The sequence below is a fragment of the Pseudomonas sp. GW-45 genome, from assembly GCF_056896675.1.
In genome coordinates this window covers 1,148,210-1,205,880 of the sequence record NZ_CM167674.1, presented here as the reverse complement: position 1 = coordinate 1,205,880, position 57,671 = coordinate 1,148,210, and the positions used below count along the sequence as shown (strand labels likewise).

The 57,671-nt window shown below is 53.6% G+C and carries 45 protein-coding genes and 1 pseudogene (2 of these 46 running past the window's edge); 26 read left to right on the top strand and 20 right to left on the bottom strand.

The features are described from left to right. Together AC1XYH_RS05410 and AC1XYH_RS05405 are read right to left on the bottom strand one after the other, a co-directional pair. Positions 1-1,262, bottom strand: partial view of a FimL-related protein gene (locus AC1XYH_RS05410; RefSeq protein ID WP_483325614.1) — the 5' portion only. It extends 412 nt beyond the left edge of the window; the window shows 1,262 of its 1,674 coding nt (coding positions 1-1,262); it begins with the start codon at positions 1,260-1,262; the stop codon falls past the left edge of the window. 42 nt (positions 1,263-1,304) lie between these two features. Beyond that, positions 1,305-2,117, bottom strand: a complete 813-nt coding sequence (locus tag AC1XYH_RS05405) for a crotonase/enoyl-CoA hydratase family protein (protein ID WP_483325613.1) — start codon at positions 2,115-2,117, stop codon at positions 1,305-1,307. A gap of 319 nt (positions 2,118-2,436) precedes the next feature. On the opposite strand from AC1XYH_RS05405, the gene nhaB reads away from it, so the two are divergent. Beyond that, positions 2,437-3,933, top strand: a complete 1,497-nt coding sequence (gene nhaB, locus AC1XYH_RS05400) for a sodium/proton antiporter NhaB (RefSeq protein ID WP_483325612.1) — start codon at positions 2,437-2,439, stop codon at positions 3,931-3,933. 80 nt (positions 3,934-4,013) lie between these two features. On the opposite strand, the gene dnaQ is transcribed toward nhaB, so the two are convergent. Further along, entirely contained in the window at positions 4,014-4,769 is a 756-nt protein-coding gene (dnaQ, locus tag AC1XYH_RS05395; protein ID WP_483325611.1) for a DNA polymerase III subunit epsilon, read from the bottom strand. Between the two features lie 118 nt (positions 4,770-4,887). Here dnaQ and AC1XYH_RS05390 point away from each other — a divergent pair, with 118 nt between their 5' ends. From AC1XYH_RS05390 to AC1XYH_RS05365, 6 genes are all read left to right on the top strand, one after another. Beyond that, the gene (locus AC1XYH_RS05390) at positions 4,888-6,144 is read left to right on the top strand and encodes a tyrosine-type recombinase/integrase (protein ID WP_483325610.1); all 1,257 of its coding nucleotides are present in this window, start codon (positions 4,888-4,890) and stop codon (positions 6,142-6,144) included. Positions 6,145-6,198: 54 nt separating this feature from the next. Next, entirely contained in the window at positions 6,199-7,398 is a 1,200-nt protein-coding gene (locus AC1XYH_RS05385; protein WP_182250114.1) for an ISL3 family transposase, read from the top strand. A gap of 13 nt (positions 7,399-7,411) precedes the next feature. Continuing rightward, the gene (locus tag AC1XYH_RS05380; protein ID WP_483325609.1) at positions 7,412-9,043 is read left to right on the top strand and encodes a site-specific integrase; all 1,632 of its coding nucleotides are present in this window, start codon (positions 7,412-7,414) and stop codon (positions 9,041-9,043) included. After that, on the top strand, positions 9,040-11,109 hold the full coding sequence (locus AC1XYH_RS05375) for an integrase (RefSeq protein WP_235869801.1): 2,070 nt from the start codon (positions 9,040-9,042) through the stop codon (positions 11,107-11,109). The genes AC1XYH_RS05380 and AC1XYH_RS05375 overlap by 4 nt, the downstream gene beginning before the upstream one ends. Next, a complete protein-coding gene (locus AC1XYH_RS05370) occupies positions 11,102-11,512 on the top strand; it encodes a hypothetical protein (protein ID WP_123891393.1) in 411 nt (136 codons plus the stop codon). The genes AC1XYH_RS05375 and AC1XYH_RS05370 overlap by 8 nt, the downstream gene beginning before the upstream one ends. 298 nt (positions 11,513-11,810) lie before the next feature. Then, the gene (locus tag AC1XYH_RS05365) at positions 11,811-12,050 is read left to right on the top strand and encodes a type II toxin -antitoxin system TacA 1-like antitoxin (protein ID WP_123891392.1); all 240 of its coding nucleotides are present in this window, start codon (positions 11,811-11,813) and stop codon (positions 12,048-12,050) included. Between the two features lie 668 nt (positions 12,051-12,718). Here AC1XYH_RS05365 and AC1XYH_RS05360 read toward each other — a convergent pair. The 9 genes from AC1XYH_RS05360 to AC1XYH_RS05320 form a co-directional block, all read right to left on the bottom strand. Next, positions 12,719-13,990, bottom strand: coding sequence for an IS4 family transposase (locus tag AC1XYH_RS05360; RefSeq protein WP_123891385.1), 1,272 nt, complete (start codon positions 13,988-13,990; stop codon positions 12,719-12,721). A 159-nt stretch (positions 13,991-14,149) separates the two neighbouring features. Then, positions 14,150-14,380 carry a hexameric tyrosine-coordinated heme protein gene (locus AC1XYH_RS05355; protein ID WP_123891391.1) on the bottom strand — a complete coding sequence of 77 codons (231 nt, stop codon included), beginning with the start codon at positions 14,378-14,380 and terminating at the stop codon, positions 14,150-14,152. Between the two features lie 559 nt (positions 14,381-14,939). After that, positions 14,940-15,842 carry a LysR family transcriptional regulator gene (locus AC1XYH_RS05350; RefSeq protein WP_123891390.1) on the bottom strand — a complete coding sequence of 301 codons (903 nt, stop codon included), beginning with the start codon at positions 15,840-15,842 and terminating at the stop codon, positions 14,940-14,942. Continuing rightward, on the bottom strand, positions 15,836-16,846 hold the full coding sequence (locus AC1XYH_RS05345) for a phosphonate dehydrogenase (protein WP_123891389.1): 1,011 nt from the start codon (positions 16,844-16,846) through the stop codon (positions 15,836-15,838). Before AC1XYH_RS05345 ends, AC1XYH_RS05350 begins: the two co-directional genes overlap by 7 nt. Before the next feature lie 9 nt (positions 16,847-16,855). Beyond that, complete coding sequence (gene phnE / locus AC1XYH_RS05340; RefSeq protein WP_123891388.1) at positions 16,856-17,683, bottom strand: phosphonate ABC transporter, permease protein PhnE; 828 nt, start codon at positions 17,681-17,683, stop codon at positions 16,856-16,858. Positions 17,684-17,692: 9 nt separating this feature from the next. Beyond that, on the bottom strand, positions 17,693-18,553 hold the full coding sequence (gene phnD / locus AC1XYH_RS05335) for a phosphate/phosphite/phosphonate ABC transporter substrate-binding protein (RefSeq protein ID WP_123891387.1): 861 nt from the start codon (positions 18,551-18,553) through the stop codon (positions 17,693-17,695). Then, the gene (phnC, locus tag AC1XYH_RS05330; RefSeq protein ID WP_123891386.1) at positions 18,550-19,401 is read right to left on the bottom strand and encodes a phosphonate ABC transporter ATP-binding protein; all 852 of its coding nucleotides are present in this window, start codon (positions 19,399-19,401) and stop codon (positions 18,550-18,552) included. The genes phnD and phnC overlap by 4 nt, the downstream gene beginning before the upstream one ends. Positions 19,402-19,814: 413 nt before the next feature. Then, complete coding sequence (locus AC1XYH_RS05325; protein ID WP_123891385.1) at positions 19,815-21,086, bottom strand: IS4 family transposase; 1,272 nt, start codon at positions 21,084-21,086, stop codon at positions 19,815-19,817. Between the two features lie 106 nt (positions 21,087-21,192). Next, the gene (locus AC1XYH_RS05320; protein ID WP_218565815.1) at positions 21,193-21,732 is read right to left on the bottom strand and encodes a Fic/DOC family protein; all 540 of its coding nucleotides are present in this window, start codon (positions 21,730-21,732) and stop codon (positions 21,193-21,195) included. Positions 21,733-22,188: 456 nt separating this feature from the next. On the opposite strand from AC1XYH_RS05320, the gene AC1XYH_RS05315 reads away from it, so the two are divergent. Next, a complete protein-coding gene (locus tag AC1XYH_RS05315; RefSeq protein ID WP_483325608.1) occupies positions 22,189-22,710 on the top strand; it encodes an HAD domain-containing protein in 522 nt (173 codons plus the stop codon). 50 nt (positions 22,711-22,760) lie between these two features. On the opposite strand, the gene AC1XYH_RS05310 is transcribed toward AC1XYH_RS05315, so the two are convergent. Both AC1XYH_RS05310 and AC1XYH_RS05305 read right to left on the bottom strand, forming a co-directional pair. Next, positions 22,761-23,114, bottom strand: coding sequence for a hypothetical protein (locus AC1XYH_RS05310; RefSeq protein ID WP_123891383.1), 354 nt, complete (start codon positions 23,112-23,114; stop codon positions 22,761-22,763). Between the two features lie 329 nt (positions 23,115-23,443). Continuing rightward, on the bottom strand, positions 23,444-24,130 hold the full coding sequence (locus AC1XYH_RS05305) for a metallophosphoesterase (protein ID WP_158611320.1): 687 nt from the start codon (positions 24,128-24,130) through the stop codon (positions 23,444-23,446). A gap of 375 nt (positions 24,131-24,505) precedes the next feature. Here AC1XYH_RS05305 and AC1XYH_RS05300 point away from each other — a divergent pair. Continuing rightward, positions 24,506-26,058, top strand: a protein-coding gene (locus tag AC1XYH_RS05300) for an IS3 family transposase (RefSeq protein ID WP_169850854.1) whose coding sequence is annotated in 2 segments (ribosomal slippage) — positions 24,506-24,968 and positions 24,968-26,058 — 1,554 coding nt in all. Because the reading frame shifts where the segments join, the coding sequence is not laid out codon by codon here. Here AC1XYH_RS05300 and AC1XYH_RS05295 read toward each other — a convergent pair. Next, positions 25,972-27,309, bottom strand: coding sequence for a hypothetical protein (locus tag AC1XYH_RS05295; protein WP_483325607.1), 1,338 nt, complete (start codon positions 27,307-27,309; stop codon positions 25,972-25,974). The two genes, AC1XYH_RS05300 and AC1XYH_RS05295, sit on opposite strands and share 87 nt — an antisense overlap. A gap of 260 nt (positions 27,310-27,569) precedes the next feature. Here AC1XYH_RS05295 and AC1XYH_RS05290 point away from each other — a divergent pair, with 260 nt between their 5' ends. Continuing rightward, positions 27,570-27,797, top strand: coding sequence for a helix-turn-helix domain-containing protein (locus AC1XYH_RS05290; RefSeq protein ID WP_483325606.1), 228 nt, complete (start codon positions 27,570-27,572; stop codon positions 27,795-27,797). A 63-nt stretch (positions 27,798-27,860) separates the two neighbouring features. On the opposite strand, the pseudogene AC1XYH_RS05285 reads toward AC1XYH_RS05290, so the two are convergent. Further along, positions 27,861-28,983 (bottom strand): annotated as a pseudogene (locus AC1XYH_RS05285) (IS3 family transposase). A gap of 221 nt (positions 28,984-29,204) precedes the next feature. Between AC1XYH_RS05285 and AC1XYH_RS05280 the strand changes: the two are divergent. The 7 genes from AC1XYH_RS05280 (at position 29,205) to AC1XYH_RS05250 (ending at position 41,276) form a co-directional block, all read left to right on the top strand. Continuing rightward, positions 29,205-31,991, top strand: a complete 2,787-nt coding sequence (locus AC1XYH_RS05280) for a class I SAM-dependent DNA methyltransferase (protein WP_483325605.1) — start codon at positions 29,205-29,207, stop codon at positions 31,989-31,991. A 2-nt stretch (positions 31,992-31,993) separates the two neighbouring features. Beyond that, entirely contained in the window at positions 31,994-33,091 is a 1,098-nt protein-coding gene (locus tag AC1XYH_RS05275) for a hypothetical protein (RefSeq protein WP_463218176.1), read from the top strand. A gap of 70 nt (positions 33,092-33,161) precedes the next feature. Then, on the top strand, positions 33,162-34,163 hold the full coding sequence (locus tag AC1XYH_RS05270) for a virulence RhuM family protein (RefSeq protein ID WP_463218179.1): 1,002 nt from the start codon (positions 33,162-33,164) through the stop codon (positions 34,161-34,163). Between the two features lie 13 nt (positions 34,164-34,176). Beyond that, entirely contained in the window at positions 34,177-36,240 is a 2,064-nt protein-coding gene (locus AC1XYH_RS05265) for a DEAD/DEAH box helicase (protein ID WP_463218182.1), read from the top strand. After that, on the top strand, positions 36,233-37,453 hold the full coding sequence (locus AC1XYH_RS05260; protein ID WP_463218184.1) for a GIY-YIG nuclease family protein: 1,221 nt from the start codon (positions 36,233-36,235) through the stop codon (positions 37,451-37,453). The genes AC1XYH_RS05265 and AC1XYH_RS05260 overlap by 8 nt, the downstream gene beginning before the upstream one ends. Beyond that, complete coding sequence (locus AC1XYH_RS05255; protein WP_463218187.1) at positions 37,453-40,125, top strand: TrlF family AAA-like ATPase; 2,673 nt, start codon at positions 37,453-37,455, stop codon at positions 40,123-40,125. The genes AC1XYH_RS05260 and AC1XYH_RS05255 overlap by 1 nt, the downstream gene beginning before the upstream one ends. Further along, on the top strand, positions 40,107-41,276 hold the full coding sequence (locus AC1XYH_RS05250; protein WP_463218190.1) for an RNA-binding domain-containing protein: 1,170 nt from the start codon (positions 40,107-40,109) through the stop codon (positions 41,274-41,276). Before AC1XYH_RS05255 ends, AC1XYH_RS05250 begins: the two co-directional genes overlap by 19 nt. Before the next feature lie 225 nt (positions 41,277-41,501). On the opposite strand, the gene rnhA is transcribed toward AC1XYH_RS05250, so the two are convergent. Both rnhA and AC1XYH_RS05240 read right to left on the bottom strand, forming a co-directional pair. Beyond that, positions 41,502-41,954 carry a ribonuclease HI gene (gene rnhA, locus AC1XYH_RS05245; RefSeq protein ID WP_483325604.1) on the bottom strand — a complete coding sequence of 151 codons (453 nt, stop codon included), beginning with the start codon at positions 41,952-41,954 and terminating at the stop codon, positions 41,502-41,504. Beyond that, on the bottom strand, positions 41,938-42,723 hold the full coding sequence (locus AC1XYH_RS05240; protein WP_483325603.1) for a class I SAM-dependent methyltransferase: 786 nt from the start codon (positions 42,721-42,723) through the stop codon (positions 41,938-41,940). Before AC1XYH_RS05240 ends, rnhA begins: the two co-directional genes overlap by 17 nt. Positions 42,724-42,785: 62 nt before the next feature. On the opposite strand from AC1XYH_RS05240, the gene gloB reads away from it, so the two are divergent. The 8 genes from gloB to fabI all read left to right on the top strand — a co-directional run bounded on the left by gloB (position 42,786) and on the right by fabI (position 53,589). Continuing rightward, positions 42,786-43,565, top strand: a complete 780-nt coding sequence (gloB, locus tag AC1XYH_RS05235; RefSeq protein ID WP_483325602.1) for a hydroxyacylglutathione hydrolase — start codon at positions 42,786-42,788, stop codon at positions 43,563-43,565. A 65-nt stretch (positions 43,566-43,630) separates the two neighbouring features. Beyond that, positions 43,631-45,172 carry a LysM peptidoglycan-binding domain-containing protein gene (locus AC1XYH_RS05230; protein ID WP_483325601.1) on the top strand — a complete coding sequence of 514 codons (1,542 nt, stop codon included), beginning with the start codon at positions 43,631-43,633 and terminating at the stop codon, positions 45,170-45,172. 143 nt (positions 45,173-45,315) lie between these two features. Then, the gene (locus AC1XYH_RS05225) at positions 45,316-47,157 is read left to right on the top strand and encodes an extracellular solute-binding protein (protein WP_483325600.1); all 1,842 of its coding nucleotides are present in this window, start codon (positions 45,316-45,318) and stop codon (positions 47,155-47,157) included. Between the two features lie 17 nt (positions 47,158-47,174). Further along, on the top strand, positions 47,175-49,034 hold the full coding sequence (locus AC1XYH_RS05220; RefSeq protein ID WP_483325599.1) for an extracellular solute-binding protein: 1,860 nt from the start codon (positions 47,175-47,177) through the stop codon (positions 49,032-49,034). A 2-nt stretch (positions 49,035-49,036) separates the two neighbouring features. Beyond that, positions 49,037-50,110, top strand: a complete 1,074-nt coding sequence (locus tag AC1XYH_RS05215; protein WP_483325598.1) for a microcin C ABC transporter permease YejB — start codon at positions 49,037-49,039, stop codon at positions 50,108-50,110. 11 nt (positions 50,111-50,121) lie between these two features. Next, entirely contained in the window at positions 50,122-51,144 is a 1,023-nt protein-coding gene (locus AC1XYH_RS05210) for an ABC transporter permease (protein ID WP_483326308.1), read from the top strand. A gap of 1 nt (position 51,145) precedes the next feature. Further along, on the top strand, positions 51,146-52,777 hold the full coding sequence (locus AC1XYH_RS05205) for an ABC transporter ATP-binding protein (protein ID WP_483325597.1): 1,632 nt from the start codon (positions 51,146-51,148) through the stop codon (positions 52,775-52,777). 17 nt (positions 52,778-52,794) lie between these two features. Beyond that, entirely contained in the window at positions 52,795-53,589 is a 795-nt protein-coding gene (gene fabI, locus AC1XYH_RS05200; protein ID WP_483325596.1) for an enoyl-ACP reductase FabI, read from the top strand. 60 nt (positions 53,590-53,649) lie between these two features. On the opposite strand, the gene AC1XYH_RS05195 is transcribed toward fabI, so the two are convergent. Then, positions 53,650-54,858: an ammonium transporter gene (locus tag AC1XYH_RS05195; RefSeq protein ID WP_483325595.1), complete on the bottom strand. Its 1,209-nt coding sequence runs from the start codon at positions 54,856-54,858 to the stop codon at positions 53,650-53,652. Between the two features lie 396 nt (positions 54,859-55,254). Here AC1XYH_RS05195 and AC1XYH_RS05190 point away from each other — a divergent pair, with 396 nt between their 5' ends. Then, positions 55,255-56,418 (top strand): EAL domain-containing protein, encoded by a 1,164-nt coding sequence (locus AC1XYH_RS05190; protein ID WP_483325594.1) that lies wholly within the window; start codon positions 55,255-55,257, stop codon positions 56,416-56,418. A 64-nt stretch (positions 56,419-56,482) separates the two neighbouring features. Here the strand turns inward: AC1XYH_RS05190 and AC1XYH_RS05185 are convergent, their stop codons facing one another. Beyond that, positions 56,483-57,671, bottom strand: partial view of an ATP-binding protein gene (locus tag AC1XYH_RS05185; protein ID WP_483325593.1) — the 3' portion only. Its footprint extends 119 nt past the window's final position; only the last 1,189 of its 1,308 coding nucleotides appear in the window; its start codon lies beyond the right edge, outside the window; its stop codon occupies positions 56,483-56,485.

Sequence of the window (57,671 nt, the reverse complement as noted above, 5' to 3'; positions counted from 1 at the left end):
CTGAAACCATCAGGACCACTGGCGCCGCTCTCACCTTCCTCCGCATGGGCATCCAGATAATTAACCGCTGTCTCTGCACGTAATACTGCATCCGCCACATGCTCGAGAGTTTCCAGCGATTGCGGCTGCTCACCACTCCACCCGGCAATCTGGCCACACACCGCTTGAATAGCCTTGGCCTCAGCATGCAAGTCGAGCATGCCCAGGGTTTTCCAAAGCCGCTCAAGACCGGTACACAGGGTTTCGAATGACTGCTCGGCGTCGCCAGCGTTGCGCGCCAGTAGATCCAGTAAGTCTTTGATCGCAGTTATTTCTTCACGTAGCGCTTCAGCCACAGAGTGCATGACATCAACGCCCGGACCGCGTAAGCGCCCAAAGGCATTTTCAATTTCCAGTTCGGTAAAACCGGGATCAGGCAGCTGATAAGCTTGCACCACCTCCTGACTGCGCGAGCAATTGCCGTCAGCCAGGGCCACTAAATATAGGAGCTCGTGCATTAGCAACGCGTTGACGCTATCAACGCTGCCCTGCGCAGCACGCTTTATCTCGCGATCAAGCATCGAGAACAATCGCTTGCGCGGGGCGGTCAGAGCCAGCGGCGTTTGCTCAATGGCCTCCAGAGCAGCTCCGGCGACCCAACACAGCGTCGCTGTGTGCGGACCAAGGCAACTTTCAAAACGTTGCAGCGCGCGCTGCATCAAAGGAGTCGCTGCCGCCAGACCGTCTTCGCGAATCAACCCCAACAGCCCCAGCTGGTACATCTGGCGCAAACGGTTGAATACCTTGGTATCCATGGAGTCCTGACTACCGGAGCGAAAGTTCGCGGGTAAGCCCGCAACCGGAAGGGGGTAGAAGTGGCTTTGCGGCAAAGCAGGTACGCCGGGGCGGTGCGCACGCAACTGATTGATGGTCGGCAGCAGTAGCTCAGGGCGCTCGCGTCCGCTTTGCCGCGCCTGATCCAGATATCGCTCAAGCAAAAACAGCGAGTCGCACAACGCTGACAACTGCTCATTGCGCTCATCGCCATCGTGTGTCGGAATATCGGTCGCTAATGAGATCATTTCATCGAGCATCTCGGCGGCGCCCTTCAGCTCAATCAATGCGAGCGTGCCGCGCAGCTGTTGCAGCCCTTCTATGGACTGCTGCAACAGGTTGCCGTTCTGCCTGTCATCAAGGAACTGCTGCAGCAGATCCTCTACCTCACCCATGCTGGCGAAGAGTTCATCCCTGACAAGATCTAGTGACGTGGTACCGGTTAACATAGCATTCAGTCTCCCACCATCCCTGCGTACGTCTGAAGTCGCTTAGTCGGCAAACTCGGGAGTTTGCTTACTCATATGTGCGGCCATCGCTATTTGCATATCTTCAGACTGCAACATTGCTGCATTCCAGGTTGCGATGTAATTGAGCCCATCTTCAACGCTGTGGTCGCGGCTGAAGCGAATCATTTCCTTGGTGCCACGAATCGCCACGGGCGATTTTGCGGCAATGCTCTGCGCCACTTCCATGACACCAGCAATCAGCTCAGCGTGGCCTGCATAGGTGCGATTAACCAAGCCAATGCGCGCAGCTTCAACTCCATAAACGGGGCGGCCGGTATAGGCCATTTCCCGCATCATGCCATCCCCAATAACCCGCGGCAATCGCTGCAGAGTGCCCACATCAGCGGCCATCCCCATGTCGATTTCCTTGATCGAGAAATGCGCGTCTTCTGTCGAATAGCGCATATCGCAGGCGGTAATAAGGTCAATCGCACCACCGATGCAATAGCCGTGTACAGCGGCAATCACCGGTTTGCGGCAATGATCAATCACATTGAAGGAATGTTGTAGGTGCAGCACATGGCGGCGGATGGTTTCAGCCTTGCGGGCGATGTCTTTGCTCATCTGCGAGGAGGCCTGACCCAGCATAGTCAAATCAATGCCGGCGGAAAAATGCTTGCCTTCACCCGAAATGATTGCGCAACGAATGCTATCGGTTTCATCGACCCAACCAAAAACCTCAATCATTTCAGCCCAGAACTCGCGATTCATCGCGTTGATTTTTTCCGGGCGATTGATACGGATATGAGCCACTTTGCCGATCTGATCGACCAGCAATGTCTTGAATTCAGGCATACTCGACCTTCTTTTTATGTAAGCAAATTCACCAGACGGCCGGTTAATGCGAAGCATGCCCGACCTTTTCATCTGCACGACTATATCAAGCTAAAAGCAGAACACCATAACCAATCACTGAAGAATATGGGCCAAGGTACTGAAAAGGCGCAGAGCTTGTGTCTGAGATCGCTTTAATTCTCAACCTATTCCGGTACTATCGCCCAGCTTGAAAACCAAGCAGCGCGCTGCCAACTGCGCTAAAAACAAGGAAGGCAAAGAATAAGATTCAGGTCATTAAGCCTGCTTTTTCTCCATAACACATGACAGGAACTTCATCATGTCTGACGCCATGTTACCGGCACTGGGGCATAACTTTCTCGGCCAGGCTCCCAACTGGTACAAACGCACCATAGTCGCCTTTCTGCTAATCAATCCCGCACTGCTCTGGATGCTTGGCCCTTACGTGACCGGCTGGGTGCTGGTGCTGGAGTTCATTTTCACCTTGGCGATGGCGCTGAAGTGCTACCCGTTGCTTCCGGGCGGCCTCTTGGCCATCGAAGCCCTGTTGATTGGCATGACCTCCCCGGACGCGCTTTATAAGGAGGTACTGACCAACTTCCCGGTGATTCTGCTGCTGATGTTCATGGTGGCCGGCATCTACTTTATGAAAGATCTGTTGTTACTGACTTTCACCAAGCTGATTCTCGGTGTGCGGTCCAAGTCGTTATTAGCTTTGTTGTTCAGCTTGGTCGCGGCGGTACTTTCTGCGTTCTTGGATGCTCTGACAGTAACCGCCGTCATCATTAGCGTGGCGGTCGGCTTCTATGGGGTCTATCACAAAGTCGCCTCCGCTGGAGCGGGCACCGACACCCAGGATGGCGCCCCGGTAGAAGATCCTCTACACCGCGAGCACCTTGAAGAGTTCCGCGCGTTCCTGCGCAGCCTGCTGATGCACGGCGCCGTGGGTACGGCCTTGGGGGGTGTTTGCACCTTGGTCGGCGAGCCACAGAACCTACTGATTGCTGGCGTAGCAGGCTGGGACTTCATCGAGTTTTTCCTGCTGATGGCTCCGGTTAGCATGCCGGTACTGGTCGCGGGACTACTCACTTGTCTGGCCCTGGAGAAGACCGGCTGGTTTGGGTATGGCGCGCGCCTACCCCGCCCGGTGCGCAATGTGTTGGAGGAGTTTGCAGCCGCCGAACAGCTCAAACGCAAGGCGCCACAGAAAGCCGCATTAATGGTGCAAGGGCTGGCAGCTATATTACTGGTCGCCGGTCTGGCCCTGCATTTAGCGGAAGTCGGCTTCATCGGACTAATGGTGATCATTTTGATCACCTCCTTCAACGGGATCATCGATGAGCACCAAATTGGCAAATCCTTCCAAGAGGCCCTGCCCTTCACCTCTTTGTTAATAGTGTTTTTTGCGATTGTTGCGGTCATCCACGAGCAACACTTATTCAGCCCGATCATCCACGCCGTGTTGGCTTTACCCTCTGAGAGCCAGCCGAGTATGTTCTTCCTAGCCAACGGCATATTGTCGATGATCAGCGACAACGTTTTCGTCGCCACTGTCTACATATCAGAAGTGAAAGAAAGCCTGGATAGCGGCGCCATCAGCCGCGAACAGTTTGAGCGCTTGGCCATCGCCATCAATACCGGCACCAATCTGCCCAGCGTTGCTACGCCCAACGGCCAGGCTGCCTTCCTATTCTTGCTAACCTCGGCGGTCGCGCCTTTGGTGCGGCTCTCTTATGGGCGCATGGTTGTCATGGCTCTGCCCTACACCCTGGTGCTAGGCGGCGTCGGCCTACTGGCAGTCAGCCTGTGGATTTGAGGCAAGCATTTTAAGGCAATAAAAAAGGCCAGCGCTGTATGCGGCTGGCCTGTTACTAAGAACCACACAACTGCAACCTACTACTCAGCAGCCGGCGCGCCCTTCCACAGCGCAAAGCCGGCTGATTGTTCAATCGCAGTTAAGCGCTCTTCATGACCTTCCAGCTCTTGCGCGCTCGCACGCAAGACCGTGAGCCCTGCTCGCATGCCGGGGTCAAGCCGTCGAATACTGCTGGCAGAGTCACTGCCGTCGGCATTACTTTGGCCGTTAGCCGCTAGCGACAGCGCCGTCTGGCCGCCAGTCATCAGCAAATAAACATCAGCCAGAATCTCGGCATCAAGCAAGGCGCCGTGCAAGTCACGCTGGGAGTTGTCTACCCCATAACGCTTACAGAGTGCATCCAGGCTGTTGCGCTGCCCCGGATGCTTCTCCCTTGCCATCCGCAGGGTATCCAGCACGTCGCAGTGATCAGTTACTACGCCATGACCTTTTGCCATGCGGCCAAGCTCGGCGTCGATAAAACCAACGTCAAACGCTGAGTTATGAATAACCAAGCGGGCGCCGGTGATGAAATTCATAAAATCATCGGCCACATCGGCAAACAGCGGCTTGTCTGCGAGAAACTCGCTAGAAATACCGTGTACCGCCTGCGCGCCTTCATCAATATCGCGCTGCGGATTGATGTATACGTGATAGTGCCGTCCGGTCAGCCGGCGGTCGATAACTTCGACACAGCCAATTTCAATGATCCGATGGCCTTCTTTGTGTTCGATACCCGTGGTTTCGGTATCCAGCACTACGTCCCTGTTACCTGAATTTTGTAATCTTATAGCCATGCAAAAACCTCGTAACCAACTAATTTACAAAAGATAATCTATAAAAATAACTCTAAATTGACGCATAAGAAATGTAACCTAGACTTCTACTAAAACCACACTAGACTAAAATGTAAACATGAATTACAAGGTTAAACATTTCGTTACCTACGATGGTGAGCGCTTCTCGCAGCTTTACGATGCAGAAGAGGGTGGCTTTCCATTGTACTACCCCACGAGTTACATCGCCCGCTCGGTGCGCTCCCGCGCCACTCATAAAACGCAGCAAGTACACCTAGAAGCGGTCAAGCGGGTGTGTGAGTGGGAGGCTCAACAAAATATCAGACTCGCCCTACGTTTCCCAAGCAGACAATTCCTGCAACAGTTCGAAATCGACAGCTTGGTAAAACACCTAGTTAGTAGCAGAAGTGGCCGCGATTGGGACGTCATATGTCGCGATAAAGCGAACACGTACATTGCATATGCAGCGAGGTACTTGCGATGGCTGGCATGTGAAGTAATCGGCGAGATAGGAGCAGATGTTAAAGCAGCTATCGATGAGCAGCACCATTCCCTAATATCAGCAGTCGCACGTAAGAGTGGTTCCTCGTCAGCCAGCAAGCAGCGCATTTCTGTAATGCAACTACCGAATGAGACAACGCAAGCACTGTTTGAGTTATTCAAAAACCCACTCAATGGGGTTAAAAAAGAAGGCGATCAGGGACCCCGCATGCGAAACGTCGTCATGTTGCGAATCCTGTATGAGACAGGCATGCGTCGTGGCGAATTGTTAAGTTTAAAGCTAGCAAATTTTGTCGAAGCGATCGCCGGTGAAAGCGCTAGATTACGGATCGAGCGCAACCACCACGACAAGCTCGACTCAAGGGTTCACCAGCCGGTTGCGAAGACCCTTGGGCGCATCGTCAACATATCAGCTGAGACAGAGCAGCAACTTATTCGCTATCGAGATAAATGGCGACCCAGCGACGGCAGTGACTTCTTATTTTTGAACCACCGCGGCGGACGCTTTCAAAGTAACCCCGTAACAGAAACTGGATTCAACTCTGCGCTGGACAAACTGAAGGAAGCCTTTCCCGCGCTGGAACCGTTACACCCTCACCTTCTACGCCACGATTGGAACTACAGGTTTTCCAAGCTGGCGGACAAAGAGGGATTGGAGTTTGAAACCGAACGCACCATGCGAGAAATGTTGATGGGCTGGAAACCCAATTCAAACATGTCTTTGCTCTACAACCAACGGCACATACAAGAAAGGGTCAACGACATCGGTAGGGAGCTCGCATCAGACACAATGCACAGAGGGCAAAAAAAAGGTTCTTCACGGAAGTCCGGGGCAACCCGGACTTTTCGTTTCTGGAATGAGGTGAGGCGGTGACATCTCGGTCATGATGGTTGTGCGACCAACACCATAATCCGAGAGCACCGTCTCATGCTTGATCATACCGATTGGCTGCCGTTCTGGAAGGACTTCTACGTCCTCGATTTACAACTTCTCGACGGCCACGTCTGCGTTTCGCTGACTCCTGATGACTCATCACTTACCTGCGGTGGCTGCGCCAAGCCTTGCCGCCAGATACATGAGCGAGTTAGACGTCGCGTACGCGACCTTCCCATGCTCGGTCATCCCGTTATTCTCGATCTGATTCTGTATCGCCTGGAATGCCCTGACTGCGGGCACTGCCTGCAACAGGTGAGCTGGCTTGATAAACACGCGCGCCTGACTAAGCGGCTGGCTCAGGCGGCTGCAGAATGCTGCGCTCGGTTACCGGTGGCGCACGTGGCAGACATGTTTGGTCTGCATTGGAGCACGGTCAGACGCCTGGATCATCAGCGTCTCCAGTCCCTTGTGGCATCACTTCCGACGGCCCAACCGCGCCGCCTAATCATGGATGAGTTCGCCCTATTTAAGGGGCATCGCTACGCCAGTGTGATCCTCGATGCCGATACACGTCGGGTTCTATACGTGGCCCAGGACCGCAGCCGCCGGGCCATTCGGCCCTTTTTTGAACAGCTTGGACCAGAAGGCTGCGCCCGTATCGAAGCGGTGGCCATGGATATGAATACCGCTTTCGATCTCGAGGTTCGAGCTCGATGCCCCCGCGCACGTGTGGTTTACGATCTGTTCCATGTCATTGCCAAGTATGGCCGGGAGGTCATCAGTCGCGTGCGAGTGGACGCCGCCAATCAGCTACGCCACGACCGCCCCGCACGACGGGTGGTGAAGCAGGCTCACTGGCTGCTGCTTCGTAATCCAGCCTCGCTCAACGAGCGCGAGCAGGTTCGGCTTGATGAAGTGCTGCAAGCGAACCAGCCCATCATGACGGTTCACGTGATGAAGGAAAGTCTACGCTCGCTCTGGACAGCACCTGACGCTTGGGAATGGCGAAGACGGTGGCAGCAATGGCATGCCCATGCTGCTGAGAGCGGCATTCCGGCTTTGATGCACTTCGCTGAAGTGCTTAAGCCTTACTGGAGAGGGATTCTGGCTAGGGTGCGTTGGCCGATGCATACCGGCCAGCTTGAGGGGATCAACAATAAGATCAAAGTGATCAAGCGCATGGCCTATGGGTACCGCGACACCGATTACTTCTTCCTGAAGATCAAGGCCGCGTTCCCCGGACATACGTGATGAACCAAAAAAAATGGCCATGATCCTACCGTACGAAAACAACCCCAACTCAGATTTCGAACTTCAAAGAACGACGCGACCACAACGGCCCTCACCAGATGTAGTTTGGGAGCAGGATGCGTTTTGCTACATTGGGTACGGTGCTGTGCATATGGCTGAGGGGCTATCTAAACTAGACCTTGCCCATAAAGAGTCATTCAAGCAAGCGGCCCTTGCTTTCTCAATAAAAGGCTCTTACACCAGAACCGCGATTATTTCCCTAATGTACGCAATTAACAAAACACTGAAACGCACCACCGCGAGGACGCTTGACGAAACATGGATTTCTCAAGCAGTAGAATCACCAACGGTCGCAGTCAATATAAAATCAATTAGAAATTTTTTTATTTTTTGGAAAGCACAAGATCCTCTTGCGATCAGCAATGAGGCACTAGAACTGCTCATAAAGCTTCGAATCCCTCGAAACAAAAATAGGAACGTGCTATCAGACGATCCTGAAAAAAGCTGGCTGAGTGATGAGGAGTACGAAGCGGTACTCGCTAGCGTTTGGCGGAACTACGAGGAGGGCCAATTCTCAGCCAGCCGAACCCTACTAGCTTTACTGTCAATGCAGTATGCTCGCCGCCCTGTACAGCTCGCAAATTTGAAGATCAAGGACTTCAGGATCGCAGCAAAAGGTGATATTTCGGGCTTAACCGGGCCGTTAGTGAGCTTTCCTGGCGCCAAAGACTTGAATGCAGAGACCGGCTTTCGCGACAGTAGGTTCGAGCACCATCCCTTACCAAGCCATCTGTGGAGCTTGTTCGAGATTCACCGCAAAGAGATTCGAGCAATGATTGAACTACATCTTGGTTCTCTCATTTCCGACTCTGATTTTAAAAACCTACCAGTATTTACGGATAAAAATCGCATTAAAGCAGCTATATCCGTGCTTACAGACCACTATAAGCTAGTCCCTTGCCGCAATCTCGACCACCAGCTTTTCCATCTCCGGCCAACTAAAGTCTCTCAAACTCTTGCTTGGCGACCTGGAGGACGTATCGATATCGAGCCGCCTCTCAGCCACCGAACAAATCGCCCAATTCTCGTTAATGCAACCCGGCTCCGACACACCAGAGCTCGCCAACTAGCACGTAAAGGGGTGCCGTTGCATACTTTGTCCCACTGGCTTGGACATACTCAATGGAAGAGCCTACAGGCTTACTACAACGATCCAGCCGAGGACGCACGCAAACTGGATCAAGCTTTAGCGCCTGCTCTTGCACCGCTGGCGATGGCATTTGCTGGCAACCTTATCGACAACGAACAACAGGCTAGTCGTCTCAATGACCCAACAAGCCGACTCGAATTCGCAAAAAGCGGCGAGCTGAAAAACGTCGGTAGCTGCGGTAACCATAGCTATTGCGCCACCACCTCCATACCGATTCCCTGCTATCGTTGCAAGCATTTCGAGCCCCTAGTCTCCGCCCCACACCAAGAGGTACTTGAAGCACTAAAAACCAGGCAGGAAGAAGAAAACCAGTCATTATGCATTGGAGGTGCTAGAAACTTGCTCGTACCTATAGATCTTTCAGCAGACATTCTCGCAGTACAAAACTGTATTCGCCGCTGCGAGGCACGTAAGATAGAACTTGGGCTTATATGATGGCTAAAATTATTCAATTTACGCCAAGGAAAGAGTTAACTGCGCAAGAAAATTTGCATAACCTGATCAAGCTTTCAAAAAAGCACTTGGAACTTTGGGCCGATCAACCAGATTTTTTTTGGGAGAACAATCGCTGGCCTTTACCGTATCACAGCGTAAGGTTCACCAACCATGAGCACCGGAAGCTGCATCCGAGCAAGAAGCCCAAGCCACATCAACTAATGCATCCCGCGTTCGTAGAGTTCGCCAAGGCTTATTTGCGCTACCGTCATACAATTAAACCGCATAAAAACCCAGGTCGAGAGATGACTGCATTTCGGCTACTCGAAATGGTGCTCAAGAACGACATGTCCGTGCCTGATATCACCAAGATAAATCAGCGCCATTTCGATCACGTCGTTGCGATAATACGAACGGAGAAAACGCGACAGCACATTGCTGACGAGATGCTGTATATACTAAGAACACTTTCCGACTTCTTCATTGTTACTGAAGCTGTTCGCTACTGGACACACCCCTATGTCCGGACGGCTTCATACACCTACGCAAACGGCACATATGCGAATGCTGAAAAAAAGGCGGCCAAGCTTCCCGACCAAGATGCTCTCCTTGCCATTGCCAGCGTTTTCAGCCGCGGGCACTCTCAACGATTGGAAGACGCCGATATTTTGGTGACTAGCATTACGTGTATTCTTCTGAGTGTCCCAATGCGGATTAGTGAGACACTAAAGCTGCGCGTAGATTGCCTCCGTCAAGGTGCAGATAAGGATGATAACGTTCAGCATCACCTCAACTATTGGACACCAAAAATAAAAGAATTTATACCTAAGGCGATCCCTACAACTATGGCACCTAACGCAGTAATTGCCATAGAGCGACTAAAGAGCATATCAGAAGAAGGTCGCAGGCTTGCCAGTTACATGGAAGGGAATCCGAACAAGTTCTATCGACACAAGAACTGTCCCGACGTTGCTGATGATCAAGAACTAACACGGCATCAGGTATCAGCTGCGCTAGGCTTCCCTAATCTTAATTCATGCTACGACTTTATTCACAGGCATACCGGCAAATATTCACTTAAGGGGTTCACACTTGACTCACTCTGGCAACTAGTTCTCGCAGAGCATCGCAAGTTGAATCCGCACTTTCCTTACCAAGAACCGATAAATGAAAACCATAAGCCGTTGAAAATGTCTGAGTCACTGATGTGCTTTTTGCGCTTCCAGTTTGGTCTACGAAGCAGCGTATGCCCAGTCCTGCTGGTCCCCTTCAACCAGCACTATTATACAATGCGTTTGAAGGGCTCGGCTCTGCATCATCAAAAAATTATGTGCTTTTTTTCCCGGCACGGCTTTGAGTCGATCAAGCTGAAATCTCACAGTTTGCGCCATCTGCTCAACCGACTTGCGAGGCAAAGCGAGGTGTCTATTGACACCATCACTGCTTGGAGCAGCCGCGCCTCTTCTCATCAAACGCTGACATACCTTAATGATTCCCCCGAAGAAGCGGCTAACAAAAGTTCTGTCTTATTAGGTATGCAGCAAAAACAAAACCATAAGCAGCCAATTACCGATGAAGTAGCGGAGATACACAGCCAAGGACCATTTCATCGTAGCCGGTACGGGTTGTGCCGCAGGTCTTGGCGTGCAGGACCGTGCAACCGCTTCGCTGACTGCCTCAACTGCTCCGAGCTGCTGATATGTAAGGGCGACAAGCTTGTAGCAGAAGCCGTAACCAGAGACCGCGAGCACTTGATCCGTACATACAATGCAGCCAAAGAGGCAGTTGATAGTGGCGAACGAGCAGCCTCACGTTGGTTGCAAGTGGCAGGACCGCAGATCGGACGACTAAGCCAGCTTGTAAACATGCTCAATGATTCGAGCATCCCAAATGGCAGTCCTATAGAATTAGCAGACAGCACTAACTTTAGTCACGAGCAGACCCTTCTTGAGACGAAGTCCTCAGTCGCCGAAGTTAGGCTACTGGATAGAAATGAGCTGGGCATAGAGTATGGCGATGACCTACTGGCCTGCTTTGATTTGTTATGGAACCCAGACGATGTCTAAGACGATCACAGACTCACAGCTTAATAAAATCGCTAAGATGATCCGAAATTGGCCACAGGAAGAGGCATTCAACTGGAACAACATCTGCACTGCCTCAAAAAGTTTTCTGAGCTATGTCCCGACTCGACAAGCGCTCTCCAAAAAGCCAATCGTCAAAAACGCCTACCATGTAAAAAAAGAAGAGCTAAGGAAAGCGATTACAATGGTCAAGGACGTCCCGAGGCCGCAAAGCATGCTGGACGCGATGAACAAAATTGAACGCCTACAGCGGGAGAACGACGCCCTCAGGTCTGAACTAGCAAAGATGGCTGAAATCGCTCAGCGTTTTATATACAACGCTAGCATTGCCGGAATCTCCCAACAAAGATTAATGGCGCCACTTCCGAAAGTCCGACGTGGTTAGGTGGGGCATCATCATCGAACGATGATAGGGAGGGCTAAGCACGGATAGAAGCTCAAGCAAGCCTGCGATAGGTTACCAGTTGGTCCCGTTGCAATCGTGCGGCAGCGATGGACCCTAGTGTACGGGTATAGTATTAGACTAACTCAAAGTTGCGGCGGCGCACGTTACGTCCTGCACGAGAACCGTTCAACCCTAATCGGGCCATGCGACGTAAGTGTTGAGTCCAAATTACACGACACTCTTGGAGGATCTGTTGATTTTTTTCCCATGCAGGTAAATTTAATTACGGTGGTGACAAATGACCGGAGAAACGTCTAATTTCAATATTGTTGTCCGCTCAGACGCGCTTGAAACGATCGAGCTCGCAGCAAGATTGTGTAACCAGTCAGCGTCAGATTTCATGCTCGACGCAGCTTTTTACAAAGCGATTGATACGCTGCTGACTGACAAAGTGGCTTTCTTGTCTGCAGATGCTTATAAGCAAGTTTGCCGCGGCATCCTTTCAGTGAGCGGTACGCAGGCGATTCCTATAAGTTAGGTTTTAGGCTCCTCGAGGCGGAGTGCTGAGCTTGCCAGGTCGCTATACCCCGTGTACGGCCCTTTACTGCAGCGGCCATACCTTTGCGAGGCAGTTGTGGATGGTGCGCTCACGATTAAGTGAGGCGACTTTCTTGCCGCCCCACGTACTTGAGTCAGAAGTATTAGCGCCAAAGAGTGTTCTTACCAGGAGGGCGTATGACCAAGTCGAACTCGGTTGATCGAATCAGTACTGAACGGCTATGCCGCTCAGTTGCGTCTTCGACGGCAATAGAGACTGGGGAGCCAGTGCAGCAGATTGAAGCTCGCTTGGCCAAGGGTGTCAGAAGGTTTCCGAAGCTGAGGTTGGCGCGGTGATTTCTGACGTAGACGTTGGTGCTACAGCTCAATAACGTCGTTTATCAGTCGTTCTATATGGGTGTAGTCGCCGCCCAATGTCATCAACTTAAGCCGCCGATGCCGCAAAAGGCAAGCAGCCCTGGGTTTGGCTTGACCGCTGCGATCGATTTTCACTGCACGCCGAGCGTTTGTCTGGTGGGTCAGCGCTGCTGATGTTAATCCAGCGGTTGTCGAATCGCACCGTCAATCAGTTTTCGCGTTTTACAGGCGAGCGCGTACCGGCCGCTTCTGGCCAGCTGTTTTACGCGGTAGCTCAGGTGGTCGGTGTTATCAGCGCGCCGGCTTGTAACCCTCACAGCCACGACTGGCCGCGCGTTTTCGTTTACGCTCGAAGTTGCGCCCGGGGCGTACGGCGCTTAGGCTGCTGGCCATCAGCGTCAGCACGTTGGACAGCCCAAGCACACAGGGGCGCACCAGCAAGTCGACCAGAGTATTCTTGAGGCGTGAGACCCCTTGTGTGAAGTTGGCTTTCCAGCGCAGCTTGCGATTTTTGTGGCGCTGCTCGATGACCGGTTGCAGCAGATGTTGCATCAGCAGTGCCAGATTCTTCAGTAGTTGTCCGGCATAAAAGTCCTGCTTCACTGCCGTCACGCTGCGCCCACTGAAGTTGTCCAGACCCAGGGTCTGTTTGATGCGACGGTAGTCGGTTTCGATACCCCAGCGACGATGGTAAAGATCTGCAAACACGTCGGCCGGGAAGGTTTTCCGATCCAGCAAGGAGGTCAGCAGCACCTCGCTTTCGCCGCCCGGCAGCTCGACCCGGATCAGTCGCAACCGGATCGGACGTCCGGGGTCGACGCCGGCCTCTGTGCAGAACAGGCGCGCCTCGGGGTGGTTGGCAGTGAAGAGCTGCGTGTCATCGGTCTGTCCCGACTGGAGAAACTGTCTAACCTGCGCGTTGTAGCCGCAAGGTAGACGCATCAGAAAATGCCGCTTCTGCTGCTCGAATAGTGCGAACAGCCAGTGTCCGGGGTAGCCGCGATCAAACAGCGTCAGGCTGTCAGCGGGCACATGGTCGAGATGTAAGTGAGCACAATCGCGCTCGCCGACCTGGAAGGGCACGATCAGGCTATGTAGAGTCTGACCGTCGGCGACATCGTAGAGCGTGGAAAAGCGTGCAACGGGGAACTCGCAGTGGCTGCCGAAAAAGCGAGTCACAGCCTGCTCCAACGGCAAGTGAACGGTCGAACCATCCACGGCGAGTATCCGTAGTCCACGCCATGTCTGGCGCAGCCCAAGGCTGTCGATCTGTTGCTGGAGGTGTTGATTGAGGTCGGCAAACACCTCGGGCTTGAGCTTGTTGCGTGCCTTGCTGAAGGCTTGCGCAGTGACGACTTGGGTCTCGACTGAGGACTGATTGAGCACGCGATAAAACTGATCTAGCTCGGTTTGCAAGGCAGTGCGCGGCTGGTTGAGCAAGAATAGGACGAGGTTCTTGAAGGTCAATTGACGACGGCGGGTAAAGTCTTGAGGGCGTTGGCGGTAGGTATCAATAAAGACGGGGCAATCAAGCTTGTTGGTTATTTTTTTTACAATTTTCAAGCATGACTTGCTGGGCAGTGTCAAACGGTGTGTTTTGAGGGGGCAAAGTTACTTTTCCTATGCGCTGATTTGAGTGCTAATTATATGATATTTATAGGAAAATTGCTTAAGTTGATGACATTGGTCGTGGGGCAAAGACGTTATCGTTGCCTTTCTTGGTTACTTCTTCCAGTAATTATTTGCCGCAGCCACTGTCTGGAAGTTTATAGCGATAACTTGGGACGCAGCGGTAAGCTCATGCGCGTCATTGGCGTACTCAGGCCGCAGTTTATGTAGGACCTCTGGGTCCGGTTGGGTATATTTTACGCCGCGACGGCTCAGTGTTATTGCGAGCTCAAAACCTTCTTGCGGCGTATTTGTGGAGAGTGTGGTTAGCCATTGGTCAGCCATAATCTAATCCTCCTACTTAAGAGAAAATGCCTATAGCAGATTATAGCGTCTCACCGCGATTTCACAGGGCAGAGGTGTCAACGCCTCGATGCTTGGGTCGTACAACACCAACCCACAGAGAACAGGCCGTATAAAACCGTATCAAAGCAGCACTTTACAGCATCGTACCGGTCATCTCTATCAACTCACTTGAACGGGGGTGCCTTCCCTTACGTCAGCAGAGGTCGTGGTGCAAAACAATCCCAGTCAGCACCTCTACCGACCTACTCAATCTGAGTGAGGCGCGGTATTTGCGTATCTGAGTTAGCAACACCCAGAAACGACAAAGCCCCGATTTACGGGGCTTTGTCGTTGAATAGTGGCGGAGGATCAGTCCGCCTTTATGAATTCTGTAAAAACCCACAGAACTCCACCAGACCATAGGCGACACATGGCTTTCAGCCTAATATCACTCTGCGAGCATCCACTATTATCTACCCGTTTCCGAAACCAAGTGGGGGAACAAAACATTGGGCGGAGTGTTTTCTTATAGGCAAGCTAAATCCCAAACAAGACGTTATCACAGCTCAGGTGTTGCCAATGTGCAGGAGCTAACTTCCGACTCATTAAGCAAGTGACTGACAAAACCCGGCAACTGATCCGATTTAGCCGGGTTTTCACGCCAGACGACCATCAGCTCCTTATCCAGACCCGCCCCGCTGAACGGGACGGCACACAAACTGCCTGACCCAACCTCTTCTGTTACGGCGGAAGCCAGCACCAGCGAAACCCCCAGCCCCGCTTTGACTGCCTGCTTAACCGCTTCCGTACTGCCCAGTTGCATTGACACTCCGGGGATGGCGCTTTTATCAGCAAAATAACGATCCAGCAGCCGGCCCGTACCGGTGCCAGACTCCCCCCCAATCAGTTCCATACCAGCCAGATGCTCTGGGCCCACCTCATAAAGTTCCGCATAGGAGTGCGTCGGAGGCACTATCAGCACCAGCGGCTCCTTTCTCCAACTTCGGACCTGAAAGCCGGTTTGAGGCTGCCACCACTCCATGACGGCCACATCCAGCTCTGCATTCCCCAACTTCTGCGCAATAGCTGGATTACTACCGATTACCAGCTCTAGATCAGGGTTGTACTCTGCGGTAACGAACGAGCGCACATAGGGCGGCAGCATATAGATGCCGATATTCGAACTTGCTCCCACGCGCAGGTCCCGACCCTTGATTGCACGCACTGCACGATCATTCAGCTTCAACATGCTTTCGGCAAAAGGCAACAGCAGCAGCGCCTCGGGCGTTGGCTGACAACCAGCGCGCCCGCGCACAACCAGCCCCACCTGAAGTTGCTCCTCCAGCTTCTGAACATGTTGCGTCACCGTCGGCTGGGCGATACCCAGCCGGTCTGCGGTGGTCTGGAAATTCCTGTACTGAAACAAGGCGACCAGCGTCTTGAGCCAGACCAGATTCAGCATGCAAGCTCTCCAACCTTGGCAAGCCGATTGGCAGCGTCTTGCGGTATATCACCCCGCAGCACCTGTAGTATGTTTTCTGCAGCCCTGCGCTCGATTGCCATGCGCACCCGGCTGACCGCCGAGCCTATGTGCGCACTGAACAATGTATTCGGATGCGCCAGCAAATCCGCGTTGATCGTGCGCGGCCGCTCATCCCTGGCCCAGTCCTCCATTTCAAATACATCCGCCGCATATCCTCCCAAGTGGCCACTGCGCAATGCGTCCAACACCGCCTGTTCATCCGCCACCGAGCCCCTGCAGGGATTAACCAGAAACGCACCCGCCTTCATTAGAGCAAGGCGACTCGCATTGATCGTATGCAGGGTGTAGGAATTGAGTGCCAGCGCCAGGATTACGATATCGGATGTTTCCAGCAGCGCTTCAAGCGAACAGAATTCAATGTTTAACGCAGCCTCTTCATCAGAGCCCAACGCCTGCGGCTCACTGTACTGGACTCGTGCGCCCCAGCCCTTAAGCCGTTGCGCCAGCGCTTTGCCGATCGCTCCCATACCGACGATGCCTACAGTCGACCCCTCTATGCCCAACCCATAGAACTGCGGCGTCCAACCCTGAAAATCACCCGACCTGACATACTCATCAGCGGCTTTGATTTGCCTCACCAATCCGATAGTCAGCCCAACGGTCAGTTCGGCCGTTGGCACGGTAAGCAGGTCCGGTACAAAGGTCAGCCATACATCCCGTTGCGTACAGGCCTGCACATCAAAATTGTCGAACCCTTTCAGCGCCGCGCCGACAATCTTGAGTTGCGGGCAAGCATCGAGAAAATCAGCGTCGATACGGTCAGGCATGAACGCCATCATAGCCTGCGCACTGCTAACCCGGCGCAACACCTCATCCCGGGGCAGCGTCTCGGTAGTTTGGTTGGTTATCAACTCGCAATGCGGAGCGAGTAACTGAAGGGTTTCGTCATGCACTTTATGGGTTATTACGACACGTGGTTTCATATTCAGCTCTTACTTGAATGATTTGCGCAGAAAGCCGCTAAGTGCATCCACCAGCGTTACCATCAGCAGTATGACTAGCAAGATCGCGAGCACTTCCTGGTATTGCATGATTCGCAAAGAGCCCATCAGCTCAAAGCCGATCCCCCCAGCGCCGACCATGCCCATCACTGTGGAAGCGCGGAAGTTGTATTCCCAGCGGTAGATTGAAACATCCGCAAACTGCGGCAGGACCTGAGGCAATACGGCATGGAAAAGCACCTGCAGTCGCGTGGCGCCAGCAGCCCGAGCGGCTTCCACTGGCGCTTCATCCACATGCTCTATGGCTTCGGCAAAAAACTTGCCGACCATGCCAATTGAATGCAGCCCGAGCGCCAGCACGCCTGGCAAGGCCCCAAAACCAACCGCCGCTACAAAGATGATGCCCATGATCAGCTCGGGCACCGACCGCAGTCCGTTCAGCACAACCCGCGTCAACTGAAACACCACCGGATGCGGCGACGTGTTGCGCGCCGCCAGAAACGTCAGCGGCAAAGACAGGCTGACAGCAATTGCGGTTCCCGCGATGCTCATCGCCAAGGTATCGATCAATGGCGAAAACCAGTTTGCCGCATTACTGAAATCAGGAGGAAAGGACTCTCCGGCCAGGGTCATAATGGCCGGCACACCCTGGGCTAGGGTGTCAAAGTCCAATAAATTCACATACCAGCTGGCAACCAGCACCACACCGAGAACCGCAGCGGCTTGTGCCAGCTTGCGCTTCCAGCCCCGACCATAATCAGTCAGCACCTGTTGGCGATCAGCCGTCTCTGTCAACGCAACGCTCGAATGAACGCTCATAACCGCTCCTTACATGGTGGCGAAATCGAGCCCAAGCAGGCTACCCATATCGCGGATGATGTCGTAATCGGCGTCCTCGATCGGAGCAAAACCCTCGGCCTTGAAGCTCTCTAAAACGGTCGGATCGTCCAGATTGACAAAAGCGTTCTTGATGCTGGCCTTGAGATCGGCGTCGAGATTCGAGCGCATGGCCCAGGGGTATTGCGGGTACTCTCCGCTGTAACCCAGCACCTTGACCTTGGCCGGGTCGATCAGACCAGTCTCTAATACGTGCTTAAAGATCACCTCTGACAGCCCACCAGCGTCGGCATTGCCATTGGCTACGTTCACCGCCACCGCATCATGGCTGCCCACAAAATGTTGCTGATAGTCCTCGTCGGCTTTCAACCCAGCCTCCACCAGCACCGTTTTGGGGATCAGGTGACTGGAGGTTGAAGCACGGTCGCCGTAGACCATCTTCTTGTCTTTCAGGTCCGCGTAGGATTCCACTCCCGAATCAACGTTGGCGATCAATACAGAACGGTAGGTAGGCTTGCCATCGACAAGCATTGCGGCAAAAGGCTCGATTTCACTTTTGCTCTTCGCCAGGACGTAGGACAAGGGACCGAAATAGGCCAGATCAATCCGGCCAAAACGCATCGCCTCGATCATGGACGAGTAATCCGTGGTGACGATCAGCTGGACCTTCTTGTCCAGCGTGCTTTCAAGATAGTCCTTCAATGGCTGGTTGCGTTTGATCAACTCTGACGCGTTTTCATCGGGTAGCAGTGCCACCTTGAGGGTGTCCGGATTGGCATCCGCAGCCAGTGTGGAACTCGCACCCGCGACAAAAATACTTGCGGCCAGCACTATTTTGTTAAGCAGTTTCATTGAGCAATCTCCAGCTTTGTAACAGAGTGAAGGTGGGGGGCAGGGTTCGCATTTCCAGGGCAGGCGTCAGCTGCCAGGGTGTTGGCCTTTTCAGGAGCCGCGTAGATGCGCGCAAGCTGGGCCTCATTCAATTCACCCGCTGCGCCATCAAAAACGATATGGGAGTTGGCCAGTCCGATAATGCGGTCGGCAAAACGCTGGGCATATTCAAGTTGATGCAGAGACACCACGGCAGTGATGCCATCTTCCTGGCAGATACGCTTGAGTAACGACAACACTATTTCCGAGGTGGCCGGGTCCAGACTGGCAACGGGCTCATCGGCCAGAATCATGCTAGGTTCCTGGGCTAGTGCGCGGGCAATGCCCACCCGTTGCTGCTGCCCGCCGGAGAGTTGATCGACGCGCATCAGTGCCTTGTCGGCCAAACCCACGCGGTCGAGACAATGCAGAGCCAGATCAAGGTCATGCCGGGGCAAGGGGAACAGACTGCGCCACGTACTGTGATAGGCCAGCCGGCCCGTTAGCACGTTAGCCAGCGCCGTGTGACGTAGGATCAGCTGATGATGCTGAAATACCATAGCGGTCTTGCGCCGGTGGTTACGTAGGCCAATTCGCGCATCAAGCGGCCCAAATTCGCTGGATACCACCCGCCCGCTGGACGGCTGTACTAGATGGTTGAGTGTGCGTAACAAGGTTGACTTGCCCGCACCGGACAAACCCAGCAGCACAGTGAATTCGCCGTGAGCAAAACTCACGGAAGTCGAACGCAGCGCCACAACGCCCCCTGGGTAGGTGACACCCAACCCTTCTACCCTGAGAACAGAATTCGTCACATGTTCCGGTGCCATATGATCACCTTTAGCAATGTTACGACCCGCTTTATTGCGAATCAGAATTCAACACTAAGGTAATTAAATGACGATGGCGTGACGCTGAAGTGACAATTCGGATAACAAGTAGAGCTATTACAGCAAAAACGCTGTAAACCCTTGAGTTATATGGCGCAGCGGACGGGGCTCGAACCCAATGTCATCAACTTAAGCCGCCGATGCCGCAAAAGGCAAGCAGCCCTGGGTTTGGCTTGACCGCTGCGATCGATTTTCACTGCACGCCGAGCGTTTGTCTGGTGGGTCAGCGCTGCTGATGTTAATCCAGCGGTTGTCGAATCGCACCGTCAATCAGTTTTCGCGTTTTACAGGCGAGCGCGTACCGGCCGCTTCTGGCCAGCTGTTTTACGCGGTAGCTCAGGTGGTCGGTGTTATCAGCGCGCCGGCTTGTAACCCTCACAGCCACGACTGGCCGCGCGTTTTCGTTTACGCTCGAAGTTGCGCCCGGGGCGTACGGCGCTTAGGCTGCTGGCCATCAGCGTCAGCACGTTGGACAGCCCAAGCACACAGGGGCGCACCAGCAAGTCGACCAGAGTATTCTTGAGGCGTGAGACCCCTTGTGTGAAGTTGGCTTTCCAGCGCAGCTTGCGATTTTTGTGGCGCTGCTCGATGACCGGTTGCAGCAGATGTTGCATCAGCAGTGCCAGATTCTTCAGTAGTTGTCCGGCATAAAAGTCCTGCTTCACTGCCGTCACGCTGCGCCCACTGAAGTTGTCCAGACCCAGGGTCTGTTTGATGCGACGGTAGTCGGTTTCGATACCCCAGCGACGATGGTAAAGATCTGCAAACACGTCGGCCGGGAAGGTTTTCCGATCCAGCAAGGAGGTCAGCAGCACCTCGCTTTCGCCGCCCGGCAGCTCGACCCGGATCAGTCGCAACCGGATCGGACGTCCGGGGTCGACGCCGGCCTCTGTGCAGAACAGGCGCGCCTCGGGGTGGTTGGCAGTGAAGAGCTGCGTGTCATCGGTCTGTCCCGACTGGAGAAACTGTCTAACCTGCGCGTTGTAGCCGCAAGGTAGACGCATCAGAAAATGCCGCTTCTGCTGCTCGAATAGTGCGAACAGCCAGTGTCCGGGGTAGCCGCGATCAAACAGCGTCAGGCTGTCAGCGGGCACATGGTCGAGATGTAAGTGAGCACAATCGCGCTCGCCGACCTGGAAGGGCACGATCAGGCTATGTAGAGTCTGACCGTCGGCGACATCGTAGAGCGTGGAAAAGCGTGCAACGGGGAACTCGCAGTGGCTGCCGAAAAAGCGAGTCACAGCCTGCTCCAACGGCAAGTGAACGGTCGAACCATCCACGGCGAGTATCCGTAGTCCACGCCATGTCTGGCGCAGCCCAAGGCTGTCGATCTGTTGCTGGAGGTGTTGATTGAGGTCGGCAAACACCTCGGGCTTGAGCTTGTTGCGTGCCTTGCTGAAGGCTTGCGCAGTGACGACTTGGGTCTCGACTGAGGACTGATTGAGCACGCGATAAAACTGATCTAGCTCGGTTTGCAAGGCAGTGCGCGGCTGGTTGAGCAAGAATAGGACGAGGTTCTTGAAGGTCAATTGACGACGGCGGGTAAAGTCTTGAGGGCGTTGGCGGTAGGTATCAATAAAGACGGGGCAATCAAGCTTGTTGGTTATTTTTTTTACAATTTTCAAGCATGACTTGCTGGGCAGTGTCAAACGGTGTGTTTTGAGGGGGCAAAGTTACTTTTCCTATGCGCTGATTTGAGTGCTAATTATATGATATTTATAGGAAAATTGCTTAAGTTGATGACATTGAGTCGCCGCCAGCTCCTGCCTGGATCGCCTTGAAATAGAACTCTTTGTTTTCCACCCATACGCCGTAGTCTAGCGGTGCACCTCCAGCCTCTACTGCCATGACGTCAAGAAGCAATCGTGATAGGCGGCCGTTGCCGTCACGGAAGGGGTGTATCAGCACCAGCTCTACATGGCTTCCAGCGAGGAAACGAACGAGTTGGTCTCTCGGCATCTCTGGCAATTGCGCAAAAGATTTTAGGAAGTCCAGTTCGAACTGCTTTGACAGTCTGGATAGCTGCGCCGTCGCGGCGAATTGAAATCCATTTTTGCTCAAATTGACCGAGCGCAGCTCCCCTGCCCAGTCATACAGACTGCCGAGCCATTGCTGATGCCACCGTATAATATTTTGAAAGGTTAGGTTCTTCAGAGGCTGTTTAAAAACGTGTTTATACAGCTCGAAAAGGAGTTCGGCTTCAGCGTCGTCGATATCTCGTTTTGACGTCAGATTTAGTTTGTTCGGCAGTATTAATGTATCTACTGGCATATGGAGATTGCCGTGTTCGACCGTGGAGTCATGTGTCGTTCGCCTCTCTCGATTCTTTTTTTTGCTAAAACAGATAAGTTAGGTGGATGCATTACTCTCGCTCTAAAGCCGGCAATGAATTAAATTACAATAGAACACTATTTGTTGGTGGCGCAAGCGAGATAGCGTTTCTGTGCTTCACAAACAGTTAGCCGTGAGGGTGACTGTACATTATCCGTAGCTTGGTGCTGGGGTGATTGTTCAGTAGCGTACAGATATCACTTTGTATTAAGCTATGATCAGTTAATGGATTGATCTGCATGTCAGCAATGACATTAGTTGAGTTGTACTGGTAACGTTATGCTTCGAATACTCAGGCTCCCAATAAGCTTGAGACCTATATACGTGGCCTGGCACTGCGATGCTGTTAATGAGTAACTGTGAAAACCGTATTCAAATAAATCAAAGGTAAGTGAGATGTTGCTGTTTCTGGATTACGACGGAGTCCTCCACCCCGATGATGTTGTTCTTAGGAGCGACGGCAGTGTCGAGTTGCGAGCGCTAGGTGATCTCTTCATGTGGGCGCCAATATTGGCAGAAACGATTTCTGATCTTGATCTCCAGGTTGTGCTATCCACCAGCTGGGTCAGGCAGCTTGGTTTCAAGCGAGCGCTCAAAGCACTGCCAAAACAGTTGGCATCTAAAGTGGTGGGTGCCACTTGGCACTCTGCGATGAAACTAAGCGGATCGGGTCATATCCTTTGGGACGAGCAAAGCCGCTACGAGCAGATTGATTCTTATTTGAAACGCTTAACCTCCAGTCAAAAATGGTTGGCAATCGATGATGACGCAGCTGGTTGGCCTGACGACAAGTTTGATCATTTGGTGCTGACGGTTCCCAGCCTAGGGCTTTCTGACGCGGGCGTTAGACAAGAGTTAGCGCTTCGCTTGCTTGAGAACAGCAAAACAGTGCTGCCGGACGATCGTAAAATACCTTAAAACGCTCAGCCGTTTTTCTTAAGGCGTCAGGAGTTTTTTTATTTCATCAGTTACATCGGTTGCTCCAAGCTTTTAATTCGATGCCAGGTTTCGTGCAAAGCGTTAAGGTCTCCCGATTTGATTATCTCCAAAGGAGTACGACCATTAAAGAACGTGTTGTTGTTACGCATTCTCATGAATCCGTGCTGGTTGGCTGGATTAAGGAATACTAAGCGGAGAGTTGCATGTATATTTAGGATCACGCTGATACGATAATTTTGCTCCTCGGTTATATCTTTTCGCGCTCTACCTTTAGTGATAACACCCAGGTCAAATCCGAGAATAACGAAGCTTTCTGGTTCGCGCCCCCCCCCACAGTTGCAAAATTTCAATAGCCACACCCAAGGCAGTACGTGTTTCTTCATCAGAAAACACCAAGCGGTCGCTCGGCGAGAACTGTTTGCTCATGTTTTTTGGACTCCGCGAGGAATTAATAGGTGAAAATCTGGGCGAGCACGTTTTGAAAAACGTAATGGCAACATTAGTCGGAACCAAATACCATAATTAAAAGATATATTATTTTACATTAACACCACCATACCTTGGCACATCTTCATTTTATACTAATTACTTAAAACCACCTTCACAGTTAATGAGACCGAGCTTTCACCTCGCCACCGCTATGAGTTTTCTTCAAAAACTTACCTAACTCGCCTTAGCTCTCTATTGTAATTCTGTGCAGAACAATAGGCTATCAGCGTTGACTGACCATACCGATCAGATCGCATGCGGACAAAATTGTGGGTCGTCCAGTAGTATCCAGTGTGTCAATCCAAATCTGATTTCCCCGAATCAGAGTATTTCTTCCGATGTGCCCAGAAACAACCACATCAACCTCGCTGACCATAGCTCCTCCGGCTCGTGATTTAGACCAATCCCAAGTGCACTTTTTGGCCAGTTCGGAGGAAAAAGGCTCCGTCTTCCATTTTCTCCAAGAATCAAAAGGAGATTGGGCATGTACAATGCCGATGACGCCTTGACTAGTTTGCAAGCTGATAGCGAGAGGAAACTGTCGTTCTATCTCTTGCATCAAGCGTTGATGTTCGGCACGAGAAAGACTGTCTGCCCATTCACCGCCCAAGCCACGCCTTTTATTTACTAATTTTGAATCCCGGTAGCTGGCCCAAAACAACAATTCGTGATTTCCAATTACACTATAGTATTGAGGGCTATTGAGTACGAAGTTTAGAGCTTTGAGCGAATCAGGACCACGATCAATCAAGTCGCCAACAAATATCAGTCGGTCTACCTTGGGATCAAAATCAATTTCAAGAAGCATCGATTGCAAGATATCTATCTGCCCATGTATGTCTGAGCATATCCAGTCGTCGCCCACCGTGTTGGTAGCTAAAATTTTGTGCGTAACTAGTCTATTTTGCATTCGACCTCGGCTGAACCGTGACATACTTATGAATAGCTCCCCTATACAGAAAGTCAGTCACACCATAGAGTTTTTAGCATAATTTTTTAATTCAGAAAAATATGATGCCGCATTTCGGAACTATCCTACCCAGAGTAATGTTTAATTATCAGCTTCAACCGGACGTAAAATTTAAGCGAATGGGTGTGAACGAAATAGCTTTGCATATCATTTTACAAGCTCAAGTATCGCATTTTCCGTCGTTAAGCCTGTTCGGATCAGCGTGGCGAACGTATTTAATGCGGCAAGCGGATCCTGTCCCCCCCGGTGTCAGGCTAGTTGTCGCCTGAGCTGATTTATCAAAACGATAGATCGGGGGCGTCAAAGAGAGCTGTAATGTCGAGCTATTCACCTGAGCGTAAAGCTGCCCTGCTGAACAAGTTACTCCCGCCACTCAACCACTCCGTAGCTGAGCTCGCTCGCCAAGAAGGTGTCCCCGAAGCGACGCTGTATGCTTGGCGCACCAAGCTCAAAGCAGGAGGCGCGGTAGTGCCTGGAGACAAGAACAACACCGATGACTGGCCCGCTGAAGCCAAGTTCGCAGCGGTATTGCATGCGGCCACCCTGAGCGAGATCGAGCTCAGCGAATACTGCCGCAGCAAAGGTTTGTACCCCGAGCAAATCAGCGCGTGGCGTCAAGCCTGCATTACGGGCCAGATGTCCGCTAAAGCGCAGCTCAAGGCAGAGCGAGATCAAGCACGTGCCGACAAGAAACGCATTACCGAACTGGAGCGCGAGTTGCGGCGCAAGGACAAGGCGCTGGCGGAAACCGCCGCCATATTGGTACTGAGAAAAAAGATGAATGCCTTCTGGGGAAACGACAGCGAGGACGTTTGACCTCGCTGCCAGAACGGCAACAACTCGTTGAACGCTTTAACCACGCCGTCGCCTCTGGCGCGCGCAAGGCGGTGGCCTGCGCAGAGATCGGCCTGTCGTTACGCAGCCTGCAACGCTGGGCGCTGACACCGGTTATACAGGCCGATGTGCGTACGACCACGCCACGTCCGCGCCCGAGCAATGCCCTGAGTGCTGAGGAGCGTCGCACCATCCTGGAGGTCTGTAACAGCCCGCCATTTGCCAGCTTGCCGCCGAGTCAGATCGTGCCAAGGCTGGCCGATCAAGGCCGCTACCTGGCTTCAGAGGCGACCTTTTACCGCGTGCTGAAAGCCGCTGATCAGCAGCATCGCCGCGGTCGCAGTCATGCGCCGCACAAGCACGCCGCACCGACCACGCACAGTGCAACGAAGAGCAATCAGGTCTGGTCATGGGACATCACCTACCTGCCATCGCCAGTGCGCGGGCAGTATTACTACCTGTACTTGATCGAGGATATCTACAGCCGCAAGGCCGTGGGCTGGGAGGTTTACGAGCAAGAAAGCGGCGAGCGGGCGGCCGGACTGATGCAGCGTACCGTGCTCGGCGAGCGCTGCGCGGGCCAACCCCTGGTGCTGCACTCGGATAACGGTGCGCCAATGAAATCAGTGACGCTGCTGAGCAAGCTGTACGACCTTGGCATCACCCCGTCGCGCGGACGACCCCGTGTAAGCAATGACAATCCCTACTCGGAATCGCTGTTTAGAACCCTGAAATACTGCCCGCAATGGCCGCAGGATGGCTTTGCCGATTTGGAAGCCGCACGCAGCTGGGTGCGCGACTTTATCCGCTGGTACAACCATGAACACCGCCATAGCCGCATCCGCTTCGTGACCCCGGCACAGCGCCATCGCGGCGAGGATCAAGAAGTACTGGCCAAGCGTCATGTGCTGTACCAGCAAGCCCGTCATAGACACCCTCATCGCTGGTCAGGTGCAACGCGAAATTGGCAACCTATCGGCGCCGTCACACTCAACCCAGAGAGGGAGCAGCCGGCAGTGAAAATAGCAGCTTAAAAACACGGCTGACGCGACAACTACCTTGCAAAACGCCGGTCCTTCCCATGTATTCTCTATGAAAATGGCCGCCGCCTTATGGATATCTTGTTCTTCAATTCCTTGGCTACGGACTCCCAAGAACATTTTTATAACTTCATCACCTTTCGTAAACTCATCTATTCCGAACTTCGAATTGAACACCATCGCTATAGAACCTGCGATGTGAAATTCTGGCCGGGACCAGTCGTTACGCAACTTTGCACCCTGACAGGCTGCTTCTAACTGCTTACGAATTTTTGTAGGGATCGTCGCAGTCGCTTTCTCTTGACTATAATAAGTACGGCTGGCTAGAGCCGCAGCGTCTCTTGTGACTTTCCACATAATGAACCACATTTGAGCCACGCTGTAAGTGCGCAAACCGTTGCGTATAATATCCTCGATTTTCTGGATAGACTCTATATCAAAATATTGATTATGAAGCGAGCATTGATAGTCCATATACCTCATAACGTCGGCGACGGCAAAATCAAGCCATAGATTGCTCAGTGCGTCTGCGTCCGAGAACTTCCTATCAAATATCTCGCTGATTGCTCCTGGTTCCGTCCCGAGATTTATATCGGGCGGCAAGAAATAACGAGCCGTTGATTTCTTTATCAGTAATTTCCCATTTTCTACAGAATAAGTCCCATACGGGGCTTCAGTGGGATCATCTAACAGCACTTCTCTAATATGTAAACGGTCAACAAAATTAGTCGCCCCGAAAGGCGTCAGCTGCTCACAATCTCTAAGAGAGAATGTTCCTTGCATCAATCGCGGACCAATAAGGGCGCTTAAAGCTTGCAATATGATTACCGTATCATCCGTAAACTCTCTATAAGAGACGGCTTTTTCCTGAATATTCTTGATGTGTGGACCAAGATAGAGCTCCAACTCCGCTCGTTCCGTAACCTCTAGATATTCCCTATCTTTCTTTTGCCGCTTTTGACAGCTTTCGCAAATTTGGTGAGCTCGACGAAGCGTTTTCTTGGCATCCACCCGAGCACTTACATATATTCCTTCCTCACACACAGGGCAGATTTGGTTCTCATCGAAAGCTCTGCAGATCTCACGAAGGTATTTAGCGACTGCACCTGATTTGGTGATATCTCGAAACGGTAAAAGATCGGCCACCCTTTCCAGATACTCTCCTTCTTCGTCCATCGCCCAGTATCGATTCGCTAAATTGATTGCCTGTTGATCCTCGGTTAGGAACTCTAGCCTGAGCGCCATATCATGACCTTTAAATGTTCAATTTCTGTTCGTCAGCTCAGTAATGACCATGTAGTTGCGGACCATCCGTTTGTGTGCACAAAGTCTTCGGCCAGCTTTCCACGCTCTATACGGCGCACCCGTATAACCGTCAGCCAATCATTAATGAGGCTCATTTCATTCAACTAACCAAAAAATAGAGCCTAATAGAGGATTATAGTCCGTGGCTTACTAGTCCGCAAACACAGGATAGTTCCGCCTCAGATAACATTGAGGCAGTTATGGACCAACTGGCGAAGGCGCTAGGAGCGCGAATCCGGGTGCAGAGAATGGCTTGTCAAATTTCTCAGGATACGCTTGCGCTGTCTTGCAATATCGACCGCAGCTACATGGGCCGGATTGAGCGGGGAGAGGTAAACATAACAGTCACGAAGTTGTACAGGATCGCCAGCTCGCTAGACTGCGACCCTGCGTTCCTATTGCCGCCAATGAAAGAGGCAAAACCCTAATCACTAGGACTGGATTTATGATCTGCTGATTTCAGTCGGGTTCTACCCCGTTTCCACGGACGGTTATAAAATGGCTGTGAGCTTCCGATCCTGAGCAGCAACTCTACGTCGCATCCTGGGATTGTGGAACCGCTCGATGCATTCAAACAGTACAGCTCTCGCCTCGTCCTGCGTACGGTAACGCCGATGGTGTACTCGCTCTCGTTTCAGCATTCCCAAAAAACCTTCACAGACGGCGTTGTCTCCGCAATGGCCAACCGCGCTCATACTGCTGATCAAATCGTTACTGCCTAGGTATCGCTGGTAATCACCGCTGGTGAACTGGCTGCCTTGATCTGAATGCAATATCACCGGGTTTTTGCCTTGACGTTGCCCGACAGCCATTTGAACGGCTCTGATTACCCTCTGCCAATCCTGCCGGTAGCGCACAGACCAGCCGATGATCAGCTTGCTGAATAAATCCAGGACCACGCAAAGAAACAGGTTTTCCTTCCTGCGTGGGGATCTCCGTTATGTCAATGACCCACTCGGTATCAGCTCCCAGTGCGGAGAAATACCGTTCAAGATGATTCTGAATACCTTGTGGCCGATTTGATGCGCGCCCGAGGCGTCCTCGCTTCTTGCGGGACCACCCCTGAATGCCGTGCTTGGTCACCAGCCTTGCAGCCCGATTCGGGCTGACTGCAACGCCACCGACAGCTAAGTCTTCGTGCATACGGGGTGACCCAAGCATTCCGCCGCTACCATCATGAACTTCCCTGATCCGTGAGGACAGAAGTTCGTTCGCTGTTGTCCTGCTCGATTGCGCACGAGATGCCCAAGCGTAATAGCCGCTGGCCGATACCTTCAGGCAGCGTCACATAAGACGTATCGGGAAAAGATTGCGACAGTTTTGAATCGCCTGATACCTCAAGACGACTCCTTTGCAAAGAACACTGCCGCTTCGCTCAAAAAGTCACGTTCCTTTATACCCGTGCCAGTTTGCGCTTCAAGTGGGCCCCTCTTCGTGGCGCGGCGTTCCCGAGCCCTTGAAGGCCTTGCTTGGCACCTCTGCGGCTTCAAGCGCCAGCAGGTTAGGGTTAATGCCAATCTCTAAGGCAACCTGGCGGCGATTGACACTTGGCTGGCGAGACAGCGCGATGGCTTCGCGCTTGAATTCCGGGCTGTATCTTCTGCGTTCAGACATGAACACTCCTTTGGCACATTGTGCCTATTCTCAAAAGTGTCAACAGGAACGGAGTAGAACCCCTAAAGGTCCTCTGAAGCCTACGGAAAGCCAACGTCAACCTGTATACTAATTTGATCCTTCTCAGATGCATGGCGTTGCGCAGCTAGTAGAGAGAACAGAGTCTCAGCACTGTTAACTCTCGCTAATCCAGCCGGCGCCACTCCAATACAAGAAACGCTATGAACGCAGTAGAAATCGAAGCCGCAATATCCGATCTGGCAAAACAGCCCTTTGACCCAGCTGAGTTCCCCTATGCCTTTCTGGAAGCCTTCGGCAACAAGGCCACCACCCTCAAGCGGCTGCGTACCGGTGCATCCAATAAATCGGATTGCGGTGGCGTATTACAGACCAACCATATCCACATCGCTGTAGCGGATAGCGGCGCTGTCACCGAGGCATTGACACGCCTGAAGTCAAGCCCAGCGACCAGCCGCGCCAAGGCACGCTACATCCTCGCTACTGATGGCGTGGACTTTGAGGCAGAAGATCTGGATACCGGCGAAACCGTCGCATGTGCGTACGAGGCCTTCCCGGACCATTTCGGCTTTTTCCTGCCGTTGGCAGGCATTACCACCGTCAAGCAGCTGAGAGATAGCTCATTTGATATTCGCGCAACCAGCCGTCTAAATAGACTCTATGTAGAGCTACTGAAAGACAATCCGGACTGGAGCACCGAAGAGCAGCGCCATGAGATGAACCACTTCATGGCTCGCTTGATTTTCTGCTTTTTTGCGGAGGACACAGACATCTTTGCAGGCAGCGGTCTGTTTACAGATACCGTCGGGCAAATGAGTGCTAGAGACTCTGCCAACACCCATGAGGTGATCAGCGAAATCTTCCGGGCCATGAATACCAGGCAGACCGAACGCGCTTCTGCGGACATCCCTCGGTGGGCTGATGGTTTCCCCTACGTCAACGGCGGGTTGTTTTCCGGAAGTATTGCGGCGCCGAGCTTCAGCAAAATCGCACGCTCTTATTTGCTGCACATTGGTAGCCTGGACTGGACCCAAATCAACCCTGATATTTTCGGCTCCATGATCCAGGCAGTCGCCGACGAAGATGAGCGCGGCGCCTTGGGCATGCACTACACCAGCGTGCCCAATATCCTCAAGGTACTGAACCCTCTGTTCCTGGATGACCTACGTGAAAAGCTGAGGGACGCGGGAGGCAACCCTCGTAAGTTACTGAACTTACGCAATCGCATGTCGAAGATACGTGTATTCGATCCAGCATGCGGGTCGGGAAACTTCCTGGTCATCGCCTATAAGCAGATGCGAGCTATTGAAGCGGAAATCAATCTGCGCCGTGGAGAGCCAAACCGGCCCACCGATATTCCGCTGACCAATTTCAGAGGTATAGAACTGAAGGACTTTTCTGCAGAGGTAGCTCGGCTCGCGTTGATCATTGCAGACTACCAGTGCGACTTACTGTATCGGGGGAAAAAGCTGGCACTAGCTGAGTTTCTGCCACTCGATTCGCAGAATTGGATTACATGCGGCAACGCCCTGCGCCTTGACTGGCTAGGCATCTGCCCACCAACCGGGACCGGCACGAAGCTTTATGCAGACGATCTGTTTGATTCGTCACTAGATCAGGTTCAGATCGATTTTGAAAATGAAGGGGGTGAGATATATCTATGCGCGAATCCGCCCTACTATGGTGGAAAACTACAATCGGACAGCCAGAAACTTGATTTAGAGATAGCTTTCAGAGGCACCAGCGTAAACTGGAAGTCTTTAGACTATGTGGCAGGTTGGTTTTTTAAGGCTGCTCAGTTCACTTCTCTTTCCGGAGCCAGATGCGCTCTAGTCAGTACGAATTCCATATGCCAAGGGCAACAAGTATCTATTTTGTGGCCTGCTTTATACTCCGAAGGCATTTCAATTAACTTTGCCCATACATCTTTTCGGTGGGCGAATTTGGCCACAAGCAATGCTGTTGTAACAGTGGTTATCGTTGGACTCTCACTATCAGCAGCTGTTAATAACAGGAAACTCTATTCCATCACACCAGACGGCAACACAGTATCGCGAGATGTTTCTAACATAAACCCATATCTCGTTGCGGCACCTAACGTTATCGTCGAGCCGACCAGCACTCCAATCAACAATTATCCTACGATGGTGTTCGGAAACATGCCGAGAGACGCTGGACACCTTTTACTCTCTTCCAAGGAACGCGAAGAGCTAATACTAAAAGACCCACGTACACAGCGCTTTATCTATTCGTTTAGTGGCTCAGAAGATTTCATCCATAACAAAAAAAGATACTGCTTATGGATTTCTGAGAAAGAAAAAAATGATGCGTTTGCTATACAAGGAATAGCTGACAGATTAGAAAAGGTGGCCAGTGCACGCAGCGCGATGAAAGCTTCATCAACTCAAAAATTCGCTGCTCGGCCTCATCGATTTGTCCAAATACAGGGTGTGGCCGAACATCAGTCTATCATTATCCCCCGGCATACCTCAGAGCACAGGCAATTCTTGCCTGTTGGTCTACTAGATGCAAAAACAATCGTAGCGGACAGCGCTCTTGCAATTTATGACGCACCACTCTGGTGCATAGCCATCATTGCTTCCCGGCTTCACTGGATTTGGATCGCGGCAGTATGTGGAAAGATAAAGACTGATTTTCGTTACTCGAACACGATCGGATGGAACACATTTCCGACCCCTATTCTTACCGAGAAAAATATACAAGATCTCACATTAAGCGCCAAAGGGATATTGCTCGCTAGAGAATCTCACTTCCCCGCAACAATTGGAGATCTCTACAGCCCGGAAGATATGCCAGCTAACCTTTTGGACGCCCATGAGAAAAACGACGAATTGTTAGAGCGAATATACATCGGTCGCAGGTTCCGTAATGACACAGAACGATTGGAAAAGTTGTTCGAGCTGTACTCCAAATCTTGCAAGCAGATTATGTTCTGCGAGGACGCAAAAGAATATCGCAAGGAGCTGTAGCTATGATAATCATCGATAGCGTTCGACAACCAAAACCTCATACGACGGCGCAAGCACTGGCCAAGATTTTGCGCAGCGCTCCACCTAAGGAGATAGATATTGCTGCTGCTTACATCACAGCTAGCGGCCTGAAGGTTTTACTTCAGGTCTTCAAGGAGAACCTGGACGAAAAGGGCCATAAAGCAAAAATACGTTGGCTCACATCTTTTGATTACTGCCGTACAGAACCTATCGCCCTCGAAAAAATCATGTCTCTTCCTAGCTCAAGTGTGCGTATTCATGATTCTAAGTTTTGCTTGTCTAGAAGCTGCACACCTAGAATCCCTTTTCACCCGAAAACTTTTTTTCTTCGAAACGCACAGTATGATTATATGCTTTCAGGCTCCGGCAACATCTCACGATCAGGTCTTACATGCGGTTACGAAGCTGGCCTTTCCTTGGGAATCGACCGAAAAGCTAATAATCTCGAGCTATCCGCTGCCCAGGCAATTAAACAATCCCGTCGTTGGTTTTCTTCTGCGTGGAAAAACGCCGACACGCTAACGCTAATGGCACTCACTCATTATTCAGGCTTTTTTGAAAGCGTCGAGAAGTTAAAAAGCCCATCTCCAACAGAAGACGACATTGCATCCGACCACTTAGACAATGGCGCTCTAAGCAACGACGATTTACAAAGGCTTCGCGTTTGTAGGAACTTTTGGATAGAGGCTGGAAATGTAACAAAAAACCGTGGGCCCAACCTACCGGGAAATCAACTTATGATGAAGCGTCTTTCACGCGTCTTTTTTGGCTTCTCCCCTACCTCTGTTCCTGAGAATTCTTCGATTGGTTCGATTAACCTATCATTCGGTCACTCTCTATTTGAATTGTACTCAATCACATACAGCGATAACAAAATGGACAAACTCGTCTTACCTATTCCAGGTCAAGAAGGACCCATTGAGTATGATAACAAATACCTTTTATTTACAAAAACCTCACTGGGGAATTTTACACTCACGCTAGGCTCCGAGATAGATAGAAACAACTGGATAAGGTCTAGTAAAAAAATAGAGGGAGCCTACACTATGAAGAGCGGTAGGCAGTGGGGTGTATTCTGACGATTTATGTAGAGGTTCCATTCGTATCTAACTCCCGATGGACTAACCCTATATTCAGAGAAGCCCGTCAATGAGCGATATAACTCTATACACCACAGAAGATGGCAAAACCCAATTACACCTTAGACTCGAACTCGATAGCATCTGGCTCAGCCAACTGGAAATTGCCGAGCTGTTCCAGACCACCAAGCAGAACGTTTCCCTGCACGCCAAAAACATCTTTGAAGACGGAGAATTACTCCAAGATTCAGTTGTCAAGGAATCCTTGACAACTGCCGCTGACGGCAAGAATTACCGGACCAAGCTGTACAACCTCGACCTAATCCTGGCCATCGGCTATCGCGTCCGCTCTGCTCGCGGCGTGCAGTTCCGCCAGTGGGCCAGCACCCACCTCAAAGAGTTTCTGCTCAAGGGTTTCGTGATGGATGACGAGCGCTTGAAAAACCCTGGTGGCTGGGACTATTTTGACGAGCTGCTGGAACGTATCCGAGAGATACGGGCCTCGGAGAAGCGCTTCTATCAAAAAGTCCGGGATCTGTTTGCCCTCAGCTCAGACTATCTGACCCGAGAGCGCGAGACCGGCCAGTTCTTTGCCGAGGTGCAGAACAAGCTGTTGTATGCCACCACCGGCCATACAGCTGCAGAACTGATCCTGAAGCGTTCGGACTCCAGCCAGCCCAACATGGCGTTAACCAGTTGGAGCGGCTCGCGAGTACGCAAGCAGGATGTCATCGTGGCCAAGAACTACCTGACGGCTGATGAAATCGACACACTCAACCGTTTGGTAGTAATTTTCCTTGAACAAGCAGAACTTCGGTTAAAGCAACAGAAAGAGCTTACCCTGGACTTCTGGCGTAATAACGTCGACAAGATGCTGGCCTTTAATGATCAACGCATCCTTGCGGGCGCGGGCTCTGTCAGCCGCGAGAACATGGAACGAGTCGCCAGTGAGCGTTATGAGGTTTTCGACCAACAGCGGCGTATTGCGGAGGCCCGAGCAGCCGATGCCTCTGACCTGAAAGAAATAGAACAACTGGAACAAGACCTCAAACGAAAGGGCAAGAAGCCCTAACAGGTATCGCGTAATGACCAAGATAGTACCTTCAGTTTCCGTTACGTATGCCAGCAATGGCAGCTCAGCAAAATCGAATGCCCTGGGTATGCGCCCCATGCAGGAACGCGCCTACGAGCGTCGAGGCGAACAATACCTGCTAATCAAATCACCGCCGGCATCGGGCAAGAGTCGCGCGTTGATGTTTATCGCGCTGGATAAGCTACAGAACCAGGGGCTCAAACAGGCCATCATCGTGGTGCCGGAGAAGTCCATCGGCTCCAGCTTCAATGACGAGCCACTGAGCGACTATGGATTTTGGACTGACTGGCACGTAGAGCCCAAATGGAATCTGTGCAATGCGCCAGGCTCCGACAATGGTGGCAAGGTCAAATCCCTAGGTGCCTTCCTAGCAAGCGAAGATAGGGTGTTGGTCTGTACCCATGCCACTTTCCGCTTTGCGGTCGACCAATTTGGCATTGCTGCTTTCGATGACAGCCTCATCGCTGTGGACGAATTCCACCACGTCTCAGCCAACCCGGACAACAAGCTGGGCGCCCACCTGGGCGACTTGATTGCCCGCGATAGGGTGCATGTTGTAGCCATGACCGGTTCATACTTCCGGGGTGATGCCGAGGCTGTGCTGAATCCGCAGGATGAGTCACGCTTTGATACCGTCACTTACACCTATTACGAGCAGCTCAACGGGTACGAGCATCTTAAGCAGCTCGACATCGGCTATTACTTCTATTCTGGCTCCTATGCCGATGACATCCTAAAAGTGCTCGACCCTGGCGAGAAAACCATTATCCACATTCCCAACGTCAACTCCCGTGAGAGCACCAAGGACAAGATTCGGGAGGTAGAGCACATCATAGAGGAGTTGGGTGAATGGCATGGTTCTGACCCAGTTACCGGCTTCCAGCTTGTTAAAACAGCCGATGGCAGGCTGCTGAAGATTGCCGACCTGGTGGACGATGACCAGAGCAAGCGTGACCGGGTTTCCAGCGCGCTGAAAGATCCGACACAGAAGAACAACCGTGACCATGTGGACATCATCATTGCCCTGGGCATGGCCAAGGAAGGATTTGACTGGATTTGGTGTGAACATGCACTGACAGTGGGCTATCGCTCCAGCTTGACCGAAATCGTGCAGATCATTGGTCGCGCCACGCGGGATGCGCCCGGCAAGACTAGGGCCCGTTTCACCAACCTCATTGCCGAACCGGATGCCGCTGAGCAGGCTGTGACGGAGGCCATTAATGACACACTGAAAGCCATTGCAGCTAGCTTGCTGATGGAGCAAGTACTAGCCCCACGCTTTGAGTTCAAGCCAAAGAACCCCACCAGCGGCCCGCAGGAGGGCTTCGACTATGGCGAAGGGGGGTATGATCCAGACAAGTGCAACGTGGGTCTGAACGAAGACACAGGGAAGTTCCAGATAGAGATCAAGGGGCTGGCAGAACCCAAGAGTGAGGAAGCCACCCGAATTTGTCAGGAAGACATCAACGAAGTAATCGCCGGGTTTGTCCAAGACAAGACTACTATCGAGCGCGGCTTGTTCGACGAGGAGCTAGTACCTGAAGAGCTGACCCAGGTACGCATGGGCAAGATCATCAAGGATCGTTACCCCAATCTGAACGAGCAAGATCAGGAAGCCGTGCGTCAACACGCTATTGCCGCCCTGAACCTCACCCAGCAGGCCAAGCAGTTGCTGGTCGGTGGCGAGGCTATAGATATCGGCAACAACGAGCCCAGACCTAACACTGCTTTGATCGCAGGCGTGCGAAAATTTGCCATGGATGTGCGAGAGCTCGATATTGATCTAATTGATCGCATCAACCCCTTCAGCGAGGCCTATGCGATTCTGGCAAAGACCATGAGCGAAGAGAGCCTGAAGCAAGTGGCTGCGGCTATCTCCGGCAAACGGACCAACCTGACGCCAGAGGAGGCGAAAGAGCTTGCACTGCGGGCGGTTAAGTTCAAGAAAGAACGAGGCCGACTGCCAGCCGTAAGCTCACAGGACGCATGGGAAAAGCGTATGGCCGAGGGTGCCGCCGCGTTCGTGCGCTACAAAGATGAGGGCCGTTATGATTGATCTGGACGACTTACGCGCCGAGCTGGATGACTTTGCTCAGCCAGAGAAAAAGAAAGGGCTGTCCGCCAAGGAGGAGCGCATAATTGCCGGGTTTGAAGAGATCCAGCGTTTTGTGGAAGAACACAGCCGCGCACCCAAGCATGGCGAAGACAATGACATTTTCGAACGACTCTACGCCGTACGGCTGGACCGCATTCGAGCCCTTGAAGAGTGCCGCCTCCTGGTGTCACCACTTGATCACCAGGGCCTGCTCAATGGCGCTTGCACCAACGAAGCAGAGTCAATGGACGATGATGCCCTGCTCGCCGAGCTAGCAGGTGCTGCAGGAGCCCCGGAGCTTACCCAGCTCAAACACGTCCGCTCCAGCATCGAGAAGCGTGCGGCTGAAGAGATCGCCAATAGAGAGAAGTGCGAGGATTTTGAAGACTTCCAGCCAATATTTGAGCAGGTGGCCGGCGAACTAAAGGCTGGTATACGCACGACTCGCCCCTTCGGCAAGAACTCCACTATCGAAGTTGGCCAGTGGTTTGTCCTGGATGGACAAACTGCCTACGTGGCCGACGAGGGTGAAGAGTTTGATTCCCCCCAAGGCAAGAAGGATGCACGCCTGCGCGTGATTTTCTCCAACGGGACGGAAAGCAATTTGCTGCGTCTATCTTTGGTCAGGGCGCTCTACAAAGATGAAGCCAGCCGCCGTATCACCGAGCCTGACGCAGGACCGTTATTTACTCAAAACCAGCCTAGTGAAAACCGCTTCAGCGAAGTCTGGGACGATGACGATATAGAGAGCGGGACCATCTATGTGCTGCGCAGCCTGTCAGAACATCCGTTCGTTGCCGAGCATCGGCAGCTGATTCACAAGATTGGCGTGACAGGTGGCAAGGTAGAGACGCGCATCGCCAACGCGGAGCACGACTCCACCTATCTTTTGGCAAAGGTGGAAGTGGTAGCGACCTACAAGCTCGCCGGAATCAACCGCACCCGGCTTGAGAACCTGTTCCACAGACTGTTCGCACCCGCGCGGCTGAGCATCACTATCAATGACCGCTTCGGTCATCCAGTGCAGCCTGAGGAGTGGTTTCTCGTTCCGCTCCATTTGATCAACGAGGCGGTTCAACGTATTCGAGATGGATCGATTACTGAGGTTATCTATGATCCGAAGACCGCTCGACTGGTGCGTTACGCCGGGACGCACTATACGGAGAAACCATAATGGATAGTCTGCAAATAAAGCAATCATCGGCTCGATCAATCGCTTTCTCGGAAGGCGCGCAGTGGGTTCGAGCTGACTTTCATCTGCACACCCGCGCGGACCGTGAGTTCAAGTTCACAGGCGATGACAACTTCTTCAACAGCAACTATGTGGACGCACTGGAAAACGCGGGCATCCGACTGGGCGCCATCACCAATCATAACAAGTTTGACTTCGACGAATTCAAAGCGCTGCGCAAAACAGCACAGAAGAAGGGTATTGCGCTACTGCCAGGCGTCGAGCTGTCGGTCAATGACGGGGCCAATGGCATCCATACCCTGGTAGTCTTTTCCGACGACTGGCTGGCAGATGGTCATGACCATATCAACCCCTTCCTGGGCGTTGCATTTGAAGGAAAAGTCCCTGCCCAGTACGAACAAGAAAACGGACGTTCCTCTCTTTCGCTGCTGGAAACCATCAAGAAACTCGAAAGCTACCACCGGGATTTTTTCCTTGTCTTTGCACATGTTGAAGCACCGAGTGGGCTTTGGGCCGAGCTGGATGGAGGGCGTCTTGCCGAACTGGGCCAGAACGAATTTTTCCGCCGCCGTACGCTGGGTTTTCAGAAGGTACGCACGTACAACAAGCTGCAAGAGAAAAACAAACCGTGCCGGACTAAAACTCAGCAGCATCTAGGCGACTGGTATCCCGCTGAACTCGAAGGCTGCGACGCCAAACGCATAGAGGATATCGGACAGGGCAAAGCCTGTTACCTCAAATTGGGCGAGCTATCCTTTGAAGCAGCCAAGTTTGCCTTGAGTGATCCCGCTGCGAGGGTCTCAATGGAGCCACTCAAGCACCAGGCATCGCACATCCGCAGTATTCACTTCGACGGTGGCATCCTCGACAGGCAGACGCTGCATTTCTCTCCTGAGCTGAACACGCTGATTGGCATTCGGGGCAGCGGCAAGTCATCCATTCTGGAAGCGGTGCGTTACGCTCTCGAGATTCCTCGGGGTGAGAAGGCGCAGGACACCAAGTACAAGGATGAACTGATTCGTCACACCTTGGGCAGCGGCGGCAAGGTGACGCTGACAGCCTGCGACGTATATGGACAAGAGTTCACCATCTCTCGAATCTTCCGCGAAGCGCCAAACGTTTACTTGGACGGCAAGTTGCAGCCTGGCGTGTCGATCCGGGAGACTGTGCTGCGTCGCCCGATCTACTTCGGGCAGAAAGACCTTTCCAGCACTGGCGAAGGTTTCGAAACCGATCTGGTAGAAAAACTGGTGGGCGAAAAACTGCGTGTGCTGCGGGACGGAATCGAAACTCAACGCCAGCATGTGCGCGATGCGGCAAGCCGCTGGCTCAAGCTCAGCGACAACGCAGAGCTCAGGCGCGATTACGAGTCCCAGCTCATCGATGCCAATTTCCGGCTGAAGAAGTTCGAGGAGTACGGCGTCGCCGACAAGCTCCAGAAGCGCCTTGGCTTCCAGCAGGATGCCACTGCGCTGATGCGCATGCAGGAGCGGGCAGACAGCTTCGTGCTCTCCCTCGGGCAATTGATCGCCGAGCACGAGGACGATCTGCGTAACGCAACGAGCTACGCGTCCAAGCAGAACCCCGACTTCTTTACGGCTTATTACGCCGAATTTGCCAACCTCGTTGCCAAGGTCGATCAACTCAAGCACATCGAGCAGGAAGCCAGAGCCATTACCGTCCGGCTCCAAGCCAAGCGAGGCGGGTTCGACGGCTCGCGCCTGAGCCTTCAGGAAGAATTCGCCCAGGTCGAACGCCAACTGGCTCAAGAACTCAAACAGACCGGCATGACGGCCATCCAGCCGGATGACTTCTTGACCCAGCAGCAGCGCAAAACCAAGGCGGAACAAATGCTGGAGGCGCTGGCCAAACAGGAAAGCCAGCAAAGCGGCATTCGTGACGCGCTGTTTTCCGAGATCGACAAGCTCAACGAGCTTTGGCTGCTCGAGTTCAACACCATTAAGGTCGAGCTGGATCGCGTGAATGCAGGCCATGCCGCGTTGCAGATCGAAGCCGACTTCAAGGGCAACAAGGAAGCCGCCATAAGCTTTATGCAGCAGCTCTTCAAAGGCAGCAACATCCGCGAAACAACCCTGCGCGCGATGATGGAGGATTACACCGACTTCGGTGGTCTGCTGCGAGCCTTACCGGCTGCGCTTGCAAAGGCCGGCAGCACGCCGGAGGTCTTCGAGAAGACCTTCATGCAGAACCTGGTAGAGTTCGTCACCTGGCAGGTGCCCAACCGCTTCGTCATCCGCTATCGCGGCAAGGAGCTGAAGCATCACTCGCTCGGGCAGCGCGCTTCGGCCCTACTGCTTTACGTGCTCAGCCAGCGGCAGAACGACGTTATCATCATTGATCAGCCGGAAGACGATCTGGACAACCAGACCATCTACGATGACGTGATCAAGCTGCTGCGCGAAATGAAGCCGGACGCCCAATTCATCTTCGCCACCCACAACGCCAATTTCCCGGTGCTAGGTGATGCGGAGCAAGTACACGCCTGCCGCTTTCAGGACGAAAAAGTCGTCGTACAAAGCGGCAGCATCGACGCCCGCCCGGTACAGGACGCCATCATCAACATCATGGAAGGAGGCCAAGAGGCCTTCAATCGACGTAAAGAGGTCTACAACCTATGGAAACCACAGAGCTGATCGACCTCCTCAGCCTGGGAGAGGACAGCCGCCAGCAATTCAAGGAAAACGTCACCAATGCCGATGCCCTTGCGGCCGAGATAGTTGCCTTCAGCAACACCGCAGGCGGGAAGATTTTCATTGGTGTGCGGAACGATGGCTCGGTGCTTGGCTTGTCCGGCACGGACATCGACCGGCTGAATCAACTCGTCTCGAACAGCGCATCACAAAACGTGCGTCCTGCCGTGAACCCGCTCACCGAAAATGTGCCGCACCCGAATGGCACCGTGATGATGCTCACGATTGCCGAAGGCGTCAGTAAGCCCTATATGGACAAGAACGGTGCCATCTGGGTGAAGAACGGCTCGGACAAGCGCCGCGCCACCTCGCGTGAGGAAATTCAGCGTCTATTCCAGCAAGCGGGTCTGGTTCACGCCGACGAAACGCCTGTGGCGGGTTTGAGCGTGGGTGATGTGGACATCCCCTATTTCGAGGCCTTCTTTGAACAGCAGTTCGGCGAGCGGCTGGCACAGCACAGCCAGCCGCTACCACAGTTGCTGACCAACATGAACCTGATGAGCCAGGAGCAGTTGAATGTCGCGGGCAGTCTGCTGTTTGCCAAAGCGCCGCAGTACTCACTGCCTGCCTTCATCGTCAAGGCGGTGGCTTTTGTCAGCAATGAGATCGAAGACCAACGCTACGTCGACAGCCGTGACATCACCGGCAAGCTGGCCGATGTGTTTCAGCAAACGCTGGGCTTCGTTGTCGCCAACACCCGCGCAGTGCAGGGGGATCAGGGGTTCAATTCCCAGGGCCAATCGGAGATTCCGCGTATCGTCTGGGAAGAGCTGGTCGCCAACGCACTCATTCACCGCGACTACTTCGTTAGCGCTCCGGTGCGTGTGTTGGTCTTTGCCGATCGAGTCGAGATCATCAGCCCCGGCCATTTGCCCAACAACCTGACCATCGAAAACATTAAGGCGGGCAACTCCAATATGCGCAACCCCATCCTGGCATCGTTTGCAGCTAAGCTCCTGCCGTATCGCGGTCTGGGAAGCGGCTTGCTGCGCGCGTTACGTGAGTGGCCTGAGATTGAGTTAATTGATGATCGGGGCGGAAACCTTTTCAAGGCAATCGTAGCGCGCCCTCTTTTGCTGGAGGAAGCCAGATAAAATTGACCGATTGATTATGTAAACGGGGTAAACCTTCAGCAATAGGTTCTACATTTAATTTCGTTCGTCAGGGGCAAAGTGTAAACAAAATAGCCGAAAAACCGCCCATGGATTACATTTTAACGGTGAAATCAAGCCCCAGCTTTCGACACCTGCGATATCACTGCAATCCTAGCCGTTTACACTTCAGTCTTGTGTATAGAAGGAGACCACTTCGCGCATGCGTTACCCCTTCCGCTCATTCAATACGTGCTGCACACCCAGGTTTGCTAGTTCGTCAGCGATTTCATTCTCACGATGCCCGGTATGGCCGCGCACCCACCGCCACTCGACTTGATGCTGGCTGACCAGCTCATCCAGCTGCTGCCAGAGATCGACATTTTTTACCGGTTGCTTGCTGGCGGTTTTCCAGCCGCGCTTCTTCCAGTTGGCCATCCACTCACAGATGCCTTTCATCACATACTGCGAGTCCGTGGTCAGAATCACCTCGGCTGGACGTTTAAGGGCTTCGAGGCCACGAATCGCAGCCAGCAACTCCATACGGTTATTAGTGGTGTTCAGCTCGCCGCCATAAAGGCTCTTTTCGTTCCCGCCAAGACGCAGCAGTGCACCCCAGCCACCAGGTCCTGGATTACCCTTGCAGGCGCCGTCGGTAAAAATCTCAATCGGTTGGGTCATTGCTATCTCGTTTATGCGTACGCCGACTGCTCGCAGCCAATGGTGGCAATGCGAGTGTCGGAAATGCCAAGCCACGTTGTCGTTGCGGCAACGCGCCATACATCTGCCGGCGCGCCAGCAGACAATAAAATCCGCCGCCGGGAAGCATCCGCCGCTGCCCCAACCGCTCAATAAAGGCGAGGCGCTGCAGCCAGGTCGGCGACATGAGCGGCGGACGATAGCACCCATCCAGCCGTTTCTCCACCGCAAAGCCCAGCAACTCTAACCAATCAACCAGCCGCCCTGGACGCACGAAGCCCGCCTGCCCGAGCCAGTTTTGCCCGAGGTAATGCGGCGCCCCCCAGGTACTCAACGGATTAAAACCAAAGATCAGCATATGGCCACCTGAACGCACCGTCTGACTTGCTTCGCGCAACAGTGTGCGCGGAGACAGGCTGAAGTCCAGGCCGTGATGCAGCACCACTGCATCCAGCGATTGCGGCGCGAACGGCCAACGCGCTTCTTCTACTGCTAGCGTACCCGCACGGCATTCCATATCCAGATGCCAGTGATTGCGTATGACCTGGTTGTCAGGGTCTAGGATCTCGGGCGCCAAACCGTACTGCACTAAATGCTGACCAAAGCACTGGGGCATCAGTTCGCGCTGCGCCGCGCGTTCAGATTCCAGCAGTAACTGTCCAGGCGCGGAATCCAGCCAACCACGGGCCTCGTGCAGCAGGCGCAACAAATCTGCCTGACTGATGGAGCGTGAAGGTTGCTGACGAGCCATGAATTCACCATAAAGGGGTTGGACTGTTAAGATGAATCTACAGATTAAGGAATAGGCTTGCCATGTCCACATTTATCGCGCTACCGGCATTTAACGACAACTACATCTGGCTGCTTTTGGCCGACGACGGTGAACGAGTCGCCGTCGTCGATCCCGGTGACGCCAAACCGGTGATCAATTGGCTTGGTAAACACCCGGAGTACCGCCTCAGCGACATTTTGATCACCCATCACCATCCAGATCATGTTGGTGGCGTTGCGGCGCTCAAAGCGGGCACCGGCTGCAAAGTGTGGGGGCCAGCGGCCGAGAATATTCCTGCTCGTGATCACGCACTCGAACACGGCGATACCGTTAAAATATTCGGCTTAAGTCTGCAGGTCATCGCTGTGCCGGGCCACACCCTTGGCCACATCGCCTTTTACTGCGAGAACAGTGGCGACCCTTGGTTGCTCAGTGGCGACACGCTGTTCGCTGGCGGTTGCGGCCGTCTGTTCGAAGGCACGCCAGCACAAATGCACGCATCGCTCAGTAGCTTGGCTGCTCTTCCGCCGCAAACCCGCATCTACTGTGCCCACGAGTACACCCAGGCCAACTTAAGGTTTGCCCACGCGGTTGAACCCGACAACAAAGACATCAAAGTACGCCTTGAGGTGGTTCAAGATCTGCGCGACGCGGGTCGGATGACGCTACCCAGCGACCTCGCTCTGGAGCTGCGCACCAACCCGTTTTTGCGCGCCGATTGCGCAGCCGTTATAGGTGCTGCAAGCGCTCATTCCGGCTCACCGCTAAGCCCCGGTGTAGAGACCTTCGCGGCGATACGGGCATGGAAGGATAGCTTTTAACACGAACGCGTCTTGACCCCGTTGAAGTGACTCCATAAAATCACCCCCATTTTGTGGGGTCTTCAATGCGTTATTCGGTAATCACCATCTTGCCCAGGGCATGGGTGCTAGGCGCTCTGGCCGGGGCACTAGCACTCACTGGCTGTCAGACCACGGAGCGGTCGGATTACCGCGAGCTGGGGCAAACACAGCAGCCACAATGGCAACAAACGCTGCCCGCGCAACAGCCAATTCGCCCTAGCAACTCAGTCCTCAGTGTAGAACCACAAACACCTGCCACTCTTTGGGGCCGAATCCGCGATGGGTTTATGCTAGACCCCGCACTGATCGACAATCCCCGCATCGATCAACAACGCCTCGCCTTTGCCAGCCAGACCCGCTATTTCGAATTAGCCACCCCTCGTGCGCAACGCTACATCTACTACGTCGTACAACAGCTCGAAGAGCGTGGTATGCCGCAGGAGTTGGCGCTGCTGCCCTTTATCGAGAGTGCTTACAATCCCCAAGCGCTATCCAGCGCCAAGGCAGCCGGCCTGTGGCAATTTATTCCCTCCACAGGGCGCAACTTTTCGCTGCGCCAGGACTGGTGGTATGACGGGCGCCGCGACGTGACCGCTTCCACCCAGGCGGCGCTCGACTATCTGAGCCTGCTGCACGATTACTTTGATGGCGACTGGTTGCTGGCCCTGGCAGCCTACAACTGTGGTGAAGGCTGTGTAGGTCGGGCGGTCAAACGCAACGAATCCCTAGGCCTGCCGACTGATTACTGGAATTTGCAGCTGCCGCGCGAAACTCAGAACTATGTACCCAAGTTGCTGGCTTTAGCGCAGATCATCGACAGTCCAACCTCCTACGGCACCCACCTGCCCGACCTGGCCAATGAGCCTTACTTCGCAGAGGTGACCGTCGATCAGCAGATCGACCTTTATAAAGTAGCCGAGCTAGCCGACATTCCGGCCGAAGAGCTGCTCAGCCTCAATCCAGCATTCAATCAGCGCGTTACCGCCCCACAGGGTGAGTATCAATTGCTGATCCCGATTGATCAGGCCGAGCAGTTTACCCAAGCATTGGCCGAGCTGCCGAATGACGAACGGGTCAACTACCAGCGCTATCAGGTGCGCCGCGGCGATACTCTCTCGCAGATTGCGCGCCGTTATCAGCTATCCGTTGGCGTGATCCGCGACACTAACGAGATTAACGGCAACCTGCTTCGCGTCGGCCAAACGCTGATGTTGCCGCAATTCGGTGACGGGCCAATTGAGCTGCCTACCGCAGCTCAGACACTGGCGTCCAACTCAGCACTGAGTTACCGCATCAAGCCGGGGGACAGCCTGTGGAGCATCGCGCGCGCGCATGGCACTACGGTCAATCACATCAAGCGCTATAACGAGCTCAGCGATAACGCCCTCAGCGTGGGCTCTACGCTCATGCTGCCAGGCGGCAAAAGCAGCCAAGACAACCGCAGCGTGACCTACACGGTGCGCTCAGGCGACTCGCTATCCACTATTGCTGAACGTTTCAATGTGCAGATCGACAACATCCGCAACTGGAACAAACTTGAGCGCTATCTGCAGCCGGGGCAAGAGCTAACCCTGTTCGTGCCCTGATTGCGACGCAGGCCCTTCCGTCTCACCGACGGGAATGTTAGCGTTGGCAGCAATTGACGACACGCGGTCGGTTAGCCACTCCCTAGTGGGGTGAGCGCTGTCCGCCGCGCTGTCGCCCGCTGGCTTTTTCCGCGCAGGTATTCATGAAACTGCAGTTCCGCCCTACTCCCTTTCTTGTATTGCTGCTCTGCTGGCTGGTTACTCTGCCCGCCAATGCAGCCGTTCATACACAGCATGGCTACGCCCTTTACGGGTTGCCCAAGTATCCGGAAAATTTCAAACACCTGGATTACGTCAACCCGGACGCGCCCAAAGGCGGTACTTTGCGGGTCATGGGATCAGGCACCTTCGATACGCTCAACCCCTATACGCTTAAGGGGACTAGCCCAATCAATACCGGCGACTTCGCCCAATTTGGCATTAGCGAGCTAAACGAGCCGTTGATGGCGGGCAGTGGCATCTATGACCCGTCAGGTGATGAGCCTTATTCCTCTTACGGCTTAGTCGCCGAGACTTTGGAGTTTGCCGACAATCGCAGCTGGGTAGTGTTCAACCTACGACCGGAAGCGCGTTTCCATGACGGCACGCCGATGACCGCCAAGGACGTTGAATTTACCTATCGACTGTTGAAAGAGAAGGGCCACCCAAACTATCGCTCCATGCTGCAAGATATAGAGCGCATCGACATTCTGGGTGAGCGCCGTATTCGCTTCGTTTTCTCACGGCCCAACAACAGTCTATTGATCCTGCGCCTCGGTGAATTGCCGGTTCTGCCAGAGCATTACTGGAAAGACCGCGAGTTCACTGAAACCACCTTTCAACCCGGCCTGAACAGTGGCCCCTATCGCATAACCCGCGTCGATCCCGGCCGTAGTCTGGTTTATGAACGGGTGAAGGATTATTGGGGTGCCGACCTGCCGATCAACCGGGGAAAATACAATATTGATCGCATGCAGGTGGAGTTTTATCGCGACAACAGCGTCGCTTTTGAAGCGTTCAAGGCCGGCGAGTTCGACATGTACATCGACCACAAGGCGAGTAATTGGGCCAACGCCTACGACTTTCCGGCGGTCACCAATGGCGATGTGCTTAAACGCGCGATTTCCCACGAAATTCCCAGCTCCACACAGGCGCTGTTTTTCAATACCCGGCGACGGCCCTTTGATAGTCTCGAATTGCGCAAGGCACTGGGTATGCTATTCGACTTTGAATGGTCCAATCGGGTGCTCTTTTATGGCGCCTATCAGCGTTCTTTGAGCTACTACCCAAACAGCCCCTTCAGCGCCACCAACCTTCCCGCCGGACAGGAATTTCTTTACCTCTCGCCACACCGCGAGGAACTACCGCCGGAACTCTTCCTGCAACCCTTCAGTCTACCGGTCACCGATGGCCGCGGCATCCCGCGTGAAACGCTGCGCCAAGCGATTGATTTGTTTGATCAGGCTGGCTGGGAGTTGCGCAACGGCCGCCTGGAGAACAGTGACGGCAAGCCGCTGGTCTTTGAAATATTGCTGGCAAACTCGAGCTTGGAACGCATCCTGCAGCCCTACCGGGCCAACCTGGCGCGACTGGGCATAGACATGCACATTCGCACCGTGGATCGCGCCCAATACAAGGCGCGGCTGGATCAGTTTGATTACGACATGATGCTGGGCACGCTGCCGCAGGGGCTATCACCGGGGCTGGAGCAACTCAGCTACTTTCATTCTAGCCAGCGCAACGTCAAGGGTAGTCGTAACTACGCCGGTGTTAATAACCCGGTAGTCGATGACCTGATCGATAAATTAAGTGGCGCCACCAGTCGCAGTCAGCAGGTGGCTGCCACCCGCGCTTTAGACAGGGTACTGCTGTGGAATCACTATACAATCCCGAACTGGTATATAAACTACCACCGCATCGGCTATCGCAGCTGGCTGCAGACGCCAGATATACCGCCCTATTCGCTGGTTATTCGCAGCTGGTGGAAAGAGCCTGCGGCACACTAGAACAACAAGGTCTCTGAATGCATCTCTCGCTGAAATCCGTTTGTTTGGCTTTGTTTGCTTGCTATACCGCCGCGGCCGCTGCCAGCCAGCCAGAACCGCAGCATGCGTTAACACTTTACGATGAAGCGCCCAAATATTCGGCGGACTTTCAGCACTTTGATTACGTCAACCCAGACGCGCCCAAAGGCGGCACCCTGCGCCTGTCGGGTTTCGGCAGCTTTGACTCACTTAACCCGTACATCAGCCGCGGCACTTCTGCTGATAATTTGAATCTAATTTACGACACCCTGACTTTCCATTCCTTGGATGAGCCTTTCACCGAGTACGGGCTGATTGCCGAAAGCATGGAAAAAGCCGAAGACGGCACTTGGGTGCGTTTCCACCTGCGCCCTGAGGCACGCTTCCAAGACGGCGAACCCATTACGGCCGAAGATGTTGTCTTTACTTTCAACACCTTGATCGAGCACGGCGCTCCGTTCTACCGGGCTTACTACAGCAACGTGCAAGAAGTCGTTGCAGACAACCCACAAACAGTCACCTTCCGCTTTCATCACGGCAACAACCGCGAGCTGCCGCTGGTGCTAGGCCAGTTGCCGGTTCTGCCGAAACATTATTGGCAAGGACGCGACTTCACCAAGGGCTCGCTCGACATCCCCGTGGGCAGCGGCCCCTACCAGATCGATAACGTGCGTGCGGGCCGTAGCATCAGCTTCAAACGTAACCCCGATTACTGGGCTGCTGAGCTGCCCGTTCAGCGTGGCTTCAACAATTTTGACCGCGTAATAGTCGATTACTTTCGTGATGGCAGCGTAACCCTGGAAGCTTTCAAGGCCGGACAGTTCGATTTTAACCAGGAGATGGCCGCAAAAAATTGGGCCATCGGCTACAACAGTCCCGCCCTCAGCGACGGCCGCATCATTAAGGAAGAAATCCCCAACAACAACACCCAGGGCATGCAGGGTTTTGTCTTCAATCTACGCAAACCGCATTTTGCGGATGTGCGAGTACGTAAAGCCATCAGCCTGCTTTTCGATTTCGAATGGGCCAATTCCAAACTATTCCATGGCGCCTACACTCGCACTGCCAGCTACTTTGACAACTCCGAACTGGCAGCCCAGGGCGAGCCAAGTGCGGCCGAACTTGAACTACTTGAGCCGCTGCGCGAGCAACTGCCACCAACCGTGTTCGGCCCCGCCTATGTGCCGCCGAAGACCGACGGTAGCGGCAATCTGCGAGACCAGCGTCGCGAAGCCTATGCGCTGTTGCAGGACGCCGGCTGGAAGATTGTCGACGATCAACTGGTCAATGCCGAAGGCGAGCCGCTGAGCTTTGAGTTTCTGCTTGTGCAGCCCGAATTTGAACGCGTCATGCTGCCGTTCAAGCGCAACTTGGCATCACTTGGCATCAACCTGACCCTACGTCGTGTCGATGTATCCCAGTACATCAACCGGTTGCGCTCACGCGACTTTGACATGGTGGTTAGCGGGTTCGGACAATCCAACTCCCCTGGCAACGAACAGCGTGAATATTGGCACTCTTCCAGCGCCGACAACTCAGGCAGCCGCAATCTGATGGGATTAAAAGATCCCGCCATCGATGCACTGGTCGAAGGGCTGGTGCAGGCAGATACCCGCGAATCACTGGTTACCCATACTCGCGCGCTGGATCGCGCATTACGCGCACAGCACCTGATGGTTCCCAATTGGTACACCCGTTTTTATCGCGTCGCCTACTGGGACAAATTTGCCCATCCGAAAGTAGCGCCCGATTACGATTTAGGCCTCTTTACCTGGTGGGTAGACCCAGCCAAATCGGCGGCCGCCATCCCAGACAATGAAGTACCCGTCGTCACCACGCCCGTCAGCGAGGAAGATTAAGCATGCTGGCTTACATCGTCCGCCGCCTGCTGCTGATCATCCCCACGCTGTTTGGCATTCTGCTGATCAACTTTTTGATCATTCAGGCGGCACCGGGTGGCCCGGTTGAGCAGATGATTGCCAATTTGGAGGGCTTCGAAGGCAGCGCTACCAGCCGCGTATCCGGTGGTGGCGGCGAAGTTGCCAGCGGCAGCAATTACCGCGGCGCGCAGGGTCTGGACCCGGACATCATTAAAGAAATCGAAAAGATGTACGGTTTCGACAAACCGGCACATGAACGCTTCTGGTTGATGATCAAGGGCTATGCAACCTTCGATTTCGGCGACAGCTTCTTCCGCGATGCCAAGGTGACCGACCTCATACTTGAGAAGATGCCCGTTTCCATCTCCCTTGGCTTGTGGACCACCTTGCTCACCTACCTGATCTCCATTCCGCTGGGCATACGCAAGGCCATTAAACATGGCTCGGCCTTCGATATCTGGACCAGCTCACTCATCATTGTCGGTTATGCCATTCCCGGTTTCCTACTGGCGATCCTCTTGATCGTGGTATTCGCTGGCGGCAGCTATCTCGATTGGTTCCCGCTACGCGGCTTGACCTCCAACAACTTCGAGCAGATGAGCACCTGGGGGCAGATCGGCGACTATTTCTGGCATTTGGTGCTACCCATCTTTGCGATGGTGGTCGGCAGCTTCGCCACCCTGACCATGCTGACCAAGAACTGCTTCCTTGATGAGATTGGCAAACAGTACGTCACCACTGCCCGCGCCAAAGGCCTTTCGGAGAGCCGGGTGCTGTATGGCCACGTTTTCCGCAATGCCATGCTGCTGATCATCGCCGGTTTTCCGTCCGCACTAATCAATATTTTCTTCACCGGCTCGTTGCTAATCGAGGTGATCTTCTCGCTGGACGGTTTGGGCTTGCTGGGTTTTGAAGCGGCGATTAATCGAGATTACCCAGTAATGTTCGGCACCCTGTTCATTTTCACGCTACTGGGCTTGGTGGTGAAGCTGATTGGCGACATCACCTACACCTTGGTCGACCCGCGTATCGACTTTGATAGCAGGGAGGGTTGAGCATGAGTCTGATAACCCTTTCCCCGCTCAATCAACGCCGTTTTGCCCGTTTTCGCGCCAACAAGCGCGGCTGGTGGTCGCTACACATTTTCATGTTGCTGTTTGTGCTCAGCCTGTGCGCGGAGCTAATCGCCAACGATAAACCACTCGCAGTCAGCTTTCAGGGCGAGCTGTTTTTTCCGGTATTTGAGCGCTATCCAGAAACTGCCTTTGGTGGCGAGTTTCCCATCGAGGCGGATTACCGCAGCCCCTATATTCAGCAGTTAATAGAAGAAGACGGCGATGGCTGGATGCTCTGGCCACCGATCCCCTATTACTACGGCACCATCAATTACGATCTGGACGTACCCGCGCCAGCCCCGCCCTCGGCGGACAACTGGTTGGGTACCGACGATCAAGCTCGCGATGTGATGGCGAGGGTGATCTACGGTTTCCGCATATCCGTGTTATTCGCCCTTACGCTGACCATTTTCAGTTCCATCATCGGCGTCATCGCCGGAGCCCTTCAGGGCTTTTACGGTGGTCGCATCGACCTGATCGGGCAACGCTTTATTGAGGTTTGGTCTGGTCTGCCGGTACTTTACTTGCTGATCATCCTGGCCAGCTTCGTGCAGCCCAACTTCTGGTGGCTGCTGGGCATCATGTTGCTGTTCTCGTGGATGTCGTTGGTTGATGTAGTGCGTGCCGAGTTTCTGCGCGGGCGTAATCTGGAATACGTGCGAGCCGCGCGTGCGCTGGGGGCAAGCAATGGCGTAATCATGTTCCGGCATATTCTGCCCAACGCCATGGTTGCCACCCTGACCTTCTTCCCCTTCATTCTAACCGGTGGCGTTATCACTCTGACCTCGTTGGACTTCCTTGGCTTCGGTCTGCCGCCGGGCTCGCCATCGTTGGGCGAGCTCATCGCTCAAGGTAAAGACAATTTGCAGGCGCCCTGGTTAGGTATCACCGCTTTCGTTGTGTTGTCTCTCATGCTGAGCTTGCTGGTATTTATCGGCGAGGCCCTGCGCGACGCCTTCGACCCGAGGAAATGAGATGACAGACACTCCATTGATCAGCATCCGTAACCTCAGTGTGGCCTTCAACCAGGGCGCCAATCAGGTTACTGCGGTGCACGACGTCAGCTTTGATATTTACCCCGGCCAGACATTGGCGCTGGTCGGCGAAAGCGGCTCCGGAAAATCAGTCACCGCACACTCAGTTCTACGCCTGCTGCCCTACCCTGTAGCGCATCACCCCTCTGGCGAGATTTATTACGGCGGCGAAGACCTACTCAAAGCCGACGAAAAGAGTCTGCGCAAAGTGCGCGGCAATCGCATTTCGATGATTTTTCAGGAGCCCATGAGCTCGCTGAACCCACTACACACAGTGGAGCGGCAGATCAACGAAGTGCTGGCAGTGCACAAGGGCCTGAATAAAAAAGACGCGCGCGCGCGGACCCTGGAACTGCTGAGCCTGGTTGGCATCCCTGAGCCAGAGAAGCGGCTGGGCTCATACCCCCACGAGCTATCTGGTGGACAACGTCAGCGGGTGATGATTGCCATGGCATTGGCCAACGAGCCAGAACTTTTGATCGCGGATGAACCCACCACCGCCCTCGACGTCACGGTGCAATTGAAGATTCTTGATTTACTGAAGGAATTGCAGCAAAAACTCGGCATGGCGTTGCTATTGATCAGCCATGATCTCAACCTGGTACGTAAGATCGCGCACCGGGTATGTGTCATGTATCAGGGTCGCGTCGTCGAAGAGAATGATTGCGCCACATTGTTCAAAGATCCGCGCCACGAGTATACCCAGCAATTGCTGGCGGCTGACCCGAGTGGTGAGCCGGTACCGATTGAGCCAGGTGCCAAGGAAATTCTGCGCGCAGAGCAAGTTAGAGTTTGGTTCCCAATCAAGAAAGGTGTGCTCAAGCGCACGGTTGACCACGTCAAAGCTGTGACCGACATCAGCTTCAGTTTGGCCCAAGGCCAAACGCTAGGGATCGTGGGTGAAAGCGGCTCAGGCAAGACGACTTTGGGCATGGCGTTACTCCGCCTGCTGGACAGTACAGGCGTGATTGAATGCAATGGCCACCGGCTGGACAATCTCAGCCAGAACGAAGTGCGGCCGCTAAGGCGCGAGTTTCAGGTGGTCTTTCAAGACCCCTTCGGAAGCCTCAGCCCGCGCATGTCGATTGGTCAGATTGTGAGCGAAGGACTAGAGATTCACCGCATTGGCACAGCCGCCGAACGCGAGCAGATGGTCATTCAAGCGCTGCAAGAGGTCGGACTTAACCCCGACACCCGGCATCGCTATCCGCACGAGTTTTCCGGTGGCCAGCGCCAACGGGTATCCATCGCGCGGGCACTGGTACTTAAGCCCAAGCTGATTCTGCTCGATGAGCCGACGTCGGCACTGGATCGTACCGTGCAAGGACAGGTAGTAGAGCTATTACGTAACCTGCAGCAGAAGTACAACTTGAGTTATTTGTTTATCAGCCACGATCTGGCGGTAGTAAAGGTCCTCAGCCATCAGCTGATGGTCATTCGCCACGGGCAGGTAGTTGAACAGGGACCGGCCGGCGAAATTTTTGCTTCACCGCAACACGACTATACTCGTCAGTTGCTGGATGCGGCTTTTGCCATACCCAACTCCCTTAATAAGGCCACGACGGCCCCGTAACAAAACAGGAAAGCACTATGGGATTTCTCAGCGGAAAGCGCGTACTCATCGTTGGCGTTGCCAGCAAACTCTCCATCGCCTCCGGCATTGCTGCGGCCATGCACCGCGAAGGCGCCGAACTGGCGTTCACCTATCAAAATGAAAAGCTGAAAGCGCGGGTCGAAGGCTTCGCAGCAGCTTGGGGCTCTGGCCCTGAATTGTGTTTTCCTTGCGATGTTGCAGACGATGCCGAGATTGAACAGGTATTCGCTGAACTAGGCAAAAAGTGGGATGGCCTGGACTGCATAGTACACTCGGTTGGCTTTGCACCCGGCGATCAGCTGGACGGTAACTTCGCTGAAGTCACCACCCGTGAAGGCTTTCGCATTGCCCACGATATCAGCGCTTACAGCTTTGTTGCGCTAGCCAAGGCCGGTCGCGAGATGATGAAGGGCCGCAACGGCAGCCTGCTGACCCTCTCGTACCTAGGCGCCGAGCGCACCATGCCCAATTACAACGTCATGGGTATGGCCAAGGCCAGCTTGGAAGCCGGCGTACGTTACCTGGCCACCAGCCTGGGCCCGGAAGGCACTCGCGTGAATGCCATCTCCGCCGGCCCAATCCGCACCCTGGCAGCCTCCGGCATCAAGAGCTTCCGTAAGATGCTGTCGCACAACGCTGCGCAAACCCCGCTGCGTCGTAACGTCACCATCGACGAAGTCGGCAACGTTGGCGCCTTCCTCTGCTCCGATCTGGCCTCAGGTATGTCCGGTGAAATTACCTACGTTGATGGCGGTTTCAACATTACTGCCATGGGTAATCTGGAAGAGTAAATCAGCGGCATAAAAAAACCGGGCAAATGCCCGGTTTTTTTATGCCCGCTAACCGCCAGATCAGTCTTCTGAGATAGCGCCAATCTTGTGGATCGCCAGGTCTGCGCCCTGAAACTCGTCTTCTTCGCTCAAACGAATGCCGACGATAGCCTTAATCACGCCGTACACCAGCAGACCGCCAACCAACGCCACTACCACCCCAGCCAAGCTGCCCAGCAGCTGAGACACAAAACTGACGCCGCCAAGACCACCGAATGCCTGTGTACCGAAAATACCCGCAGCCAAACCGCCCCAAACACCACAGAGACCATGCAGCGGCCAGACACCGAGCACATCATCAATTTTCAGGCGATTCTGGGTCAGGATGAAAGCCCAGACAAACAGCCCGCCAGCCACCACGCCGATAGCCAATGCACCCAATGGATGAACAATATCCGAGCCTGCGCAGATAGCCACCAGGCCTGCTAATGGCCCGTTGTGAATAAACCCAGGATCTGCACGCCCAACCAGTAAAGCCGCCAGCGTACCGCCGACCATGGCCATCAATGAGTTCACCGCGACCAGCCCGCTGATACCCTCTAACGTCTGCGCCGACATCACGTTGAAGCCGAACCAGCCAATAGTTAAAATCCAGGCACCAAGCGCCAGGAAAGGAATATTGGAAGGTGGCATGGCAACCACGTGTCCATCACGATATCGACCGCGCCGCGCGCCGAGCAGCAACACTGCTGCCAACGCCAGCCAGCCGCCTACTGCATGCACAACAATAGAACCCGCAAAATCATGAAAGGGAGCGCCAAACTGGGCCTCAAGCCAAGCCTGAAAACCGTAATTACCGTTCCACACAATGCCTTCAAAGAAAGGGTAAACCAGACCAACGATCAATAACGAAGCACACAGCTGCGGGGCAAACTTGGCCCGTTCGGCAATACCGCCGGAAATGATGGCTGGTATCGCTGCCGCAAAGGTCATCAGGAAGAAAAACTTGACCAACGCATAGCCGTTATTTTCCGACAGGGTAGCCGCATCGGCAAAAAAGTTAGCGCCATAGGCAATCCAGTATCCGATGAAAAAATACGCCAGACAGGACACAGCAAAATCGCTGATGATCTTCGACAGCGCGTTGACCTGATTTTTCTGACGGACCGTACCCACCTCCAGAAAAGCGAAGCCCGCATGCATAGCCAGCACCATAATGGCGCCCATCAAAATAAACAGGGTGTTAGCGCCGTGAACCAGGGTTTCCACAGCGCTGTTCAGGTTTTCCATTCAGACAGCCTCTCTAAGAACTCACAAAACGCACCGATATTGTGCAATCAATATTCACAGGCTTCATTCTGGTGCCTTAAGCCCATAGAAATAAAACTGTCTTGATTGGTAAACAAAACGGCCGTAGTTAATTTTATTTTTTATTATCAAAAAGTTATTTGTGAAAAAGCGAATAAAAGACACTCGCAGAGCACCCCAATAGGGCGCAGCCGGTGCCAATCCTCCCCCAATTAGTGCAAATGACGTACCAAATGGCCAAATTAATGCACTGATATTGCACGTATCGGTTTTTTAGGCGGCCAAATACCATAAGACGCTCTACCGCAGGCAGCCTGTACACGCCTTGGCTATAATCTTGCATACTGCTACCGGCCTAATTTCGACCTGGAGAATAAAGTGTTTAATGGTCAGCCTCTGCCGTATTTCCAGCCTCTTATCGATACAGCGACAGGCCGCATCGCCGGATACGAAGCGCTCGCGCGCCTGCGTGACGACGATGGCAATGTTACTAGTGCCGGCCCGCTGTTCACCGATCCTGAGGTAAATCCCGCTGATCTTAGAGAACTGGATCGCTGCATTCGCCGTATGGCGCTAGAGCGCTTTCGTGACAACCCCGAAGGTTTCCTTAGCTTGAACATTTCTCCATCATGGGTCAGCCAATTAGTACCCGGCCAGCCTTTACCCAGCTTGCAGTTGCTTGAGGAGATCGGGCTACCCCCTGATCAAGTGGTATTCGAAATCACCGAGCTACAAGGCAGCATTGACCAGTTGCGCGACGTGGTACAGCGTTACCGTCAGGCAGGCATCCGCATCGCCATTGATGACTTCGGCGCCGGCTATTCCATGCTGGACCGCGTACTGGCTTTAGAACCCGATATTCTCAAGCTGGATATTCAACTGTTTCGCAAAGCCGCCAGCGGCAATGGCAACAGCGGTGACTTCGTCAGGGCTCTGGCTTTAATGGCAGAGAAGAGCGGGTGTTGGATCATTGCTGAAGGTGTCGAGACCGAACAAGAGCTGCATTTTGCGCTGGAGTGCGGCGCGCGCTATGTGCAGGGGTATCTTTTTGGTCGACCAGAAGAAAGTTTTCTGCCCGCCGATTCGGTGCAACAGCGGTTTTCTGAGATGCGCGACCGTTACGTTCTCGACAAACTGGCCGAACGCGCAAAGCTCAGTGAGCTGCGGAGGTCTCTTGCGGTGTTGTTCGCGGACCTGCGAGTCTGGCTGAGCAAAGGTGCCCTGCCTGCCCACCTGCCCTCGCCTAGCGCTTACCCTTGGCTGGTGCGTTGTTTCCTGTGCGACGCACACGGCACTCAGATCTCACCCAATTACGAGTGGAAAGACGACGCTTGGCAGACCGACCCACGTTACCTCGACCACAACTGGTCTTGGCGCCCCTACTTTTATCAGATTCTGGCTGAAGCAGGCGAAGATAGCCGCGTGATCCTGTCTAACCGTTACCGGGATGCCACCACCAACCAATATTGCCTAACCTCAGGACTGTTCATAGATGACAGCCGCCATCTGTTGCTGGTCGATATCGACACCTCGTTTATTTAGCCACAACGTTTTTTAGCGGGCGGCTAAAAAAACCAGATAACGCGGATAATTCAGTCGTGTTCGGCTAAGCCCGCAGGGGCAGCAACACGGAGACTTTTAAGCCACCCATGGCCGATTCAGCCAGCACGAGTTGGCCCTCGTATGCAGCGACCAGATCGGCCACAATTCCCAGCCCTAACCCATGGCCTTGCATCTGCTGGTCCAGCCGCTTACCACGGGCTAGAACCTCTTCGCGCTCATTTTCAGGAATCCCGGGGCCATCATCCTCGATACAGAGCTGCAGTCCAGCGGCGTCCGATCTCCAAGCTAGGTTGACCTTGCTTGTAGCCCACTTGCAGCCGTTGTCGATCAAATTACCCAGCAACTCCGTCATGTCCTCACGGTCATAGGGCCAGTCGCCGGCGCGTGCACTTTGTATGTTGATCTCTAAATGCGGGAACAACGATCGCAGCGTACTCACCAGCGCAGGCAAGTCAGTCTCAGTTGAGAAACGTTCGCCGCGCGACTGTTCCGGTGCCAAACGCGCACGCTGCAGCGTACGTTCCAGCTGCCGATGAATAGCTGCCAGCTGTTCTGCCATCGGCTCTGTTTGCTCTACGGATAGCACCGCAGACAGGTTTTCCAGATTGCTCTCAAGTACTGCCAACGGGGTCTTTAGGGCGTGCCCGAGGTCACCAGCGGCACTGCGACCGCGCTGCAGCACCTGCTCAACCTGTTGACCCAAACGGTTAATCTCTACAACCAAGGGTTGCAATTCCAGCGGCACCGCCTCGTTTAGCTCCAGACGCTTACCGGCCCGCCACTCGGCCAATTCACGCTGCGCCTGCCGCAAGGGGCGCAATGAACGGTGTAATAACCATTGCTGCAGCAACAAGGCAAACACAATGACAGCAGCACCAAGCCCCCATAACCACCAACGCGCGCGCTGAAACTCGCTGAGTAACGGCTGGTAATCCAACGCAACAGTAATTTCTATCTGCTCGCCTCGCTTGTTGTACTCGCTCGACCACACCAGCAGCTGTTGACCCTTAGGACCGGGAGCCAGGTCGGCATGCAGGCCGTCGCCACCGATTGGCAACCGTTGATCCCAGAGCGAGCGCGAGCGCCAACGTTCCCGGCCCTCCACCACAAAATAGCGGCCAGAATATGCCCGCCGATAATCGGGATCGACCTTATCCATATCCAGATAAAGACCATTGGTACCGGGCGTCATGGCTGCCAACAGACCGTCGGTTTGACTCTGCAGCAAGGTA

What these genes read in the sequence shown, in the direction of transcription:
- AC1XYH_RS05405 (WP_483325613.1), bottom strand. Translation starts at nt 2,117, where the DNA reads ATGCCTGAATTCAAGACATTGCTGGTCGATCAGATCGGCAAAGTGGCT.
- nhaB (WP_483325612.1), top strand. Translation starts at nt 2,437, where the DNA reads ATGTCTGACGCCATGTTACCGGCACTGGGGCATAACTTTCTCGGCCAG.
- dnaQ (WP_483325611.1), bottom strand. Translation starts at nt 4,769, where the DNA reads ATGGCTATAAGATTACAAAATTCAGGTAACAGGGACGTAGTGCTGGAT.
- AC1XYH_RS05390 (WP_483325610.1), top strand. Translation starts at nt 4,888, where the DNA reads ATGAATTACAAGGTTAAACATTTCGTTACCTACGATGGTGAGCGCTTC.
- AC1XYH_RS05385 (WP_182250114.1), top strand. Translation starts at nt 6,199, where the DNA reads ATGCTTGATCATACCGATTGGCTGCCGTTCTGGAAGGACTTCTACGTC.
- AC1XYH_RS05380 (WP_483325609.1), top strand. Translation starts at nt 7,412, where the DNA reads ATGGCCATGATCCTACCGTACGAAAACAACCCCAACTCAGATTTCGAA.
- AC1XYH_RS05375 (WP_235869801.1), top strand. Translation starts at nt 9,040, where the DNA reads ATGATGGCTAAAATTATTCAATTTACGCCAAGGAAAGAGTTAACTGCG.
- AC1XYH_RS05370 (WP_123891393.1), top strand. Translation starts at nt 11,102, where the DNA reads ATGTCTAAGACGATCACAGACTCACAGCTTAATAAAATCGCTAAGATG.
- AC1XYH_RS05365 (WP_123891392.1), top strand. Translation starts at nt 11,811, where the DNA reads ATGACCGGAGAAACGTCTAATTTCAATATTGTTGTCCGCTCAGACGCG.
- AC1XYH_RS05355 (WP_123891391.1), bottom strand. Translation starts at nt 14,380, where the DNA reads ATGGCTGACCAATGGCTAACCACACTCTCCACAAATACGCCGCAAGAA.
- AC1XYH_RS05350 (WP_123891390.1), bottom strand. Translation starts at nt 15,842, where the DNA reads ATGCTGAATCTGGTCTGGCTCAAGACGCTGGTCGCCTTGTTTCAGTAC.
- AC1XYH_RS05345 (WP_123891389.1), bottom strand. Translation starts at nt 16,846, where the DNA reads ATGAAACCACGTGTCGTAATAACCCATAAAGTGCATGACGAAACCCTT.
- phnE (WP_123891388.1), bottom strand. Translation starts at nt 17,683, where the DNA reads ATGAGCGTTCATTCGAGCGTTGCGTTGACAGAGACGGCTGATCGCCAA.
- phnD (WP_123891387.1), bottom strand. Translation starts at nt 18,553, where the DNA reads ATGAAACTGCTTAACAAAATAGTGCTGGCCGCAAGTATTTTTGTCGCG.
- phnC (WP_123891386.1), bottom strand. Translation starts at nt 19,401, where the DNA reads ATGGCACCGGAACATGTGACGAATTCTGTTCTCAGGGTAGAAGGGTTG.
- AC1XYH_RS05320 (WP_218565815.1), bottom strand. Translation starts at nt 21,732, where the DNA reads ATGCCAGTAGATACATTAATACTGCCGAACAAACTAAATCTGACGTCA.
- AC1XYH_RS05315 (WP_483325608.1), top strand. Translation starts at nt 22,189, where the DNA reads ATGTTGCTGTTTCTGGATTACGACGGAGTCCTCCACCCCGATGATGTT.
- AC1XYH_RS05310 (WP_123891383.1), bottom strand. Translation starts at nt 23,114, where the DNA reads ATGAAGAAACACGTACTGCCTTGGGTGTGGCTATTGAAATTTTGCAAC.
- AC1XYH_RS05305 (WP_158611320.1), bottom strand. Translation starts at nt 24,130, where the DNA reads ATGCAAAATAGACTAGTTACGCACAAAATTTTAGCTACCAACACGGTG.
- AC1XYH_RS05295 (WP_483325607.1), bottom strand. Translation starts at nt 27,309, where the DNA reads ATGGCGCTCAGGCTAGAGTTCCTAACCGAGGATCAACAGGCAATCAAT.
- AC1XYH_RS05290 (WP_483325606.1), top strand. Translation starts at nt 27,570, where the DNA reads ATGGACCAACTGGCGAAGGCGCTAGGAGCGCGAATCCGGGTGCAGAGA.
- AC1XYH_RS05280 (WP_483325605.1), top strand. Translation starts at nt 29,205, where the DNA reads ATGAACGCAGTAGAAATCGAAGCCGCAATATCCGATCTGGCAAAACAG.
- AC1XYH_RS05275 (WP_463218176.1), top strand. Translation starts at nt 31,994, where the DNA reads ATGATAATCATCGATAGCGTTCGACAACCAAAACCTCATACGACGGCG.
- AC1XYH_RS05270 (WP_463218179.1), top strand. Translation starts at nt 33,162, where the DNA reads ATGAGCGATATAACTCTATACACCACAGAAGATGGCAAAACCCAATTA.
- AC1XYH_RS05265 (WP_463218182.1), top strand. Translation starts at nt 34,177, where the DNA reads ATGACCAAGATAGTACCTTCAGTTTCCGTTACGTATGCCAGCAATGGC.
- AC1XYH_RS05260 (WP_463218184.1), top strand. Translation starts at nt 36,233, where the DNA reads ATGATTGATCTGGACGACTTACGCGCCGAGCTGGATGACTTTGCTCAG.
- AC1XYH_RS05255 (WP_463218187.1), top strand. Translation starts at nt 37,453, where the DNA reads ATGGATAGTCTGCAAATAAAGCAATCATCGGCTCGATCAATCGCTTTC.
- AC1XYH_RS05250 (WP_463218190.1), top strand. Translation starts at nt 40,107, where the DNA reads ATGGAAACCACAGAGCTGATCGACCTCCTCAGCCTGGGAGAGGACAGC.
- rnhA (WP_483325604.1), bottom strand. Translation starts at nt 41,954, where the DNA reads ATGACCCAACCGATTGAGATTTTTACCGACGGCGCCTGCAAGGGTAAT.
- AC1XYH_RS05240 (WP_483325603.1), bottom strand. Translation starts at nt 42,723, where the DNA reads ATGGCTCGTCAGCAACCTTCACGCTCCATCAGTCAGGCAGATTTGTTG.
- gloB (WP_483325602.1), top strand. Translation starts at nt 42,786, where the DNA reads ATGTCCACATTTATCGCGCTACCGGCATTTAACGACAACTACATCTGG.
- AC1XYH_RS05230 (WP_483325601.1), top strand. Translation starts at nt 43,631, where the DNA reads ATGCGTTATTCGGTAATCACCATCTTGCCCAGGGCATGGGTGCTAGGC.
- AC1XYH_RS05225 (WP_483325600.1), top strand. Translation starts at nt 45,316, where the DNA reads ATGAAACTGCAGTTCCGCCCTACTCCCTTTCTTGTATTGCTGCTCTGC.
- AC1XYH_RS05220 (WP_483325599.1), top strand. Translation starts at nt 47,175, where the DNA reads ATGCATCTCTCGCTGAAATCCGTTTGTTTGGCTTTGTTTGCTTGCTAT.
- AC1XYH_RS05215 (WP_483325598.1), top strand. Translation starts at nt 49,037, where the DNA reads ATGCTGGCTTACATCGTCCGCCGCCTGCTGCTGATCATCCCCACGCTG.
- AC1XYH_RS05205 (WP_483325597.1), top strand. Translation starts at nt 51,146, where the DNA reads ATGACAGACACTCCATTGATCAGCATCCGTAACCTCAGTGTGGCCTTC.
- fabI (WP_483325596.1), top strand. Translation starts at nt 52,795, where the DNA reads ATGGGATTTCTCAGCGGAAAGCGCGTACTCATCGTTGGCGTTGCCAGC.
- AC1XYH_RS05195 (WP_483325595.1), bottom strand. Translation starts at nt 54,858, where the DNA reads ATGGAAAACCTGAACAGCGCTGTGGAAACCCTGGTTCACGGCGCTAAC.